A 57671-nucleotide genomic window follows, 5' to 3' on the forward strand; every position below is an offset into this window, starting at 1 on the left:
CGGCGCGCTGTTCAAGGCCGGCGGAGATCCGTGGAAAGAGGGGTACGCGGTCTACAACCCGCTGCAGACCGCTCGATTCGGCACCTGGCCCGTCCTCAGCGACCTCGTCACGAGCTGGGGGCCCATGGTGGTCGCCGCCAGCTGGGGATCGATCATCCTGCAGGTCGCGTTCCCGCTCATGCTGCTCACCCGCCCCACGCGGTTGATCGGCCTGCTCGGCATCCTGTCGTTCCACATCGGTATCGCGGTGCTGATGGGCCTGCCGTGGTTCTCGCTCACCATGATCGCCATCGACGCGATCTTCATCCGCGACCGCACCTGGGCGCGGCTGAGCGCGGGTGTCGCCCGCCGGTGGGACGCTGCGAAGTCCGCTCCGCCGCCGCGCACGTCTGCCGCGGCGTGAACGAGGTGTGATCGCGCCCGGCCGTCCTGACCCCGCATGACTGCGGTTCGTCTGTGGGCTGACGACAAGCCGTCACCCGAACGAGGTCGCGGCGGGTTGGCGGAATCATACAGGCGACTTCGAGGTCGGTTGTGGCAGATCTACCATGGAGGCATCCCCGATCTTCTCCTGAGAGGAACGCGCCATGGTCGACGCCGCCGTCCGTCCGGACACCACCCCTGCCGAGTCGAACGACTCAGCCGCGCGCCTGCGGCTCGACGTCGATGCCGTCACCGACCTGCTGCTCGGCACCTGGGGCGACACCCGGCGCGAGGCCCGCGAGATGATCAAGGACTCGGCGTTCTGGCGCAAGGACGAGCTCGGCAAGGACGAGCATCGTGAGCGGGTGCTGAGCCAGCTGCACCTCCTCGTCGACAACAAGGCCGTGCATCGCGCGTTCCCCGAGCGCCTCGGAGGCGAGGAGAACAACGGAGCCAACATCGCCGGCTTCGAGGAGCTCGTGGTCGCAGACCCCAGCCTGCAGATCAAGTCGGGTGTGCAGTGGGGGCTGTTCGGCTCCGCCGTGCTGCAGCTGGGCACCGCCGAGCACCACGACAAGTGGCTCCCGGGGATCATGAGTCTCGAGATCCCCGGCGCGTTCGCGATGACCGAGATCGGGCACGGATCCGACGTCGCCGCCGTGGGCACCACCGCGACCTACGACCCCGACACCGAGGAGTTCGTCATCCACACGCCGTTCCGCGCGGCGACGAAGGAGTATCTCGGCAACGCGGCGCTGCACGGCGTCGCCGCCACCGTCTTCGCGCAGCTCATCACGAACGGCGTGAACCACGGAGTGCACTGCTTCTACGTGCCGCTGCGCGGCGAGGACGGCGTCGACCTGCCGGGCATCGGCCGCGAGGACGACGGACTCAAGGGCGGGCTCAACGGCATCGACAACGGGCGTCTGTCGTTCGATCAGGTCCGCATCCCGCGCACCAACCTGCTGAACCGCTACGGCGACGTCGCCGCAGACGGCACCTACTCCAGCGCGATCGACAGCCCCGGTCGTCGCTTCTTCACGATGCTCGGAACCCTGGTGCAGGGGCGTGTCTCACTCGACGGCGCCGCCTCGTGGGCGTCGGCCCTCGGCCTGAAGATCGCGATCACCTACGCGACGCAGCGCCGACAGTTCGACGGCGTCGACGGCCAGGAGGTCGTGCTGCTCGACTACGGCAAGCACCAGCGCCGTCTGCTTCCGCGTCTCGCCACGACGTACGCGCACATCTTCGCGCACGACGAGTTCCTGCAGAAGTTCGACGGCGTCTTCTCGGGTCGCACCGACACCCCGGCCGACCGGGAAGACCTCGAGACCCTCGCGGCCGCGCTCAAGCCGCTGTCGACCTGGCACGCCCTCGACACGTTGCAGGAGGCCCGGGAGGCCTGCGGCGGCGCCGGCTTCATGTTCGAGAACCGCCTCGTCGGACTCCGCGCCGACCTCGACATCTACGTCACCTTCGAGGGCGACAACAACGTGCTCCTGCAGCTCGTCGGCAAGCGCCTGCTCACCGACTTCGCGAAGCAGTTCACGGGGAAGGATGCTGCGGCCCTCGCCAAGTTCGCCGTCGGACAGACCGCCGGCAAGCTGTTCCACGGCGCCGGTCTGCGGCAGTTCGGGCAGTCGGTCGCCGACTTCGGCCAGGTGGCGCGGTCGGTGGAGAACGGGCTGCGCGAAGAGCAGCAGCACCTCCTGCTCGCGGAGCGGGTGCAGCAGATGATCGCCGACATCGCGACGCGTCTGCGCCCCGGCGCGAAGGACAAGGCGCTCGGTTCGCGGCTGTTCAACGAGAACCAGGCCGAGCTCATCGAGGCGGCCCGCGCGCACGGCGAGCTGCTGCAGTGGGAGGCCTTCACCGACGCCGTGCACCGCGTCGAGGACGCCGACACCAAGAAGGTGCTGACCTGGTTGCGCGACCTGTTCGGTCTGCAGCTCATCGAAAAGCACCTCGCCTGGCACCTCATCAACGGCCGGCTGTCGATGCAGCGCGCGGCAGCGGTGTCGAGCTACATCGATCGTCTGTGCGCTCGCCTGCGCCCCCATGCGCTCGACCTCGTCGACGCGTTCGGGTACGAACCGGAGCATGTGCGTGCGCCCATCGCGTCAGGTGCGGAGAAAGTGCGTCAGGACGAGGCGCGCGCGTACTACGCCGCGCTCGCCGCATCCGGTGACGCGCCCGTCCAGGAGAAGGCGCTGAAGCAGAAGAAGCGCTGACGCGCGTCGAGAACGCCCGGGGTGACGAGCGGGGCGCACATCTCCCGCCTAGCCGACGGGGATAGTGTCGACGTCTACCCGCACGAGTTCTGAGGAGTCGACATGACCCGCGTCCACGCCTACGCCGCCCCGAGCGAAGCCGCTCCGCTCGAGAAGACCGTCATCGACCGGCGTGAGCTCGGTCCGCACGACGTGCTGATCGACATCGCCTTCGCCGGCATCTGCCACTCCGACATCCACACCGTTCGCGGTGACTGGGGGCCGCAGAAGTACCCGCTCGCGCCTGGGCACGAGATCGCCGGGACCGTGACCGCTGTCGGCTCGGACGTCACGCGTCACTCCGTGGGCGACCGGGTCGGCGTGGGATGCATGGTCAACTCGTGCGGCGAGTGCCGCAACTGCCAGCGAGGCGACGAGCAGTTCTGCACGAACGGCACGATCCTGACCTACGGAAGCACCGACCGCGACGGCACGATCACCCAGGGCGGATACTCCGAGCAGGTCGTCGTGACCGAATCGTTCGTCGTGCGCATCCCCGACGGCATCGAGCTGGATGCCGCGGCACCGCTGCTCTGCGCCGGCATCACCACCTACTCGCCGCTGCGGCACTGGAACGTCGGCCCCGGCAGTCGCGTCGCCGTCGTCGGACTCGGCGGACTCGGCCACATGGCGGTGCAGATCGCGCACGCCCTCGGCGCGGAGGTCACGGTGCTGTCGCAGACGCTGAACAAGAAGGACGACGGACTGCGCCTCGGCGCCGACCACTACTACGCGACGAGCGACCGGGAGACGTTCCGCAGCCTGCGCTCGTCGTTCGACGTGATCCTCAACACCGTCAGCGCGGTCGTGGACCTGCGCTCGTACCTCAGCCTGCTCGACGTCGGCGGGTCGATGGTGTGCGTCGGCGCTCCGTCCGAGCCGCTGCCGGTGCAGGTGATGTCGCTGATCGGCGGACGCCGCTCGCTCGCCGGGTCGAACATCGGCGGCATCCAGGAGACGCAGGAGATGCTCGACTTCTGCGCCGAGCACGGCATCGCGTCGGAGGTCGAGGTCATCTCCGCAGCACAGATCAACGACGCGTACGAGCGCGTGCTCGCGTCGGACGTTCGCTACCGCTTCGTCATCGACGGATCGACCTTCGCGGACTGAGCGGCCGTCCGGCTCGTTGAACGGTCGGAGCGGATGGGGGCGTTCTCCCGAAGGTTGTTCATCGAGTGGAGTGGGTGGGGACGTCCTCCCGTAGGTCGTTGAGCGAGCGGAGCGAGACGAAACGGGTCAAGGATCGCGGGTCGCGGGTGGGTCGTTGAGCGAGCGGAGCGAGTCGAAACGCGGTGAGATTCCTCGCAGCTGAGCGCCCTGTTCTTCGCTGTTCCGGTGTTCCAGAATTCCCCTCTGATCTGGCCTGTTTCCGAGGATCTCTGAGGTAGGAATGTCGGTGGCCCCGAGTTGAATGGGGGCATGACCCACCCCGCCGCCACCCTCGCCCAGGTCGCGTCCGACCTGGATGCGGTGCTGTCCGGCGACGCTCTCGCGGGTGTGTCCGACGTGGAGCGGCTGACGGTGTTGCAGGCGGCGGGCGCGGTGTTGCGGCGGGTCGAAGCGGTGGTCGTCGAGACTCTCGCGTCGACCGATACGACTGAGCTCGCCCACAGTGCAGGGTGTCGCACCCCCCGCGAGCTCCTGCAACGTGCCCTTCTCCTCGACGGTCCCAGTGCGGGGCGGGTGGTGAAGGCTGTGGGCGCGGTGGCGCGGGAGTCGAGTCCGGTGTCGGGGGAGTGGCTCCCCGCCCGGTGGCCGGCGCTGCTCGACGCTCTCCTGGACGGAGTGATCGGAGTTGCCGGGATCGTGTCGGCGACAGCTCCGGTGGAGGGGATCCGCGACCGTATCGGAACAGAGGAGCGCCTCACCGCGGATGCGTTTCTCGCCGATGCCGCCCGCGGTCTGCGCGACGGGACGGAAACGCGCGACGAGGAGAGTCGAGACGACGACGGTATCGACGCCGGCGCTATCGAGGCGGGCAGCATCGGCCCGGGGGTGATGCCCGAGGATCTGGGGCGCCTCGCGCAGCAGATCGCCCTCGTCCTCGACCCGGATGGACCGGAGCCGGATGATCAGCGGGCGTTGCAGCGTCGCGGTCTGGAGATCGGGCGGCTCCACCAGGGGTTGCACCGCATCACAGGACACCTGCTCCCCGACGCGGCGGCACAGCTGCGGCTGATCGTGGACGCGATGCTCAACCCGAAGGTCGCCGGCGGCCCGCCCCACCCGTCTGGCGTGACATTCGAGGCATCGCAGATGATCGACGCGACCGCCGCACAGGGCGATGACATCGACCCCGATCCGTGGAATGAGGATCCGCGGGCGGTGATCGATCCGCGCACCCATACTCAGAAGCGTCATGATGCGTTCGCAGCAGCGCTGGGGATCGCTGCGCGGCACGAGGAGATGCCCTCACTGGGCGGTGCGGCGCCGACCCTGGTCGTGACGGTGGACGCGAAGGATCTCGTAGTGAATGCCGGGCGCGCGCACCTTCCCGGATCGGATGCGACCATTCCGACGTCTGCGGCCGCGCACAGAGCGTGTGCGGGGGTCATTCAACGCGTGGTCGTCGATGAGGGACGGATCGTGGGGATCACGGTGACAGACCGGGTGTTCACGGTGCACCAGCGGCGCGCGATCGTCGCGCGCGATCGAGAGTGTCTGATCCCCGGGTGTCACGTACCGGCATCGTGGTGCGAGATCCACCACGTGACCGAGCACGCGCGGGGCGGGGCGACGGCGACCGACAACGGTGTGCCGCTGTGCTGGTGGCAACCACCGCTCCCTCGACACCTCCGGGTGGGAGATACGAATGCAGGGCGGTGTGCCTCAGGTTCGCGGTCCGGGGTGGTGGGATCCCACTCGCCGATGGCGCACACCCACCCACAGTGCAACGGCTCTTCACAGGCCACCCGCGTTCGCACGTCGCCGCGGACGACTGCGACCGAGCAACGACACGATTCCCGGCGACGCAGCTCGCCCGGCGACGCAGCTCGCCCGGATTCAGCTCGCTCGGAATCACCTCGCCGAAATCCGGCTCGCAGCGAGACCCCGCGGATGAAGGAGATCGCGTGAGCGTGCGGCCGAGGCTGCGCGCTCTCGGTCGAGCTCTCGGTCGAGTGTCCGCACCGGGCGATACCGTCATCACATGTCCTCCCTTCTCATCGGTCCCGACGAACGTGCGCGGTGCGCCTGGGTCGGCGACGACGCCGAGTACCGCCGCTACCACGACGAGGAATGGGGCACCCCGCTGCACGGCAACCGCGCGCTCTTCGAGAAAATGGCGCTCGAGGGATTCCAAGCGGGGCTGTCGTGGATCACGATCCTCCGCAAACGTCCGCGCTTCCGTGAGGTCTTCGCCGGATTCGATCCCGATACCGTCGCCGAATTCGACGAGACCGACGTGGAGCGGCTCATGGGCGACGCGGGCATCATCCGCAATCGCGCCAAGATCGAGGCGACCATCGGCAACGCACGCATCGTCCGCACGATGGCCGACGGCGAACTCGACGAGCTCATGTGGTCGTTCGCTCCGCCGGCCGCCGGCATCCGTCCCGCGTCGTTCGCCGACGTCCCCGCCGTCACCCCCGAATCGACCGCCCTGAGCAAAGAGCTCCGCCGTCGCGGATTCCGCTTCGTGGGAGCCACGACGATGTATGCGCTGATGCAATCCGCGGGCATGGTCGACGACCACATCGAAGGATGCTGGAGAGCCGCTCGCTTGCAGTGAGCCGTCCATGCGCTCCTACTGGGCAGTTCTCCCCATCGTGTGCGGTATCCCAGCCGGTTAGGATGATCGGGTGTATCGTGCGCCGCCGGGTGTGCGAGAGAGTCTTGAACAGCGAGACCCTGGGGGGGAACCGGGCATGAAGGCGTTGTCGTGGATGCGGGCGCGACCGAAGACACTGGCGTCCGCCGCCGGTGTGACGGTAGGTGTCATCGCTCTCACGACGATGGCGATCAACTATCAGGGGTTCCCGACCACCAAGGTCGACCTCAATGACGGCGGCGTCTGGATCACGAAGGCCTCCAGCCTCCTCGTCGGCCACTTCAACCACGAGTCCACCGTCCTCGACGGAGGGCTCCGCACCACCGGCGAGAACTTCGACATCCTGCAGGACGAGTCCACGATCCTCGTGATCGACGAGAGCGCCGCCACCGTGACGGCCGTCGACCCCGCCCGCGTCTCGCTCGGCGACTCCGCCCGCATCCCGTCGTCATCGAAGGTCGCGCTCGGCCACCAGACCACCGCCATCCTCGACAAGAAGACCGGCAACCTCTTCGTCGTCCCCGTCAAAGGCATCCCGACGTTCAAGTTCGACGGTGCGAAACCCGACGCGAAGCTCGGAGCCAACGCCGACGTCGCCGTCGCTCAGGACGGCACGGTCTTCGGTCTCTCCGCCGACCGCGCCGAGGTCGTCACCATCCCCGTCGACAACGAGGGCGAACCGCTCGAATCGTCGACGGAGTCCCTCGGCGAGATGGATGAAGGCGGAGCCCCGCACATCACGGCCGTCGGGCGCACGCCGGTCGTGCTCGACACCGCGGCGGGCGTCGTCACGACACCCGGCGGCTTCCGCACCGAAGTCCCCGGGGCAGCGGATGCGGTGCTGCAACCGGCATCCGCCGAGACCACCGCTGTCGCGCTCGCGACGAAATCCGCCCTGGTCAGCGTTCCGCTCGACGGCAGCGAACCCGTCGTCACCGACGTCGGCGGCAGCGGCACGCCTGCCGCGCCCGTATCGCTGCGCGGCTGCACCTACGGCGCGTGGGCCGGCTCGGCGAGATTCCTCCGCGACTGCCCCGGCGACAGCAACGACGTCGACGAGCGCATCGAGGGCGCCGAGCAGTCGAAGACGTTGACCTTCCGCGTCAACCGCGACGTCATCATCCTCAACGACGCCGTCGGCGGCGCCGCCTGGATGGCGAACGAGTCGCTGCAGCGGGTCGACAACTGGAACGACCTCACGCCGCCCGAGGGCGAGACGCAGGAGGAGGACAACACCACCCAGGAGACCGTCGAGACGACCCTCCCCGACCGCAAGGAGGAGAACACTCCTCCCGTCGCGGAAGACGACGACTTCGGCGTCCGCCCCGGCGCCACCACCCTGCTGCCGGTGCTCGACAACGACAACGACCCTGACGGCGACGTGCTCGTCGCGACCCTCGTCGATTCGCAGCCATCGCTCGGCACCGTGCAGCAGGTGCAGAACGGCGGGTCGCTGCAGATCGCCGTCGAAGAGGACGCGACCGGCTCCGCGACGTTCGTCTACGAGGCCGACGACGGCCGCACCGGTAAGGACACCGCGACCGTCACGCTCACCGTGCACCCGTGGGATCAGAACGCCGCCCCTGCGCCCAAGCGCAAGACGTCGCTGGTGGTCGAGTCCGGCGGAACGGTGTCGTACAACATCCTCCCCGACTTCATCGACCCCGACGGCGACGACATCTACCTCAAGGGAGTCGAGCCCGCACCGGGCGACGAGGTCGACTTCACCACCGACGGGCAGATCACCTACAAGGCCACCGCCAGCCTGCAGGGGCGCAAAGAGGTGCAGGTCACTGTCGCCGACGGGTTCGGCGAGACCTACGTCGGCACGATCTCGCTCGACGTGCGACCCGAGGGGTCGACCGACCCGAAGACCAACGCCGACCACGTCGTGACGCGCGTCGGCGAGCAGGTCACCGTCGCACCGCTCGCGAACGACACGAGCTCGGGCCGCGAACCACTTCGACTCGGCCGTGTCGACGAGTCGCCCGGCGCGACGATCCTGCCCGACTACCCCAACAAGACGTTCACGTTCTCCGCCCAGGCGCCGGGCACCTACTACGTGCAGTACCTGGCGACCGCCGGCCCGAAGAACGCGCAAGGGCTGGTCCGCGTCGACGTGCAGGACGAGAGCGACAACGACCTGCCGCCGATCGCCGTGCGCGACGTGGCCCTCCTGCCGAGCGGGGGCGACGTGCTCGTCGGCGTGCTCGCCAACGACATGGACCCCGCGGGCGGCATCCTCGTCGTGCAGTCCGTCGTGGTCGAGCCGAGTTCGGGCATCTCGGTCTCCGTCATCAACCACGAGACGCTGCGCATCACAGACCAGGGGTCGCTCTCCGACCAGGTGCGCGTCAAGTACCGCATCTCGAACGGCTCCAAGTCGGCCGAGGGCGAGGTCGTCGTCATCCCGATCCCCGCCGCCGACGAGATCCTGCAGCCGATCGCCAACCCCGACACCGCCTACGTGCGTGCGGGAGACGTCGTCACGATCCCCGTGCTCGACAACGACACCCACCCGAACGACGATGCACTGCACGTCTCGCCCGAGCTCGTCGAAGCGCCAGCGCCCGAAGACGGCGAGGCCTTCGTGTCGCAGGACTCCGTCCGATTCAAGGCGGGCCCCGAGGCGAAGACCGTCTACCTCACGTACGAGGCCGTCGACTCGCGGCAGCAGAAGGCCGCTGCGCTCGTGACCGTCCAGATCCTGCCGATCGACGAAGAGACGAACGCCGCCCCGCGTCCGCAGGACATCGTGGCGCGCGCCCTCGCCGGCACCGAGGTGAACATCGCCGTGCCGCTCGACGGCATCGACGCCGACGGCGACTCCGTCGAACTGCTGGACATCACCTCCAGCCCCGCCAAGGGGCGCATCGTCGAGACGGGCGCGAACTACTTCACCTACGAGGCCTTCGAGGGGTCGAAGGGCGTCGACACCTTCAAGTACCGCGTGCGAGACCGGCTCGGCAAGGAGGGCGTCGCCACCATACGGGTCGGCATCGCCCCCGCCGAAGACGTCAACCAGGCGCCGTATGCCGTGAAGGATGCTGTCGTCGTGCGCCCCGGCCGCGAGATCGCGGTGCCGGTTCTCGCGAACGACTCCGACCCCGAGGGCGACGAGATCACCCTCGTGAAGGACGGACTCGAGGTGCCGGAGATCGACGGCCTGTCGGCCAGGGTCTCGGGCGACCGCGTGCTCGTGCAGGCGCCGAACCGTTCGCTCGAGACATCGCTGCAGTACACGATCCGCGACTCGCGGGGCGCGACCGCATCCGCCGTGCTGCAGATCACCGTCGACGAGGATGTGCCGCTGCAGGCCCCCATCGCCCGCGACGACCGCGTGCGCCCTGAGGACCTCAAGGACGGCGGCCTCACCGCCGAGATCGACATCCTCAAGAACGACGAGGATCCGGACGGCACCACGGAATCGCTCGACGTCACCCTCGGCGCCGGGGCGACCCAGCTCGACAACGGCCTCGTGCAGGTCACCGTGCAGGAGGAGCAGCAGCTCATCCGGTACACGCTCACCGACCGCGACGGGCTCGAGGGTTCCGCGTTCATCTTCGTCCCCGCGGTATCCGGCCTGCGCCCTGCCGTCGACCTCACGAAGCCCGTCGAGGTCGTCAGCGGCGAGACGAAGGCGCTGCCTCTCTCCGAGTACGTGACGGTGGCGGGCGGCGGAACCGCCCGGATCACCGAGCACGCGAAGGTGAGCGCGGTGCACGCCGACGGCTCCGACCTCGTCCAGGACGAGACCGCACTGGTCTACACCTCGGCCGCCGGATACTTCGGGCCTGACGCGATCACCTTCGAGGTCACCGACGGCGACGGTCCGGACGATCCAGCGGGGCGCAAGGCGACGCTGACCATCCCGATCGACGTGCTGCCCCCCGACAACCAGCAGCCGGTGTTCGTGAACAGCCAGATGGAGGTCGCGCCCGGCGAAGACCCGACGTCGCTCGACCTCGCCGCGCTCGCCACCGACCCCGATCCCGAAGACCAGGGCAACCTCGACTTCTCGTTCGTCGGCGGTGACGGCAACGGCGTCTCGGCCAGGGTCGACGGCTCCCAGCTGCTCGTCGAGGCCTCGTCGACAGCGAAGAAGGGCACGGCGCTCACCCTGCGGATCCGCGTCACCGACGGGCAGACGGAACCGGTCGACGGCACCGTCACGGTGCTCGTGTCCGCATCCACTCGGGCCATGCCGGCCGCCAACACCGACACCATCTCCGAGGCGGATCAGGGCAAGCCGATCACCGTCGACGTGCTCGCGAACGACTTCAACCCCTTCCCCGAGACACCGCTCAAGATCGTCTCGGCCGTGCCCGAGGCGGGAATGGGAACCGTGTCGCAGCAGGGTGATCAGCTCGTCGTCACCCCCGCGGCCACTTTCGTCGGCACGTTCGTCGTGCGCTACCGGATCCAGGATGCGACCGAGGACCCCGACCGCGAGGTCAACGGCCAGGTCGTCGTGACCGTGCAGGGCGTCCCCGAGGCCCCCGGCACCCCGGTGGTCACGAGCGTGCAGGACCGGACGGTCGTCGTGTCGTACGGTGCACCGTCGAACAACGGCGCCGAGATCACCGCGTACACGGTGAAGTCGGTGAGCGGGGGCGCCTACACGAAGGAGTGCCGCTCGACGACCTGCACCCTCGACGGCCTGACCAACAACGTGGAGTACACGTTCCAGGTCACCGCGACCAACCGGGTCGGCGAGGGCAAGCCCTCCGGAGCCTCGGCCGTCGCGCGCCCCGACGCGCGCCCCGACACCCCCAACCCGCCCACGCTGAAGTTCGGTGACAAGTCGCTCTCCGTCAGCTGGAAGACGCCGTCGACCCCCGGGTCGCCGGTCGAGAGCTACACGCTCGAGATCTCGCCCGCGCCGCCGTCCGGCGTCGCGCAGAAGGAGGTCACGGGCAACTCGCTCACCTGGGAGGGTCTCGAGAACGGCGGCAACTACCAGGTGCGCGTGCAAGCGCACAACAAGGCTCCCGATCCGTCGAGCTGGAGCAACTGGTCGGCGTCCGAGGTGCCGGCCGGGCCCCCCGTGAAGCCCGCTGCGCCGAGCACGACGCAGCTCGCCTCGGTCGGCAGCGAGGCGCAGATGCAGGTCAACTGGTCGGCGCCGAACCCCAACGGAGACCCGATCGCCAGCTACCAGCTCGAAGTGCGCAACGGCGGCACGGTCGTCAACACGCTCACCCCGAGCGCTGGCGCGACCTCGCAGGCCGTCAAGGTCCCGACGTCGGAGACGCCGTACACCTATCGCATCCGCGCGCAGAACAAGGCCGGATGGGGCGAATGGTCCGAGCTGTCGGCTCCCCGACGCGGCGTCAACGCGCCGGGCGCTCCGACGAGCCTGAGCGGCCAGCCCTCCGACCGGGCGATCGTCAACATCTCGTACAACGAGGGTGCCCGCAACGGCGCGAAGTCGAGCGAGCTCACGTACCAGTACACGTTCAACGGCGGCGGCAGCTGGCAGGCGCTCTCGGGCAACTCCATCGGCGGCCTCTCGAACGGCACCACGTACAACCTGCAGATCCGCGCCGTCGCGACCGTCGACGGCACCACCTACGCGGGTGCGGCGTCGAACGTGGCGTCCGTGGTGCCGTTCGGCCAGCCGCAGGCACCGCAGGCCGGCGCGGAGAACCTCGGGCAGTCGATCAGGCTGTCGTGGAATGCCAACGGCTCCGCCAACGGTCGCCCGATCAACGTCGTGCAGATCAGCGTCGACGGCGGAGGCTGGCAGGGCGTCGGCATGACCGGGTCGCAGACCGTCGGCAACGGCTACGAGCAGTCGCACAGCATCAAAGTGCGGGCGCAGGATTCAGAGGGCAACTGGTCGCCGGAGGCCTCGGCATCCGCCCGCACGAACGACCGCCCCGCCGAGGTGCTCAAGACCGGCAAGGGAGCGTCGGGCAACTGGCCGGGTGAGTGCAACACCTCTACCTGCGCCTACGTCACCCTCGAGGTGCAGAACTTCCGGAGCCCCGGCACCTACACCCTGCGCTGCGACGACGGCGGCCAGTTCGGCAACTCTCGTCGCGAGGTCCCGGTGACCGGCTCGGTGCAGCTGGGCTGCTTCTACGGAAACCCCGGCCGCTCCATCCGCGTCTACATCGTCGAGCTCAACCGCTACGCCGATGCGCTCGTCTGGTACTAGTCAGCACCGCCCGCTCATCGTCACGTACGACCCTTCACAGAACCAGGAACCGACACACTCATGACCATGACCCCCGAACAGGCCGCCTGGTTCCAGGGCACCTTCCAGCGCCTCGTCGACAACGTGGACCGCGCAGTGCAAGGCAAGCGCGAGATCGTCAGCCTCGTGCTCGCCTCGATGCTCGCCGAGGGCCACGTGCTGCTCGAAGACGCGCCGGGCACGGGCAAGACGAGCCTCGCGAAGGCACTGGCCGCGACTGTGCAGGGCACCAGTGCCCGCATCCAGTTCACGCCGGACCTGCTGCCCTCCGACGTCACCGGCGTCACGATCTACGACCAGCAGCAGCACCGGTTCGAGTTCCACAAGGGCCCGATCTTCGCGTCGATCGTGCTCGCCGACGAGATCAACCGCGCCTCGCCCAAGACGCAGTCCGCACTGCTCGAGGTCATGGAGGAATCGCGCGTCACGGTCGACGGCGTCACGCACGAGACCGGGCGTCCGTTCCTCGTGATCGCGACCCAGAACCCGATCGAGCAGGCCGGCACTTACAAGCTGCCGGAGGCGCAGCTCGACCGGTTCCTCATCAAGACGTCGATCGGATATCCCGACATCGCGGTGACCGAGAGCATCCTCGCGGGTGCCTCCGACCGCAACCCGTCGGCGGGTCTCTCGGCCATCATCACGACGAGCGCGGTCGCCGACATGGCCGACCTCGGAGCGTCCGTGCACGTCGAACCCGCCGTGCTGCGGTACGTCGCCGAGCTCGCGGAGGCGACGCGCGAGGATTGCGCCATCCGTCTCGGCGTCTCGGTGCGCGGGGCAATCGCGATGATCCGCATCGCGAAGGTCTGGGCCGCTTCGCAGGGTCGGCACTTCGTGCTTCCCGACGACATCAAGACGCTCGCGCGCCCCGTCTGGCAGCACCGGCTGCTGCTGGATGCCGAGGCCGAGTTCGCCGGCACCTCCAGCGACACCGTCATCGCGCGCGTCCTCGACGCCGTCGCGGCGCCGCAGGCCCGAGCGGCGGCCTGATGACGACGGAGGCTGTTCCGGCTGCGACCGCGCCGATCGACCGCGACGCCGGCTGGCGTGACGTCGCGGCGGTCATCGGCGCGCGCATCCTGCACCGCCTCCGACTCATCGCCGGCGCGATCCGCCCGCTCGCCTGGGTGCTGTCCGCACTGGCGGTCGGCTTCTGGATCATCGGTCAGGTCGCGGGGTGGACGGAGTTCATCGTGGCTGCCGTCGTGCTCGCCATCACGGTCGCCGTGTGCGCTCTGTTCCTGATCGGCCGGACCGCCTACGACGTCTCCCTCGATCTCGCTCGCACCCGCGTCGTCGTCGGCGAGCGGGCCGTCGGCGCCCTCACCCTCGCGAATCGAGGCAGCAGAGCGATCCTGCCCTCCCGCATCGTGCTGCCCGTCGGGTCGGGACGCGGCGAGTTCGGCATCCAACGTCTCGCGCCGGGCGAAGAGGCGGAGGAGCTCTTCGCGATCCCGACCCAGAGGCGCGGGGTCGTGAAGGTCGGTCCCGTGAGCGTGGTGCGCGGCGATCCATTGGGTCTGTTCGAACGGGCGCATCGCCGCGACGAACCGGTCGACCTCTACGTGCACCCGCGCACCGTGCTGTTCGACGGCCAGTCGCTCGGCTACCTCCGTGATCTCGAGGGTCTGCCCGCCGCCGACCTCTCGCGCGACGACGTGTCGTTCCATGCTCTGCTGGAATACCAGCCCGGCGACGACCTGCGCCACGTGCACTGGCGTTCCACCGCACGCACCGGCACCATGATGGTGCGTCAGTACGAGGAGACCCGTCGCTCGCACTTCGTGATCGGCCTCTCGCGTTCGGCGGGAGACTACGCCTCCGACGACGACTTCGAGCTCGCGATCTCCGCCGCCGGCTCCATCGGGCTCCGCGCCATCCGAGACTCGCAGCGCGTCGACGTGCGGGTGCAGGGCCGCGAGCTCGCGGCCGGTACGGGCAAGCAGCTGCTCGACTCGCTCTCGGGAGTTGAGTACTCGAAGCCTCGAGAGGGCGGCATCGACCACTTGGCCGGGGTCGTCTCGCGCACCATGCCCCTCGCGAGCGTCGTCGTGCTGGTGTGCGGTTCGAAAGTCAGCACCGACGACCTGCGTGTCGCGTGCGCTCGTCTGCCCTTCGGCGCGAAGGTGCTCGCCGTCGTCACCGACCGCGGTGTCGGTGCACCCACGCTCCGTCGCATCGGCGAGGCGGACGTCGTGACCGTCGGCGCGCTCGAACAGGTTCCCCTCGCTCTGCAGAAGGTGCTCGCATGACCGCCGTCGCGACCGCGCTCTCGAAGGACTTCGCCGGGATGCCGGTGCGTCGCTGGATCCTCGACCTCGGCGCCACTGCTCTGCTGGTCGGGGTGTCGATCGTCGGATTCTGGCCCACCTTCGCCGGTGCGTCGTACCTGCCGGCGGCGATCGGCGCTTTGCTCCTCGGTCTCGTCGTCGCCGCCGTGGCGGCGTGGCGGCGCTGGGGCATCCTCATCGTCACCGGCCTCACGGTCGCGGTGTACTTCGTGCTGGGCGGCGCTCTCGCCCTGCCGCACACCACCATCCTCGGCGTCATCCCGTCGCTGGAGACCCTCGAGAAACTCGCGGTCGGCACCGTCACGGCGTGGAAGCAGCTGCTCACGACCGTGGCGCCCGTCTCAGGCACCGACGGGCACTTCCTCGTGCCTTTCCTGCTCACGCTCGTCGCCACCGTTCTCACGGCGTCGCTGGCGTTGCGGACGTCTCAGGTGGCGTGGGCGCTGCTGCCGGCAGGGGTGATGCTCGTGCTGGTGATCGCGCTCGGCACGCCCGAACCCGCGTTCCCGGTGCTGCAGGGTCTCGTCTTCGCGGTGCTCGCGACCGCCTGGCTCGCGCTGCGCCAGCTGTGGGCGCCGAACAACGCCGCCGTGTCGGTGAGCGAGGTCGACCCCTCGCGCGCCGCGCACATGCGGATGCGCCGGTTGCTCGCCGGGGTGGCCGTGCTCGCCGTGGCCGGCGGCGCGGGTGTCGCGACGAGCGCGATCGCCGCTCCCGAGCAGCCGCGGCACGTGTTCCGCGATGTGATCATCCCCCCGTTCAACATCCGCGACTACCCGAGCCCGCTGCAGGCGTTCCGCAAGAACGTGCGTGACGAGGCGGGTGACACCCTGTTCACCGTCACCGGTCTGCCGAAGGGTGCGCGCGTGCGCACCGCGGTCATGGACCAGTACGACGGCATGGTCTACAACGTCACAGACGGCGGCCCCGATTCGTCGAGCGCCTTCACTCCGATCCGTGCGAACATGTCGCCGGACGCCGAGGGCATCCCGGTGACCCTGCAGGTCGAGATCGGGGAGTACCGCGGGGTGTGGGTGCCCGACGCCGGACAGGTCTCGCAGATCGACTTCACCGGGTCGCGCGCCGAAGACCTGCGCCGCTCCACCTACTACAACACCTCGACCGGCACGGCGGTGTCGACCTCGAAGCTGACCGAGGGCGACGCCTACACGGTCGATGCCGTCATCCCCGCCGAGTACGACGACACGCAGCTCGCCGACATCGGCTTCGGTTCGGTACCGCTGCCGAAGCAGAGCAACGTGCCCGAGGAGCTGACCTCGCTCGCCGCGGAGACCGTCTCGGGAGCAGAGTCTCCGATCGAGCAGGTGCGGGCGCTCGAGACGTTCCTCGCCGAGGGGGGATTCTTCAGCCACGGTCTCGAGGGCGAGGTGCTGTCGCGCGCCGGTCACACCGCCGAGCGCATCACCACCCTCATCGGCGGCGACCAGATGATCGGCGACGACGAGCAGTACTCGGTCGCGATGGCGCTGCTCGCGCGAGAGGTCGGCATCCCCGCGCGCGTCGTCATGGGCTTCTACCCCGACGAGGAGCAGGTCGGCGACGCCGTCTTCACGGCGACCGGCGACAACATCCACGCCTGGGTCGAGGTGAACTTCGAGGGCCTCGGCTGGCTCACCTTCAATCCGACGCCGCCCGAGGACAAGGTCCCGAACGACCAGAACACCAAGCCCAAGGTCGACCCGAAGCCTCAGGTGCTGCAGCCGCCGCCCCCGCCGCAGGAGCCCGTCGACCTGCCGCCCACCCTGCCGGACGACCGCAAGGGCGACGACGAGACCCTCAACATCCTCGGCATCCTCGGCACGATCCTCGTGATCGGCGGCATCTCGCTGTCGATCCTGGCGCTCCTGGCCTCCCCGTTCATCGTGATCGGCGCGTGGAAGGCCGCGCGTCGTCGCAGCCGCCGCCATGCCGAGCGCGCGTCCGACCGCATCAGCGGCGGGTGGGACGAGCTCGCCGATCGTGCGGTCGACTACGGGGCGCGGATCCCGCCCGGCGGCACCCGGTCGGAGGAGGCGGCGACCGTCGCCGCGACCCTGACGCTCCCGCAGGTGACCACGCTCGCGCGACGCGCGGATGCCGAGGTGTTCGGCCCGGCCGAGCCCACAGCCGAAGACGTCGACGCCTTCTGGACCGAGGTCGACACGATCGTGGGCGGCCTCGGCAAGGAGGCCGGATTCTGGAAGCGCATGAAGGCGCGGCTGAGCCTGCGGTCGCTCATGGACGGCACCGCGGTGTCGACCGGTCTGCAGAACCTCAGAGAGGCGGCGGCCGCGCGCGTCCGCCGCGAACCTGGCACGATCGAGAACAGCCCTCGTCCGACGACCTCCACCTCAACCGAGAGCGAGACATCATGACGCAGCCCTCGTCCGGCGGCATCGCCCCGATCTCCCGGCGCGCGATCGCCTACCTGATCGACGCGCTGATCGCCGGCGGCATCGCCGTGGTCCTGTTCGGCGCCCTGCTGCTGGCGTCGTCGCTCTCGGGGTCACTCGAAGCGTCGATCGGGATCCTGCTCATCGGCGGGCCGCTCGTGAGTCTGCTGGTGCTCGGGTGGTTCGTGTTCTACACGTTCATGCAGGCGGGCCGGGGCTCCATCGGCATGCGCGCCCAGGGTCTGCGGCTCGTGTCGGAAGACGGCTCGAGCCTCGGCTTCGGACGGACGCTGCTGCGCAACGTCATCTTCGGCCTCGCCGCGGGCATCGTGGTGGGGTACTTCACGCCTCTGTTCGACGGGTCGGGGCGTTTCCAGGGCTGGCACGACAAGGTCGCGAAGTCGCTGATGCTCGACGCACGCGCCGACGGGTCAGGGGCGCAGACGCGGCCGACTGCAGTGTCGGCACCGGCGGCCGGGCAGGCGGCAGGTCAGGCGCCGACGGCAGGTCAGGCGCCGACGGCAGGTCAGGCGCCGGCGGCAGATCAGGCGTTCCCGGCGCCGGGGTATGCGGCGCCGTCCGCGGCCGGAGCGCCGGCCATCCCCGGCATCCCGGCCCCGCCGTCCGCACCGCAGAGCTTCGCGGCACCTCAGGCTCCGCAGTACGCGCCCCCGCAACCCTACGCGCCCGCCCCCGCGGTGCCACCGGTGCCCCCGATGCCGGTGGCACCGGGATCGGATGCCGCCACGGCTCCCTCGACTGCAGGCCCGCTAACCGATTCCGACGAGACCCCCTCCGACGTCTCCGCCGCGCCGCCTGCTCCCGCTGCGCCGCCTGCTCCCGCTGCGCCGGCTCCGGCCGCTCCCGCTGCTCCGCCTGCTCCCGCGACGCGCGACGAGGGCGTGATCGCGTTCGTCCCCGGGATCACTCTGGATGCTCCGCCGCAGCGCGCGGCTGCGCCGGAGGCCTCCGCTGCACCGGCACCGGCACCGGCACCGGCGGCGGAGGCGCCAGTTGCGATCCCCCCGGCCCCCGCCTTCCCCGCCGCGCCGGCCTTCCCCGCAGCCCCCGCTTTCCCCGCCGCGCCGACGGTCGATGCCGATCAGCCCGAAGGTGTCGCGGATGACCTGGAGGAGACGCGCATCAGCATCCCCGGTCACCGCCTCGTCTTCACGTGGGACGACGGGACCCGCGTCACCGTCTCGCGGCGTACCGTCTTCGGACGCAACCCCGAGCAGGAGGAGGGCGCGGTCGTCGTGCCCGTGCGCGACGAGACGCTGTCGCTGTCGAAGACCCACTTCGAGGCCGCGGCGTCGACCTCGGGCGGCTGGGTGCTCGACCGCTTCTCGACGAACGGCTTGACCCTGGTCCGCGACGGGCAGCGCATGGCATGCCCGGCCGGCCAGAGAGTGCCGGTGCGGCTCGGCGACGCACTCGAGATCGGTGACCGCATCGTGACGATCGGCGGGTACGCATGAGCATCCCGCTGGCGGTCTCGACGGGTGCGGCCACGCACACCGGTCTGCGCCGAACGCTGAACGAAGACGCGTTCCTCGCGGACTCGCCGGTGTTCCTCGTCGCCGACGGAATGGGCGGGCACGAGGCAGGAGAACGAGCGAGCGCGGCCGTGATCGCCGAGTTCGCACGCCACACCGGACGCCCGGCTCTCGACCTCGACGATGTGCGCGACGCCGTGGCCGTCGCGCGGTCGGCGGTCGAGGGGCTCTCGACCACGAGCAATGGGCGCGCCGGGACGACGCTCAGCGGCGTCATCATCGCGAACGTCGACGGCATGGGCTACTGGCTGGTCCTCAACATCGGCGACTCGCGGGTGTACCGCCTCGAAGACGGCGACCTCGAGCAGGTGAGCGTCGACCACTCCGTCGTCCAGGAGCTCGTCGAGTCCGGCGAGCTGCGACCGGAAGACGCGCAGACCGATCGTCGACGCAACATCATCACCCGTGCGATCGGCGCGGGGAGCGACGGCGAGGTCGACTACTGGCTGTTCCCGGCCGAGCTCGGCGATCGTCTGCTGGTCTGCTCGGACGGGCTCTCGTCCGAGCTCAGCGACGGCGCGATCCGCGAGATCCTCATGGTCGAGGATGACCCGCAGCGTGCCGCCGACATCCTCGTGTCCAGCGCCGTGCACGCGGGCGGACGCGACAACGTCACCGTCGTCGTGATCGACGCGATCGCCGTGGCCTCCCGCCCTGGGACGCTCGTCGAGACCGATGAACCGGATATCGCGGACACGCGTCCGCGCGAAGCCGCAGGAGGAGTGCGCTGATGCGTGTGAACTACCGCCCAGGAACCTGGAACGCACTGGTCCGGGAGCGCGTCGTGCTCGTGCTCCCCGAATCGGTGGACGCCGCTCTCGTCGCCGAAGCCTGGGAGCGCTTCGACGCCGTCCGCGAGCTGGGCGACCTCGTCGACCTGCTCTCATCGCGCTCCGGCGGGTCGCTGTCGTCGCTCCCCGAGTTCGCGGCGGTCCTGCTCGACGGCGACGACGCGCGCATCGCCGTGCGCGGCCGCCCCGAGGTGACGGTCGAGACCCCCGGCGGCAGCACGCGCGTCACCGGCGCCGAGGTGTCGACCTGGAGCGAGCGGCTGGTCCGCGGCGCCTCGGCCATCACTGTGAGCACCGGTGAGGAAGGGGCGGATGCCGTCGACCTGCCCGTCCTCGGTGGCGTCGTGCGCGCGGCATCCCTCGAGATCGACCCGCCGGGTTCCGCGGCGGAGTCGCACGTCCGCCCCGAGTCGGCGCTCGGCGCGCCGGTCGCGGCATCCGCGACATCCGGCGCAGCTGGCGAGCCTGCCCCTCCGGTGGCGGAGACCGCCACCGGATCCGGTTCGGACGCCGTCCCCGCCGGTGCCTCTGACGCGGCCGGCGCAGGCGTCGGCGGCCTCGCAGGGCTGGCCGGGGCCGCTCCGCTGCTCACCCCGACGATCGCCCCGGTCCCGACGCCGGTGCCGGTCGGTGGCGACGACGGCGCGTCCGACGGGAGCGTTGACGGCGCGTCCGACGGGAGCGTTGACGGCGCGTCCGACGGGAGCGTTGACGGCGCCGAGCAGGACGGTCAGCAGCAGCAGGAGCAGCAGGAGCAGCAGGAGCAGCAGGACGTGGCCGAGCCGGACGTGGCCGACACGATCCTTCCCGAGCCCGAGCCCGAGCCCGAGCCCGAGCCCGAGCCCGAGTCCGAGCCTGATCTGACCGACACGCTCCTGCCGGAGGACGTGAACTCCGGCCAGGAGATCGACGAGTTCGATCTGCTCTTCGGCCAGACGATCCACCGCCCGGCCGCCGATGACGCCACTCCGCTCGAGCCCGCACCGCTCGAGCCCGCTCCGCCCGCGCCGGCTCCGCCCGCGCCCGCTGCGGCTCCGCCCGCACCCGCTCCGTTCCCGTCGGCATCGGTCGGTCACGAGCCCGTCGACCCGTCGGTCACCGGCGATCACGACGGGGCGACGATCTCGGCGGCCGAGGCCCGGGCCATGCGCCGGGACTCAGCCCCCGTCTCGCCCGAGGCGCCGACCGTGGCCCTGCCCGTGGTCGACAGCACCGGGCGCATCCGCGTCTCGACCGGACAGGTCGTCACTCTCGACCGCACCGTGATCATCGGCCGCCGCCCGCGTTCGACGCGCGCCAGCGGGGCGAACCTCCCGCACCTCGTGGCCGTCGAGAGCCCGCAGCAGGACATCTCGCGCAGTCACCTCGAGGTGCGCCCTGAGGGTGACACGGTCGTGGTGATCGATCTGCACACGACGAACGGATCGACTCTGCTCCGCTCCGGGTCCGACCCGGTGCGTCTGCACCCGGGCGAGCAGACGATCGTGCTCTCGGGCGATGTGGTCGACCTCGGCGACGGAGTGACTGTCGCCTTCGAGGACCTGCCGTGAGTCGGCGTCCCTCACCGCCGCCCGAACTCCCGGGCTTCACCTACGTCGAGCCGCTCGGCACCGGCGGCTTCGCTGACGTCTTCCTGTACGAGCAGCAGATGCCCCGCCGCCGCGTCGCGGTCAAGGTCCTGCTCGCCGACCGTCTCGCGAGCAGCGCGGCGCAGGAGTTCGCCGACGAGGCGAACGTCATGGCCATGCTGTCGACGCATCCGGCGATCGTCACGATCTACCAGGCAGGGGTGGCCGGGGACGGCCGTCCGTACCTCGTGATGGAGTACTGCCCGCGGCCGAACCTGCAGGTGCGCGCGCGCAAGGAGCCGTTCTCGGTCGCCGAGGCCCTGCGCGTCGGCGTGCAGGTCGCCGGTGCGGTCGAGACCGCCCACCGTGCAGGAGTGCTGCACCGCGACATCAAGCCGGCGAACATCCTCGTCACCGAGTACAACCGGCCGGCGCTCACCGACTTCGGCATCGCGTCGACGGCCGGGGCCACCGGCGAGGCGTCCGGCATGTCGATCCCGTGGTCGCCCCCCGAGTCGTTCGCCGACCCGCCGCAGAGCGGTCCGCGGACCGACGTGTGGGCGCTCGGCGCGACGCTGTACACCCTGCTCGCCGGCCGCTCGCCGTTCGAGCGGCAAGGCGAGCGGAACTCCGGCGCCGACCTGATCGAGCGCATCGAACGGGCGGCGCTGCTGCCCCTGGGGCGGCCGGATTCCCCCGACAGCCTGCAGCGCGTGCTCGAGCGCTCGATGGCGAAGAATCCCGATGACCGCTTCCCCAGCGCCGTGGCGTTCGCGCGGGCGTTGCAGAAGGTGCAGATCGAGCTGTCGCACTCGGTGACCCCGATCGACATCGTCGACGACCACCCGCCGGCCGAGGATCTCGATGACGACAACGACGGTCTCACCCGGGTCCGCGAGATCGTCAGCATCGATCCCGACGTCGCCGCGTTCACGCGACCGTCGGCCGCCACACAGCCCAAGGGGCCGTCGTTCGCGTCGCCCGAAGTGCCCCGCTTCGACAGCCCTGATCCGGTCGACGAGGCGACGCAGTTGCGCGCCCCGACCGCGGCTCCGGTGCCCGACGACGACGACCGCACCGTCGCGCGGGGACCAGTGGTCGTGTCGCCGCAGGCCGGCGGAACGGTCGCGCCGACGGCGTCCGGTCCGTCCTCCGCCGACACTGCGCACGCGCACCCGTCGACGACCTCCGAGACGGAGTCCGCGGAACCGCCGTCGCAGCCGGCGCGGAGTCGCAAGGGCCTCTGGATCGGCCTCGTCGCAGCGGGCGTCGTCGTGGTCGCCGGCGCGATCGTCGGGCTCAACCTGCTGGTCGCGAGCATGCCGGCCCCGGATCCGGTCGCCACCGAGGACGAGGTCGATCCGCAAGATGTCGTGTCCGACGTCGTCCCCAAGGTCTCCGACCTCGCGGGCACGAGATCGGGGGACAGCGTCACCTTCACGTGGACCAACACGGATCCGCTGGAAGGCGACAGCTTCATCTGGATGCCGATCGACCTCAGCGGCGCGGGCACGCCGTCGACCACGGCGGAGACGACCGCGACGGTCACCGGCGCTGCCGCGGGGCAGGTGTGCATCGACGTCTCCCTGCGCAGGGACGATGGTCGGGCGTCGGAACCGGTGCGGGGGTGCGTGGGATGACGGACGTGACGGATGTCGGTGTGATCACCGTCGAATTCGCGGGAGAGTACTTCCCCATCGAGTCGGGACGCAGGTTCACCGTCGGACGCGAGGGCGACCTCGCGATCGACGACAACCTGTTCCTGCACCGGCACTTCCTCGAGATCTCCGAGGTGAGCGGACTGTGGTGGCTGTCGAACATCGGCTCACGCCTCACGGCGTCCGTCACGGACAGTGCGGGGGGTGTGCAGGCCTGGTTGTCGCCCGGTGCGCGGCTGCCGCTCGTGTTCGAGGCGACGACCGTGGTCTTCAGCGCGGGCCCGACGACCTACGAGTTCGTCGTGCACGCGACGCAGCCGACCTTCCGCGCCACGCAGCGCGAGGTCACGAGCGGTGATTCGACGATCGGCGACGTTCCGCTCACCGAGAGCCAGAGGCTTCTCATCCTGGCCCTCGCCGAGCCGCAGCTGCTGCGCGACGGCACGGGCATGAGCGAGATTCCGACGTCGGCCAGGGCGGCGGCGCGGCTCGGCTGGACGGTCACGCGCTTCAACCGCAAGCTCGACAACGTGTGCGACAAGCTCGACCGCATCGGCGTCCCCGGCATGCGCGGCGGGCAGCGTTCGTTCGCGACGAACCGCCGGGCGCGGCTGGTCGAGTACACGATCGCGACGCGCCTCGTGACCAAGGAGGACCTCGTCGATCTCGACCGCCCGCAGACGTCGGGCGAGGATGAGGATGCCTGACGCCGCTCGACCGTGGCGAGGGCGATCGTGAACGAGCTGAGCGCCCTCGGTCTCTCGCCGCGCCAGGAGGAAGAGTGGCGCGACTTCTTCGCGAGCGGACGGGTTTTCGCCGTGCCGCTGGACCGCCGGCGGGTGCGGGCGCGCCTCCGCGCCGCGATGGTCGTCATGGTGATCGCGGTCTTCGTGCTGCTCCTCGCTGCCGTGACGTTCGTCGCGGTGCTCGTGCTGCACATCGGCGGACCGGTCACGGTACTTCTGCTCGCCCTGCTCATGCTGGCCGCCGCGATCATGGCCCTGCGCTTCGGCTTGCTGCGCCGCCGCCTGCGCATCGGCCGCGGCTCCGGTGACGACTACCTCGTCGTCAGCGCCGAGGGGATGCGCATCGCCGGTCACGTCGACGTGCCGTGGACCGCCGTGATCGGCGGCGTCGGTTTCGACGACCGTGGCGCCGGTGTGCCGCTGCTGCGCGGGCCGGCCGCCGCGATCGAGCGATCGGCGGGTCGCGTCCAGGCCGAGTTCGTCTTCGGGGTGCGCGGAGTGCGCGCCCTCCGCGACGGGGCCCCGCACGACCTGCGGGCGTTGTTCGAGGTGATCGAGCACCACGGCGGCATCCGTCTGCCCCTCGACACCATGGTCGACCCGGAGAGCGTCCTCGCATCGCTCGCCGCGATCTGCATCGCCGGTCGCCGCGCAGGCGTCGATGTCGAGGTCACCGCCGACCGCTCCACGATCTACACGAGAACAGTCGCCCTGCTCGGCCCGGAGAAGACTCCGCCGGCCGACGGGCGGGGATGAGAGGAACGAACACCATGGCCGACCTCCGCGCCAGCCGCTGCGACCAGCTCACCGCCCCCGTGACCGCCCTGACCGTTGCGGTCGTGGGGTGCAACGACCGCCTCCCGCACACCTTCACCGACGTCATCACCGCGGCGGAGGACGTCAGGGACATCGCCGAGCTGGGCTCGGGGGGAGTCGACGACAACGATTACGTGGCGTGGGCGGCCGGCGCCCCGGCGACGCTCACCGCGATGATCGAGGCGGCGCAGGCGAAGAGCACCGCCGGGATCTGGGAGGCGTTCTCCCACCCGCAGTTCGGCCTGCACCGACTCGCCTCGGCGTGCGCCGGGCTGCCGGGCTGGGCGATGCCGGAAGGATCCGAGTTCGCCTGAGCCGCGCAGCCTGAGCCGCGCAGCCTGAGCCGCGCAGCCTGAGCCGCGCGGCCAGTCAGCCTGTCAGCACCCGGCGGGCGATCCGAGGTCGGGCACGTCGATCTCCTCGCCCCACCCCGAGAACTCCAGCTGCAGCGCCCCGGCCGCATCGGCTCGGGTGAGCGTCGTCGGCAGGGCGGATCCCTCGGTGCTCACCGCCAGCGCGCCGAGGGTTCCATCGGCCCCGAGCACGAGGTCGACGGCGTCGCCCGACGGGGCCGACAGCTTCGAGGCGTCTGCGGTGTACTCGGCGATCGTCTGGAGCGGATGCAGCAGCGCACCCCATCGCGTGAGCGCGTCGTCGTCGTCGGCCACGCACCGGAATTCACCGGGTTCGAGGTCCTCCGTCGCGGTCGCCGTCGACGGCTTCACGTAAGCCTGGCCGTCGGACACGACGATCGTGGTCGTGTCCCCGTCGATCGTGAACGCCGCCACGGTCTGCTCGCTCGAGCCGTCGACCTCGACCTCGAGGGTGCGCCCGGCGCCGTTCGTGTAGGTGCCGGTCATCGTCGCGGTGCCCGCCTCGCGCACCGCGGCCAGGATGGTGGCGCGAGCCGACGCGGCATCCAGCAGCACCAGTCCGTTGCCCGATGTCTCCTCGTCCCACGCGCCGAGGTCGATGTGGGTGGGCGACGGGACCGGGTCCGCGGGCTTCGCCGACCCCGAGCAGCCGGTCAGCATCAGAGCGGCGCCGAGCAGGGCGGCGATCAACCGCCGGTCGCTCGGCCGGCGGTGACTGCGCCGCCGGTCACTGCGCCGCCGGTCACTCAGCCGCGGCATCAGCGACGCATCCCGAGACCGCGCCCTGGGCATCGAGGGTCGCCCTGTCGAGCTTGACCTCGGCGGTCTCATTGCCGGAGGCGGGGCGCACGACGATGCATGAGCCGTCGTCGACGATGGCCGCAGCGCGGGGCAGCCAGGCCTCGGTGCCCGTGACGAGCTGAGAGACGTCGAGAGTCGGACCGGAGGGGCCGTCGACGACGATCACCTGATACGGCACGTCGGGTCCCGACCAGTCGGCGCGGACGACGTTGTCGGTGACCTCGAGCTTCAGGTCGGTCGCTGCGGAGCCGCCGGACAGGCCGCCGAGGATGACGAACACGACGAAGGCGATGAGGGCGAGCAGGGTCGTGCCGACCGAGATGAGGAAGGCGGGATGCCGCCACAGCGGGCGCTGCTTCTCCGGCGCCTCCTCCAGCTCGGGGAGCACGTCGCCGGAGGTCTCCAGGGTGCGGATCGCGCCCGGCGCGATCTGCATGCTGGGGCGGGGGGTGTCCCAGCCGAGCTGTCCGTCGAGGGGCGCCGGGGTCGTGGCACGGGCCGCGGTCCACGGCACAGGCGCCTCGGTGATCATGGCGTTCGCCGGGCGCTCGGCGGCCGGGGCAGCGGTCTGCTGGCGGCGGGTGCGCGGGATGTCGCTCATGGATATTCCGAGATTCTCCGTCGTGGTCGGGCGCGTCTATCCTAGTCATGGCCTGTCGCCGACCCTGGAGTCCCATGACCTCGACGCACCGACGCCGGCGCGGAGCTCTCGCTCTCGCCGTCCTCTCCGGTGCCCTGCTGCTGGGGTCGCCGCTCGTCGCGTCCAGCGCGCTGGCCGCGTCGGCCCCCGAATCCGGCGGCGCGGTCGAGGTGTCGTACTCCGATGAGAGCGAGATCCGCCCCGGTGAGGGATGGATCATCGACTGCGGCGGCGTCGGCACTCTCGAGGGCATCACCGTCACCTGCGCCGAGGACCGGGTCCAGCTCGTCTCCGCCGGATACGACACCGACCTGGGCACCCAGACGCTCACGGTGCCGCAGGTGTCCGGCGCCACGCGGCTCTCGATCGACTACCGGGTGCGGCTCGAACCGCCGCCCGTGCCGGAGGTCGGCGTCGATCGTCTCGACCTCCCGATCGCGGTGGGGGAGCAGGCGCTCGTGCCGCTGTCGGCCCTCGCCATCACCTGCGCCGTCTGCACGGACGACGGCGGAGCCCGCATCCGCGTCGACGACCCGCCGCCCGGGCTGTCGGCCGGCGTCAGCCCCACGCACCTCGCGCTGCGCGCCACGACGCCCGGCGACGTGGTCGTGCCGCTCACGGTGACCGATGACGCGGGGCAGTCGGTGTCGATCGAACTCACGGTCTCGATCATCGCCGCACCAGCCCCCACGGTCGGCGGCCTGCACGTCGTCGGAGACGCGACGGCGATCCCCGTCGTCGAGCAGACCTGGGGCGACGATGCCGTGATCGTGTGCAGCACGCCGCAGTCGATCGGCCTCCGCTGCACCGCCGACGGCGACGTCGAGCGCAGCGGCACCGGCCCCGCACAGCTGCTCTTCCGCGTGGTCGCCGACGACGGCCGCTTCGCCTGGGGCAGCATCACCGACGACCCCGACGCGGATGACGTCGCGCTCGCCGCTCCCTCGTGGGAGAGTGAAGCGCCGCTGTCGCTCGTGTCGGCTCCGGTCGACGAGCAGCAGGCCGACGACGCCGCGCCGCTCGCCGGTCTGGCCCAGCTTCTGGAAGGGATACCCGCATCATGAGCCTTCGGCTGACCGTCGCCGACCGCCCAGGGGCGCCGCAGCCCGAGTCGTGGATCGTGAAGATCGACGAGGCGACCACGATCTCCGAGATCGGCGAGTCGCTCGACGTCCCCGTCGACGAGCTCGCGCCCGGCACCGATCCCGCCTCGGCGTTCACCGCCACCGGCCTTCGCAGCGGTGTGGTGGTCCCCTCCCGCCGTCAGGTGATGCTCGACCCCGGCACGTTGCGGTTGGAGTTCGTCGCCGGACCGTTCGCGGGGGAGTCGGTGCCGATGTCCCCCGGGGTCGCCACGACGATCGGTCGCGGATCCACCGCGGCCGTCCGCGTGGCCGATCCGCATCTCGGCGAAGAGCACGCCTCGATCACGGTCTCCGGCGGACTCGCCGCCGACGGCTCGCTGCTCCCGGTGACCGCGCGCATCGAGCTGCTCGCACCCGACGCCGACCTCGTCGTGAACGGGTCGACCGGAGAGCGCTCCACGGACATCGTCCCCGCTGACCTCGTGCAGCTGGGCAGCAGTGTCGTCCGCATCGGCGCCGCCCCGGCATCCGACGCCGACATCACGATCGACGAGGTGGGCACCCGGGCGTTCAACCGTCCGTCACGGATCCGTCCGTCGCAGGTGCCCCCGGTCATCCCGCTGCCCGGCGACAAGCCGGAGGAGCAGGACGCGTCTCCGCTGCCGTGGCTGTCGGCGATCGTGCCGGTCGTCCTCGGCATCACGCTGGCGTTCGTGTTCCAGCGCCCGATCATGCTCCTGATGGCCGCCGCATCGCCCGTGATGGTGATCGGCTCGTTCTTCGCGAACAAGAAGCTCGCCCGTCGCAAGGGGGAGCGCAGCGAAGCCGACTGGATCGACGAGATCGACGACGCCCGCAAGCGCATCGCGGTGCACGTGCGCCAGCAGCGACTCACGAGCTGGTACCACCACCTCGACCCGGTGTACATCCGTGATGTCGTGACCCGTCCGCTCTCCCGACTCTGGGAGCGCCGCCGCAGCGAGGAGGATGCGCTGCGGGCCCGAGTGGGCGTCGCCGATGTGCCGCTCGACGTGCGCTTCGAGGGCGGACCGCAGAAGGAGCGCCGCAGCGACAGACGCGTTGGCGTCTCCCCGTCACCGGTCGCGGTCGACCTCGCCTCCGGTCCCGTGGGCGTCGCCGGACCCGCCGACGTCACCGGCGGGGTGACGCGGGCCATGCTCACCGGCCTCGTGGCGCTGCGCTCGCCGCGCGACCTGCAGGTCGTCGTGCTGTGCGATCGCGATCAGGAACACGCGTGGTCGTGGGTGCAGTGGCTCCCGCACGCGCAGCCGGGCGTCGGCCCCGTGGCGCTCATCGGCAACACCGACCTCACGCGCCGCGAGCGGATCCGCGAGATCGGCACGCTGCTCGACATCCGCATGCGGATCGGTCGGGATCGCCGCCTCGAGTCCGAGTCGCAGATCGTGCTCGTCGTCGACGGCGCCCGCCGCTACCGCATGCTCCCCGGCATGGTGACGATCCTCGAGCAGGGCGCCGCCTACGGCATCCATGTCATCGCGATCGACTCCGACCGCTCGCGTCTGCCGGAGGAGGCGACCACGGTCGTCGTCGCCGACCCAGGCGACCCGCTGCTCGGCCGTGTCGAGTCCGGCGACGCCTACCACTCGCCCGTGCTGTTCGACCAGGTCAGCGTGGCCTACGCCGAAGAGATCTCGCGGGCGCTCTGCTCGATCGAGCACGTGCGCGGTGTGGGCGACGACGCGACCGTGCCCAGCAGCGTCCGCTACACCGAGCTGCTCGGCATCGACCTCGCCGATCCGCAGCCGATCATCGACCAGTGGCAGGTCGTGCCGCGGCAGTCGTACGTCGTCATCGGCGCCGGCGCCGAGGGGGAGTACGCGATCGACATCGCGACCGACGGCCCGCACGCGCTCGTCGCCGGCACCACGGGTTCCGGAAAGTCGGAGTTCCTGCAGGCGCTGGTCATCTCGCTCGCGCTCGCGAACCGCCCGGACGCCCTCAACTTCGTGCTCATCGACTACAAGGGCGGTTCGGCCTTCGCCGACTGCGCGCGCCTGCCGCACACCGTCGGCATGGTCACGAACCTCGATGCGCGCGAGACCGAGCGGGCCCTTGCCTCGCTGGACGCCGAGCTCAAGCGCCGCGAGCGCGTGCTCCGCGATGACATCGGAGCGAAGGACGTCGATGCGGCATGGGAGAAGGATGCCGAGGCCGCAGCCCGTCTGGGACTCGCCCGGCTCATGATCGTCGTCGACGAGTTCGCCGAGCTCAAGACGGAGCTGCCGGACTTCATCAACGGCCTCGTGCGCATCGCCCGCGTCGGCCGCTCGCTGGGGGTCAACCTCGTGCTGGCCACGCAGCGACCGTCTGGTGTCATCACCCCCGAGATGCAGTCCAACATCAACCTGCGCATCGCCCTGCGCGTGACCGACCGCGCCGACTCGACCGACATCATCGGCGTGCCGGATGCGGCGCTCATCTCGGCATCCACGCCCGGCCGCGGGTACGTGCGTGCGGGATTGGATGCCGCGCCGGCGCCGTTCCAGACGGCGCGGGTCGCCGGCCTCCGCATCGGCCACCAGCGCACCACCCGCGTGCTGCCGCCCGCCGCCCGGTACGACTGGCAGACGGTGGGGCTGCCTCCGCGCTTCCCCGCCGCCGAGACGGCCACGCATCGCCCCGACCAGGACGACACCGACCTGCGCGGGCTCGTGCAGCTCGCCAACCAGGCCGCCACCGCCCTCGGCATCGAGCGCAGCCCGTCGCCGTGGCTGCTGCCGCTGCCCGACCTGCTGCCGCTCGACCGTTTCGACGAGTCGTCGGCCCCGGAGGGCGGCCTCGTGCTCGGCCTCGTCGACGTGCCGTCGAAGCAGAACCAGCGTCCGCTCGTGTGGAACGCGCTCACCGGCTCGCACCTGCTGTTCTTCGGCGGCAGTCGCTCAGGGCGCACGACCGCCGTGCGCACCCTGCTCGCGCAGGCCGTGCAGCGCTTCACACCGGCCGACCTGCACATCTACGCGGTCGACTACGGCACCGGGGCGCTGCTGCCGTTCGCCGAGGCTCCGCACACCGGCGCCGTCGTCACCCCGCAGGATGCGGCGCGCCTGCCCCGGCTGCTCGATCGCCTCGGCATGGACCTGTCGCGTCGCCAGGCCACCCTGGCCAGGGCCGGCGTCGGCAGCATCGCCGAACAGCGGCGTCAGGTCGACGCCCGTGACGCCCTGCCGTACAACATCGTCGTGATCGACGGGTGGGAGCGCCTCGGCGCCTCGATGAGCGCCGACGACATGGTGCTCGTCCGCGACCAGGTCATGCGCCTGCTGCGCGAGGGGCCCGCCGTCGGCCTGCGGCTCATCCTCACGGCCGACCGGTCGATCTCGTCCGACAAGGTGTCGACGTTCATCGACACCCAGTACGCGCTGCGCATGCGCGACATCAACGACTACCGCGGTGCCGGCATCATGATCCGCGACCTCGCGCCGAACATGCCACCGGGGCGTGCCCTCTTCGGCTCCGAAGGCACGGAGGCGCAGATCGCCGTGCTGTCGGCGGATGCCGGGGGAGAGGCGCAGACCGCCGCCGCGCGAGGCATCGTCGAATACGTGCGCGGCCACTTCGGCCAGTTCCCGCAGCTGGCCGAGCTGCCGCAGCCGATGCGCGTCGACCCACTGCCCTCGCGCATCGGGCTCAGCGTCGTCCCGACGTTGCCGCTGCTCTCGGGGTCCACTGCCGAGACGCCCGTCGTCGCCGTCGGCGGCGACCAGCTGTCGCGCATCACGGTCGACTGGCCGGGGATCGGCGGCTTCGTCGTCGCGGGTGACCGCCGCAGCGGCAAGACCCACACCCTCGCCGCCATCGCCCATCAGCTGGGTTGGCACAAGACGCCGATGGTCATCGTCGCCAGGGAGGGGTCGATCCTCGCCGAGGTCGCGAAGAGCCACGGTGTGACCGTGCTATCGCCCCGCACGCCGGAGGAGGAGATCACGGCGGCACTCGCGCCGACCGACCAGCCGCTCACGGTCGTGGTCGACGACAGCGAGTCGATCAGGGACACCGCGCTCGACCGCGCACTCGGCGGGGCCCGCGGCCACGCCCGCTTCATCGTCGGCGTGGGTGCGGAGTCGGCGGGGTCCTCGCTCACCGTGGCGCTGACCGAGGCGAAGAAGGGTCGAGCCGGCATCCTGCTGTCTCCGCCGTCGACCATCGTCGGCACCCAGGTGTTCGGCGTGCAGCTCGCGCGCACGCACGTCGGCCGCGCGACGCCGGGAAACGGCGTGCTGTTCAGCGACGGCTCGTACATGCCGGTGCAGGTGCCCGACCTGACGGCGTGATCCGGTCGCGCCCACGTCGCAGATCCGCGTCCGCGTCGCACGTTCCCGGCTGAGGACTGCGACGCGGACGCACTTCTGCGACGCGGGTCAGGGTCAGCCCTCCGCCACCCAGGTGTTCTCGTGCGGCTCTCGCCGCCACTGCTGACGGGGTTCGTGCCACTCGCGCACGACGTCGCCGAGCCACACCGTCGAATCAGGGGCCCAGCCCGCGATCACCGTCGCGTACTCATCGTCCACGTCGATGCACCGCGTGGCGGCGGAGAGGTAGCCGAGCGTCGTGAGGTGCACGGCATCCCAGCGCTCGGCGATCCGCTCCCAGTCGGGGATCAGCCAGCGGCCGTCTCGACCGGTGATGCGGAACCAGTCGTGCCGCCTGGATGCGGTCGCCTCCAGCGGGAACTCCCGGCACAGCGCGGCCCAATCGTCGGCGGAGCGGATCTCCAGGATCCGGCCCGTTCCACGCACCGGGATGACGGTGGCGACCTCCCACCCGAGAGAATCCTCGACGAGTTCGAGGGCGTCGGCGATGCGTCCGCGCGACGTCGGGAACTGGTACGGCACCGACCACCAGTGTCCGGAGAAGTGCGCGTGCACGTCGTGGGGTCGCTCGCGCTCGGCTCTCTTCTCGTCGTCGTGGTGCTCGCGCGTCCAGGCCGAGAGCAGGTCGCTGGAGGGGTGTGTGATCGCGGTGCCGTCGGATGCCGGGCGCCAGTCGACCGTCCACTGCGCCGACGCCCACGGGGCGGTGAGGTCGGGGAGGAGCGCGACCAGTCTCTCGGCCACCGGACGGAGCGCGTCTCGGACCGACGGCAGCGCGGCGACGGCATCCGTTCCGTCCGGCTCTTGCCAGTACCGCGCGGCGTCGACGGTGGTGCGCAGCGCTTCGCGCGCGGATTCGGCGGTGAGGATGCCGGAGTCGACCCGTCGCACCAGTCCGGCCACATCGGCCTCCGTGAAGGTCGGGTCTTCCGCAGGCTCGGGGTCGGAGCCGTCCGCGGTGAAGCGGATCAGTGTGCCGGGGCTGGGGTCGAGGCGGTGGCCGAGCCAGAACACGGCCTGGCTCAGCTCATCGTCGGTCGAGGCGGCCGCGTCGAGGCACAGTCGGCGCCCGCGGGGTCCGTGCAGCAGTTCGTCAGCGAGATCCGTCACGACGCCAGCTTGCCTCACGCGCATCGCCGTCGCAGATCCGCATCGCCGTCGCAGCTTCTCGGCAGGGATCTGCGACGTCGGTGTCGAACGGCGACGCGGGTGCCGTGAGTCGGGTCACCCGGAGGGCTCGAGCGCCCTCCGGCGGGATAGACTGACGCGGGCGCAGTGACCGTGATCACCGCGCAGCAGGACCAAGACGGGGGATCAGTCGGATGAGCACTCAGTGCCGTTTCTGCGGTGAGGCCGTGCGCCCGGACAGCATGTTCTGTCCGTCGTGCGGGCAGCTCATCGGGATGCCGGGCAACGCCGTGCCTCCGTTCCCCGGCGGCGCGACCCCCACCACGGCCGGATCGCCCGCTGAGCACCGTCCGACCGAGCCATTGCCGCCCGTGCCGCTCCCGGCGCCGCTCGCCGCCGAGCAGCCCCGACCGGCGGCATCCGCCCCCGCCGCGGCATCCGCCCCCGCTGCGCCGAAGCCCGCCGCTGCGCCGAAGCCCGCCGCGGCGCCGAAGCCCGCAGCGGCGCCGAAGCCCGCCGCGGCGAACGATGGCCCCGCCGCTGCCGCATCGCAGCCCGAGCCGGCGCAGCCGGCGGCCGAGGTCCGGTCGTCCGCTGCCGCACCCGCGGTGCCGACGACCGTGACCCTCCCCGACGGCCAGAGCCTCGGCCTCGATCGCGTGCTGGTGTTCGGCCGCTCGCCTGAGCGGGGAGCCGGCGCGTACCAGGGTGCGCCCGTGCGACTCGACGACCCGGCGCGGGCGATGTCGCGCGTGCACCTCGTGCTCGGCCCGGCAGCGGGCGCCGTCATCGCCACCGACCCGGGCTCCGCGAACGGCACGCTGCTCGACCGCGACGGGGTCCAGTACGCCCTGGTCGCCGGCACGCCGACCGCCCTCACTCCGGGCGACCGGCTGTTGCTCGGCGACGCCGTTCTACACATCTCCTGACACCATCCGCCAGATGGGGAGTTCTCCCCATCGGCTCCGCACCCCCGCGCGTGTTAGAAAGTACCCGGACCTATTCCGCGGCGTCGCCGCACAAACAGGGGGTATGACATGGCTGAGATCAAAGTAACTTCCGAGTCGCTCGCAGGCGTCGCCAACCAGCTCGCGTCGGGTGCGACCTCGATCGAGTCGCAGCTCGGCAACCTGAAGTCGCTCGTCCAGGGCCTCATCGCCGGCGACTGGGGCGGCTCCGCCTCGCAGACCTTCAACGAGCTCTACGAGCAGTGGGATGCCGCTGGTCTCCAGCTCAAGGAGTCGCTCAACGGCATCAGCGACCAGCTCTCGAAGGCCGCGCTGGCCTACGAGGAGTCCGAGAACAACATCGGCAACAGCTTCCGTTCGTAAGTCCGTTCAGCCCGGTGCGCCGGGCACGCTGATGTGAGGGGGGATGCCTCGTGGTGCAGTTCCACGTATCCACGCCGGCGCTGGGGTTCTCTGCAGCGTCGATGACCGGTGCGGTCGCGCAGTTCGATGCGCAGCTCGCACAGGTCACGGCTGCGGTGAACGCGGTCGTCGGGTCGACCTGGACGGGGAGCGCCGCCGACGCGTTCCTCGAGGAATGGACGTCCTTCCTCACCAGCGCGGGCGTCACACGCGAGGCGCTCATGAGCATCGCCGCTCGGCTGCAGAGCGGCCAGAGCACCTACGAGGGCAACGAGGCCCAGCTCACGGTCGCCTCGAGGTCGTCGAACGTCAACATCCGCGTGCCGGGGGTCGGGGGCAACAACGGCGGGGCCCAGGCGTCGGCCGAGCCGGCGGCCGCAGAGATCACCGAGGTGCAGGCCATGCCTGCCGACGTCACGATCGACGCACGCGCATTCAAGGGGGACACCGCATGAGCGGGCTGCACACGTACGAGACGGCTGACATCCGCGGGCTCGAGTCCGCGCTGAAGCAGCTGCACGGCTACTGCGGCGAGCTGCAGGCTCACGCCTCCGGCGCGACCGGAGCAGTGAGCGCGCAGTGGAGCGGCATCGCGAACAACGAGTTCGTCAACACGGTGCAGACCTGGCAGGTCGGGGCAACGATCCTCACCTCCTTCGCCGAGTACCTCGCCACCTGGGCCGGCGACGCCGCCACCCAGTACGAGACCGCGCAATCCTCCGCCGGCAGCATGTGGGGCGGCGGCGGCGGTGGCGGCGGCACCGGTGGCGGCGGCGGACCCGTGGCGGTGTGACCTCATGGTGAGAATCGACCCCGCGAAGTTCTCGACCGCGGCAGACGCATACGACACGATCGCTCAGCAGGCCCAGAACTACGCCATCTCGGCGCGCGGCGACCTCGGCGGTTACGGCGGCATCGCCGGCACCGACCCCGGTGGCGAGTCCTTCGCCGAGTCCTACGACGCGATGGCGGGCGCCGCGCTGCAGACGCTGTACGACATCGCGGTCGCCGCGCGCGGTCTCGACCGCACCCTCATGGCCACCGGCGGCACGCACGCCCAGGCCAACGCGAACGCCGAGCGGATCGTCTACGACGCCGCGTCCGAATTCGTGCTGCGCCCGGAGATCGCCGAGATGAGCGTCGCTCCGCCGCCCTCCGCGTTCGGCGGTCGCCCCGACACGATGGTGCAGGGGCTGGACAGCGCGGCCGTGTGGGTCTGGGACCAGATCCTCAACTTCATCGGCACGCTGTTCCCCGACGGCGACCCCGAGAAGCTCGAAGAGGCCGGCCGTGCGTGGAGGGGCATCCTCTCCGACATCCGCAGTCTCCGCAACGACATCCGGATGGGCGACAACGCCCTCGCCGGCATCGACAGCGGCGAGGTCTCGGCGATCACGCAGAAGATCGACGACTTCGCCGACGGTCTGACGACCTTCCTCAGCGACGACGAGGGCATCGGGCAGATCGACGACATCTGCAGGGAGTACGCGCAGCAGATCCGGGACACCCTCGAAGAGACCCGGCAGATGCTCATCCAGCTGGTGATCGAGGTGGTCGCCGGTGCCGGCCTCAGCTTCGCGCTCTCCTTCGTCACGTTCGGCGCGGCCGGTGTCGCCGGTGCGGCAGCCATCACGGCGCGCGTCGTAGCGATCGGAGGGCGCATCGGTGCCCTCGTCGCGCGGTGCGTCGCGACGGCCACGCGCCTGGCAGCGCGCCTGCGCGCGATCGTCCCCGGTCTCGCCCGCGCGGCGACGAAGTTCCCCAAGCTCACCCGCGCCGGCATCGAGGTCGTCTCGGGCACGGGTGCCTCGGTGATCGCCGAGACCGTGCAGGGCAGCGAGGCCAACTACGGCGCCGCATTCCTCTCCGGCTTCGCCGGGAGCTCGCTCACCGCGGCCATCGTGGCCCCGTTCGGCAAGGCGGGCGAGCGCTTCGTCGTGCAGGCCCTCGCCAACGGCTCCGGAGGCGCGGGTGGCACGGTCGTCGACCTTGCTGTGCGCGGCGAGGAGATCAGCGCGTCGGCGGTCGCGATGGGTGCCGGACTCGGCGTCGCCGGTTCGGCGCGACTCCCCAGTCGCCGTGGTGGCGCGAGCGCGGGTGGCGGCAACAGCGGTTCCGGCGTCGGCCTCACCGGAACCTCTCGTGTTCCCGGGCGCCGCGGCGGTGCCGAAGCCGGTGGCAGCGGCAACGGCGGCGGCGTGCACGTCAACGACTACGACGGGCCTTCCGGCGTCGGCGATGCGGCCAACGCCTCCGGCGGCGACGGCGGGGGCGCACCCCGCTCCGACTACGACGGCCCCGCGGGGCAGGGCGGCGATGTGGGCGGCGGCGGCTCCGACGGCGGCGCAGCGCCCACGAACCACGGCGAGGCTCCGACCGCGACCGACATCCACGTGACCCCGGAGACGGGCGGTGCCGGCGACGGCGGCTCGACGGGCGGGGACGGCTCGTCGTCTTCGTCCTCGACGGGTGGCGACAACTCGCCCGCCGTCGACAGCACGCCGACGTCGACCGACTCCTCGACGTCGACCGACGCCTCGACGTCGACCGACGCCTCGACGTCGACCGACGCCTCGACGTCGTCCGACGCCTCGACGTCCTCCGCTACGGACGGCGGGTCCACCGCCCCTGACAGCACCCCGGCGCCGCAGGGCGCGGGTGGCGACTCGTCCGGCTTGGGCGGCAACGCGGGCGACTCGGCTCCCGTCGGGACGGGTGCGGGCAACGCGGGCGACTCGGCTCCGGTCGGGACGGGTGCGGGTACCGCGGGCGACTCGGCTCCGGTCGGGACGGGCAGCCCCGCAGACGGAGGTACGTCGACCGACGGCGGGAGCTCGTCGTCGAACGGCGACGCGACCACCCCGAGCGACGTCGATCTGGACCTCGACTCCACCCCGCCGACGGACGTCGACCTCGACGTCGATCCGACCGCCGACGGCTCGGGCACGACCGCTGACGGCAACGGCGCAGACGGCACGGGTGCGGATGCAGACGTCTCCGGCGCGGATGCAGACGGCGCGGATGCCGACGGCTCCGGCGCCACGGCCGACGACGCAGCGCCCCACGCGCCCGCCGACCCGGCATCCTCTGCCGGCGATCAGCCGCAGCAGTGGGGTGACGGCGGTCCGACGCAGGACGCGCACGGCCGCCCCTACGACGAGCGCCCGGACGGGCGTCGCACCATCGAGGGTGACCCCGACAACACGTACCGCGACCGTGCGGGTCGACTGCACGACGAGGACACCCACCACTTCGTCACCGACACGAACCGCCCGGATGTGGACGACCTGCCGGTCGACCGTGCCGTGCACGGCGAGACGTCGACCTTCGAACCCCAGGGCGACGCGCAGACCGAGCACAGCACGCAGGTCGCAGAGCGCGACGACCTGCAGCTCGAGGCCGACGGCGCACGCGATCGCATCGATCAGCTGGTCGAGTCGACCGGCATCGATCCGGACGTCCTGACGGGCCGCTCCCAGGAGATCGACGCCTCGATCGACGGACTCCGTCGTGACGGAGTGATCACCGAACGACAGGCGGAGTCCCTCCGTGAAGCCGTCGCGGAGCGTCGAGAGATCCTCGCGGATCTGCGACAGGTGTCCGAGGAGATGGGCGACGGAGCGGCGAACGCCGTGTCGACCGCCAGGGGCGAGATCGAGCTGATCGGTTCCGGCGGGGCGTCGTCTGGTCGATTCGACCACGTGACGATCTCCGGCAACCCGCCGACCCTTCACGTCTACGAGGCGAAGGGCGGCAACTCCTCGCTCGGCTACCGCACCGTCGACGGCGTCCGCGCCGAGCAGGGCACGACCGCGTACCTCAACGACATCGCCGGCCGCGACCCCCGACTGCAGACGCAGCTGGAGCGGTACGCCGCGAGCCCCGGGGCGGACCCCCGCGTGGTCGAGGCGATCCGCAACGGCACGCTCGACGTGCGGTACGAGCTCGTGCAGGCGCGCCCTGACGGGAGCATCCACGTCTCGGAGTTCCAGATCGATCGCAGCCAGGTGCGTGTTCCCGGCTCCGACGCCGCGCTGACCCCGCCGCACGGCGGCGGCAGCGGTGTGGCTCCGCACGCCACGGGCGGCGGTTCGTCGACGCTCGCTCCCGATGTGCAGGCTCGTCCCGGCGCCGGTTCGTCGCACGTGTCACCGACCGCGGACGGCCCCGTCGGGCCGGGAACCCAGGCGGCTCCGACGGCCGACGCCGGCCCCACGCCGGACGCCGACCTCACGGCTGAGGCGACTCCGACGGCCGACGCCGACGCCGCCGCCACGGCCGACGCCGGCCCCTCGGCATCCAGCGCCGACTCGACGACGGATGCCGGTACCGCCGACTCCGCCGGCACCGCGGGCGCTGACACCGCGGCCGCGGATCTCGCGGACACCGCGACCGCCGACGGCGGCGACCCGATCGATCCCGCCGACGGTGCCGGAGACGGCGGCGGCCCCGACCGGAGCTCCGACCAGATCGTCCGCGACTTCGCCGACGCGCACGGACTGTCGAACCAGGACCTCCACGATCTGCGCCACACGCCGGCGTCGCAGCTCTCCACCGATCAGCGCGCTCAGCTCCTCGAGCTGCGCGGTCTGATCGATGCCCCGACACCGGGCACCCGCATGGTCAAGGTCGTGCCGTTCGACGACGTCAGCAAGTACCTGCACGGCCAGTACGGCCCGCAGGTCGGCGGATTCGTCGCCCGCGCGAGCGACCTCAACCCGTGGGGCGGTCTCGACCAGGTCGTCGCCGACGCGCGGCTGGACTACGTGCCGAACAACGGCGGTACGAACCCGTACACGGCGCCCGGCGCCGACTCCTACGGCTTCATCGAGTTCCAGACCGACGACGTCGACCTCCTCGGGGTGCCGCTGTCGCCGGAGTTCGGTGGCACCGCCGAGTACGACCAGCCGTTCGCCGGGTCCGGCTTCCTGCTGAACCGCGACGACGTGTGGCGGCCCGAGTACGAGGCATCCGACCGGATGAACGTGTCGGAGGGGGCGCGCCTCTGGGCGGTCACGCCTGACGGCCCGCGCCTCATGGGCATCTACATCCCGGGTCACGGATTCCTTCCGCCCCGCCCCGGGGTGTGAGCGACCCCGTGCAGGCACCAGGACTCTATGTGCGGTACCAGGGGGTCGACTACCCCCTGGTCAGTCAGGGCAGCGGCTGGGTGATGCGGACGGAGCGCGCGACGAAGGGCTTCGAGAAGGCCGCGGCGACCAAGGGGGCGACGACCAGGTACGAACGGCGGATCGCCCCCGAAGAGCGGCTGGAGTGCTTCCGGCTCTCGCACTCGGGGACCTATCGGGGTCTCCCGGTGCGGATCTCGCCGAGCAACGACGGGCGGGTCATGGCGATCGCGAAGGACTCGCGGGCGCGCGAGAACGGGTTTGATAGCTTTGAGCGCGACGAGTGGGTGAAGCTCGTTCCCGAGAACGACAGGGAGCTGCGCATCACCGCGACGCGCACGCCGGTGCCAGCGCCCTGGCTGCGTTCCGACCACGGAGGAAGACGATGACCGAACTCATCAAGGCCGTGACGCCCGCACGAGGACGTGCGTGGCTCAGCCAGGGCCTCGGATGGGTCGCGGGGTACGTCGTCCGCCGTGACGACGTGCGCGCCGCCACCACGCCGTCCGCACTGTTCGCGGAGCTGGGGCTGGGGTTCCCCGACTCGCCGTTCGCCGCTGACGCGCCGCACCTCGACACGCTGCGCATCCCTGCGTCCCCGTACCTCGCGCTCGCGGCGCCCGGCACGAAGGATGTCGTGCCTCCCTTCCGCGATCACCCCCCGACCAGTGGCACCGGGTTCGTCGAGAGCGCCTCCGCGATGGTCCCCTACTGGTGGCTCGCGCCCAGCGCGATCCCGGCGGGCACGAGCCTGTGGCGCACCCACGCCGATGGGCGGGAGGAGATCCTCGCCGGGTATGCGAACGTCGCCGAGGGGTGGGTCTCGGTGCGTCCCGACTTCGCCCTCCCGTCCGTGCCGGTGCGGTCTCCCGAACTCGTCGGCGTCTGGGCCGAGGTCGACGGGGAGCGGATGCTGGCCGACGTCCTTCCCGACGGCAGCGCGGTGCTCTGCGCGCCCGAGGAGCGCGAGGGCATGCGGCAGTCCGCCCGCGGCGTCTGGTGGCGCGCGGCGGCTCTCAGCGACGTCGACCGTCTCTACGCGGTGCGCGTCGTCGGACGCTGGCGCAGCCGCCGGGTGCAGCTCGTCGGCGTCGAGCAGGGTGAGTCCGGAGGCCGCGCGCACATCGTCTTCCTCGGGCACGACGCGATCGACGCGGAGTCGTTGGGGCTCACGAAGTCCGACGCGGGCATCTACGAAGGAGTCGTCCCGCTGACGGACGTGACGAGCCTCGGCGAAGAGCAGACCGACTTCTCAGTGCCGACAGCGGCGAGCAGCGCCGAGTGACATCCCCCTCCGCACCGATCGATAGGGTTTCTACATGAGCTGGAACGCGATGACCCCCGCTGAGGCGTGCGACCTCATGGACTTCTGGGCGGGTCTGCCCTGGCCGCTCACACGCGACGAGGCCCAGCAGCGCGCGGTCGAACACCTGGGCTGGACCACCGAGGTCGAGGACGGCAAGTCGTATCTGATCAACACCGTCTCGGGCTTCACCGTGCCCGACGTCTCGACGATCGGCGCGCGCCGGCACCTGAACTACGTGAGCCTCCATCTCTCCGACGAGACCACGACACCGTCGGCCGAAGAGACCGCGGCGATGGGGGATGCCTTCACCCTGGTCGTGCGCGAGGGCACCGCGCGGTGGGGAGAGCCGACGCAGCGTGAGAGCGCGGGGACGACGTCGGCGATCTGGGACGTCGCAGGCGGCGCACGGGTCTCGATCAGCCTGTCGCCCTCCGGCATCCGCGGAATGTTCGAGACGCCGCAGGGCGTCGAGGTCGAGCGCAAGCTGGGGTACTGAGCGATGTCCACCTGGGAGGAGTTCGGCGACAGCCTGACGGCGACGTTCCGGCACGTCGCCGATCGCGTGTTCCTCATCATCGCCTCGGAGAGCGACCCCGCCCGCTACGTGCAGTTCGCCGGTCGGCCCGGTCGGCTGGACGCGGAGGCGCCCTCGATCGACGTCGCGAAGGGCGCCGACGAATCCGTCCTCGCGGGCGCCGGGTGGACGCCGCCGGGCCCTGCTCAGCCGAACTGGACGTCGTCGCTGCCGCTGCCTGCTCTGACCGATGAGTACGGGGCGCTCGCCGACCGCTGCGTGCGCGCCCTCCGCGACGCGTACGGCATCGCCGGTCCCGACGACCTGGCGTACCGCGCCTGGCGGGAGTCGGAGCAGATGCCCGAGGGGGAGACCTGGTCGGAGGAGTGCATCGCGGCCCTCGACCGCGGCGAGGATCCGCTCGACCTCCCCACGCTGGGCCTCGCGGCCAACTGAGTTCCTACCCGAGCTTCGGGCCCGACCCGACCCGGCGCGGGTGGGCTTCTCAGCGAGCGGCGGCGTCGGCCAGATGGCGCGCGTTGTGGCTGAGCACCTTGACGATGATGCCGTGACGGCGCAGCTCCGACACCGTGCGGGCGCCTTCGTCCGCATCGCGTCCGAGCGCGCGGATGTTCGCCACCACGAGCACATCGCCCTTGCGGAGCGTGCCGATGAGGCGGGAGAGACGATCGTTCCAGCTCTCGAGGATGTCGGGGGCCGGGTGGCGGAAGCCGTCGATCGGCACGCCGAAGCGGGTGAGGTCGTCGCGCTGCTCGACCACCGGCGGCATATCGTCGCGTGAGACGACGAGTCCGACGAGGCGGGAGCCGTCGGGGCGGGCGAGCCAGAAGTCGCGATTCTGCTGCAGCTCGGTGAAGCACTTCGGGCACTCGGCTGCGGCGTGGGGCAGGTGCAGCGGACTCGTCACGGGCTCGTCGACGGATGCCGCCGCCCTCAGGGGATCGATCGTCTCGCTCATCGCGCACCTCCGATATCCATTGTGCCCTGAACTCCGCTGCTGCGGCGACCGTTCAGAGCAGGCCGAGTGCCGCGACGGCGTCGCGTTCCTCGAGGAGCTCGGCCACCGACACGTCGATGCGCTTCCTGGCCCATTCGCTGACGTCGAGTCCGTCGACGATCCGCCATTCCCCGTCGACGGACTGCACGGGGAACGAGCAGACGAGCCCCTCCGGCACCCCGTACTCGCCCTGCGAGACGACGCCGGCCGATGTCCACTCCTCGGTGCCGTGCACCCAGTCGCGGACATGGTCGAGGGTCGCATTGGCCGCGGAGGCGACGGACGACGAACCGCGCACCTCGATGATCTCGGCACCCCGCTTGGCGACGCGGGGGATGAACGTGGAGTCGAGCCAGGTCGGCACGTCGCCGACGATGGTCTCGAGCGCCTCAGCCGCCGGCTCGCCTGCCACGGTCGCGTGCGACACATCGGGGAACTGCGTCGCCGAGTGGTTGCCCCAGATGGGCACGCGACGCACGGTGTCGACAGGAACCGCGAGCGTCTGGGCGAGCTGTGCGCGGGCGCGATTCTCGTCGAGGCGGGTCAGCGCCGTGAAGCGCGACGGCGGCACTCCGTCGGCGGATGCCGCGGCGATGAGCGCGTTGGTGTTCGCCGGGTTGCCCACCACCGTGACCCGAACGTCGGGCGAGGCGTTCGCGGCGATCGCCGCGCCCTGCGGCCCGAAGATGCCGCCGTTGGCCGCGAGCAGATCGCCGCGCTCCATGCCCGGCCCCCGCGGTCGGGCGCCGACGAGCAGAGCGAGATCGCATCCGTCGAATCCGATCGCCGCGTCGTCTGTGACCTCCACGTGCTCGAGCAGGCCGAAGGCGCCGTCCTGCAGCTCGAGGGCCGCGCCCTCTGCCGCGCCGAGCCCCTGGGGGATCTCGAGCAGCCGCAGCCGCACCTTCTCGTCGGGTCCGAGCAGGTCTCCGGCGGCGATGCGGAACAGCAGCGCGTAGCCGATCTGCCCGCCCGCGCCCGTGATCGTGATTGTGGTGCTCATGACCCGAGCCTACGACGACCGGTCGCGGTGCGGGTGGTTGCGCGGGTGCGGCATCCGGCCGGAGTACCCTCGGGGAATGACCTTCAACCCTGACGCCGATGTCTCCGGCAACACCGCTCGTCGCAAGGGCCGCGGAGCCGTCGTGGCCGGCGCGGGCGGTGTGGGCCTGCTCGGCATCATCGCGCTCATCGCCGGTCCGCTGCTCGGCATCGACCTCTCCGGACTCCTCGGCGGAACCGGCGGCACCGGTTCCGAGCCCTCGGAGGGCAGCGTCATCGAGAACTGCGAGACGGGTCAGGACGCGAACGAGAACGTCGACTGCCGCGTCGCGAGCTCGCAGCTCGCCCTCGACGGGTACTGGGAGGACCACGTCGAGAACTACCAGCCGCCGCAGCTGATCATCGTCGACGGAGCGACGGCCAGCTCGTGCGGCACGGCGTCGAACGCCGTGGGGCCGTTCTACTGCCCGCCCGACGAGACGGTGTACATCGATCCGACGTTCTTCCAGCTCATGCAGCAGCAGTTCGGCGCATCGGCCGGCAACCTCGCGCAGCTCTACATCGTCGGCCACGAGTGGGGACACCACATCCAGTACATCACCGGCGACATGGAGCGGTATCCGAACAACGGCACCGGGCCCGACAGCAACGGCGTGCGCATCGAGCTGCAGGCGGACTGCTATGCCGGAGCGTGGATCGGTCAGATGGAGGGGGAGAAGGACAAGAACGGCGTGCCCTACCTCCAGCCGAGCACCGAGGCGGAGCGGCAGGATGCTCTGAACGCGGCGTTCACGGTCGGCGACGACAACATCCAGGAGCAGTCGAGCGGCACGGTGAACCCGGAGAGCTTCACGCACGGCTCGAGCGAGCAGCGTCAGTACTGGTTCGCGTCCGGATACGAGAACGGTCTCGACTCCTGCTCGCAGCCGCTCACCGTCGCGGGCGACCAGCTCTGATCATCGCGCAGCGCGCGTCTCAGACGCCGTCGGTGGTCGACTTGCCGAGCGTCGCAGCGAGGTCGTGCTTCTTCGCGTCGAAGTAGTGCGTTGGGTCGACCTGCACGGGCTCGGCGTCGATCCACTGCGTGTTCCCGTCGACGCGCAGCACGCCGATGTACATGGCGCGATCAGCATCCGATGACCAGATGGTGAGCAGCCGCTCGTCTCCCGCATCCTTCTGCATGGCGGAGAGCGCGGCGATGACCCCCGCGCTGTCCGAGCTGCCCCGCAGAAGAGCGTCGATCGCTCGATCGACGGGGAAGCGGGCGCTGAAGCCGTGGATCACCGGGTTCTGCAGCACGCCACCGCCCTTGACGCGCCAGCGCCGCGCGCCGACGAAGATCATCACGATGCACACGACGATGATGATCGGCGGCAGCGCGAACGCCCCGGCGATCGCGAGGCCGCCGCGGATGCGCCCGCCGAGCAGCTCGACCGTCGCCGTCGGGTTCAGGTAGACGAGCAGGGCGAGCACCGCCATCACGCCGGCCACGATCGCCCACCCCATCGTCTTGCGGGGCGACCGCTCCGATTCGAACAGGTCGGGTCGCGTCGCGAACCAGGAGTAGAGGTTGCGTGCTTTCGACCGCAGCGGCGTGAAACCCATTCCCTCACGCTAGCGTGTAGACGAGGTGTTGCTTCGACCAGGGGGACTGCGATGACGACGAGCCTGGATGCGCTGTATCCGCCGATCGAGCCGTACGAGACGGGCGAACTGCTGGTCGGCGACGGTCACCGCATGTACTGGGAGGTGAGCGGCAACCCCCAGGGCAAGCCGGTCGTGTTCCTGCACGGCGGCCCCGGCAGCGGCACGTCTGCGTGGCAGCGCCGATTCTTCGACCCCGAGCGCTACCGCATCGTGCTGTTCGATCAGCGCGGATGCGGTCGCAGCACTCCGCACGCGAGCGAGCCCGACGCCGACCTGCGTTTCGTCACGTCGGCGCACCTCATCTCCGACCTGGAGCTGCTGCGACGCAATCTCGGCGTGACGGCGTGGCAGGTGTTCGGGGGATCGTGGGGGAGCGCCCTCGCCCTCGCCTATGCGCAGGCGCACCCGGAGTCGGTGACCGAGCTCGTGCTGCGGGGCATCTTCACCCTCCGCCGCATCGAACTCGAGTGGTACTACGAGGGCGGCGCCGCCGCGCTGTTCCCCGATCTCTACGAGGACCTGATCGCACAGATCCCCGTTCTCGAGCGCTCCCACCTCATCGAGGCGTATCACCGCCGGCTGTTCGACCCCGATCCGGCCGTGCACGTTCCGGCGGCGGTGGCGTGGACGCGGTGGGAGGCGGCCACCGTCACCCTGCTGCCCGACTCCGAACAGGTCGACGGCATGAGCGACCCGCGATTCGCGACGGCCTTCGCGCGCATCGAGAATCACTTCTTCATGCACGGCGGCTGGTGGGCAGACGGGCAGCTCATCGCCGGCGTCGAGGCCATCAGGCACATCCCGGCGGTCATCGTGCAGGGGCGCCACGACGCCGCTACACCGATGATGACGGCGTGGGATCTGCATCGGGCGTGGCCGGAAGCCGACTTCGTCGTCGTCGACGACGGGGGTCACGCGGCGTCGGAGCCCGGCATCCAGCGAGCGCTGCGTGCTGCGACCGACCGCTTCGCCGAGTGACACCGACCGCTGGTCGATCCACTGGCCGATCCGTGGTCAGGTGCGCAGTGCCGCGGCGAGCGTCTTCAGCAGCTCGACGATGCCGCCGTGCGCGCGGAAACGTGTCAGTCCTTCGCTGACCTGCGCTCCGGTGCGTGCCGAGACGAACCAGGGCGGCTTCGGCAGGATCGTGAACCGGCCACCGCTGTTCACGATCGGCAGGGACCGGGGGAAGGGCCGGAACGGACCGCGGATGACGGAGCGCTCGACGCCGTCGAGCAGCAGCGCGTTGTGCACGACGCCGATGCCGCTGCCCACGTCGTCGATGGTGTTGCCCGGGAACGCGCCCCAGGTGAGCGTCGGGATGATGAACCCGAACGCGGTCCAGCTGTTGATGGCGATCGAGCCGTACCGCAGGGCGGCGATCGCGCGCTCGAACCCCGTGCCGAGGGATTTCTCGGTGGCCGGGTCGATGAGCAGGTTCGCGCCGAGCGTGCCCTGCAGCCGATCGTTCGCGTACGAGACGGCGGCGTCGAGGAACGCCTGCCCCGATCCCGGTAGCGAGACGACACCGAGCACGGGGGCGAAGTACTCCGTGCTCTGCAGCGCCGCGGCATCCTCTTCTTGGTCGATCTCGACGAGCAGCCGATCGCCGAGTACGAGGGCGTCGGGGTAGTCGTGGGTCGCGGTGTCGAGGCGCGACGACGAGCCCGGGTACCAGATCGGGCGCTCCGGGGCGTTCGCGTAGGCGCGCCGGAGCGCTGCACGGAACGCGTCGGCCTGCGCCCAGTCCGATGAGACGACGACGACCTGGCCGGCGATGCAGTTGTGCCCGCTGTTCTGCAGGCGCATGGTCGCGATGTGCTCGGCCTGGAAGGTGAGGTCGGCGTCGGTCCACTCGCCCGGAACGACGATGATGGGCGACACCCCGCCGAGCTCCGCGGTGATGGGCTTCGTCAGCCGTGGCCGATTCTCGCGGCGTCGACTCGCGGCGCTCGGCCCGGTTCCCCAGACGATGGCGTCGAAGGTGGCCGCCGACCCGGTGATGTGCACGTGGACGAGATCGCGATGGCCGGTGAGGTGAGCGCCGACGGCCGGACCGCCGCGCACGATGCGCAGGAACCCCGGGCCGATGAGCGGCGCCAGGGCCCGCAGGAACACCGGCACCAGGGCGTCCTGCGTGGGGTTCACCTTCAGCAGCGCGGTGCGGTTGTGCGCAAGTAGCTCGTAGAGCACGTCGAGGACGGGGATGGATGTGACGTTGCCGGCGCCGAGCACCAGCCCGACGCCCCCGGATGCCGCGGGGGTGCGCTGTGCGAGGCCGGCGCCGGCGCGGGCGCCGTTCGGCGTGACGCCCGGTTCGAGCCACACCTCGCCCGTGAAGCCCGACAGCAGGAACCGGTCGATGCCCGTGAGCGGGAAGGCATGCACTCGCGTGCGGCCACCGGGGGCACGGCTGATCCGGACGCCGTCGAGCGGGTTGCGCCCGTCGACGAGACGCGTGAGGGTGTCGATGTACGCATCGAGCGCGCCCAGCACGCTGTACGGCCCGCTCAGCCACTCCTCCCCGCGGAGCGGATGGCGGCTGTCGAGCCGCTTCGAGGCGGCCGCCGTGACTGCCCAGTCCTCCGCCGCCGCGGCCACGCTCGTCCGCACCTGACGGAGGAGCGTGACCCGCTGAGCGAGGGTGAGCCCCGCCCAGGTGGCGGATCCGGCGTGCACGTCGGCGATGGCCGCATCGAGGCGGGCCCGCTCAACCTCGTCGAGGTCTGGCGTCTCCGCCGAGCCGGAACCGGAGCCGGCTCCGGGCGAGGCGGACGTGGTCGCAGAAGTCATCGGCGTCTCCTTCGGACGGGTCTCCAGCCTAGGCCGCCGAGCCGCCGCATGACCGGTCAGGGAGGGGTCAGATCAGCGACAGCTCGCGGAGCTTCGCCTCGACGTCGGAGTTCGACGGCTCGACGTGATGCGAGGAGTCCGGGTAGAGCACGACCGGGATGTTCGTCCGACCGGAGATCTCCTTGGCGACGTCAGCGGCAGACGGGTCGGCGACCAGGTCGACGTAGGTGTACTCGACGCCCAGCTCGTCGAGCTGCTTCTTCGTGCGGATGCAGTCGCGGCACCAGTCGGCGCCGAACATCGTGATCGTGGATTCTGCGGGAGTGGTCATGCATCAAGGGTACGTCCGCGCGAAGAAGCAGGCGTCGGGATGACGCGCTGCACGTCGGGGTGGAGGGTTGCCAGGTTAGGTAACCCTTACCTAGACTGATCGGCATGACGACAGCCTGCGAGCACCTCGACGATCCGGACTGGGACTGCATCGAAGGAGCAGTGCTCATCGCCGGAGATGCCGCCGATGTCGGCCTCATCGCGACGATCGCCGGGCGTCTGCCGTGGGATGCCGAGGGTGTGATCCTCGTCGAGGCCGCCGCCCGTATCCAGTTCCGGCACATCGACGTCCCGGAGGGCGTGTCCGTGCGGTGGCTGCTGCGCGGAGACGGCATCCGCCAGCACACGAAGGGGGAGCGCCTCGCGAACGCCGTCCACGCCTGGTGCGTGGAGTGGGCGTGTTCCGAGCCGCCCGCGCAATGGACGGTGTGGCTGGGACCCCACACGCCGCCGCACGTCGCCCGCATGGCGCGGAGCCTTCTCGGCGTCGCGAACTAGCGGACGAGCGAACGAGCGGACGAGCGGACGAGCGGCATGCCGGACATCGGTCGCGGTCCGGCTCGCCGTCGGCCGCTCCCGTCGGCGCCGGATGACGGCGCCGCCACCGGCGTCGTCAGAGGCCGGCGAGTGCGGGAGCCGGCGCCGATGCTCCAGCGGTGATCGCATCGAGCGCGCGGCGCAGGGACGAGCTCGAGGTGTGCGCGGTGTACGGGAAGTACACGACCTCCACCCCGACCTGCGCGAATTCCCGCTCCAGACGCAGGCCCTTGTCGGTGCCGCGCCAGTCGTCGCCCTTGAAGAAGTGCGTGAAGTGCACGTCGCGCCACGAGTCCATCTTCGACGGGCTCGTCTCGACGTACACGTCGTCGACGAACGAGATGTGCTTGACGATCTCCGCGCGCTCCGCCGTCGGGATGACGGGCTCGATGCCCTTCACCTGACGGAGCATCTCGTCGCTGACGACCCCGGCGATCAGGATGTCGCACTGCTGCTTGGCGTGACGAAGAAGGTTCAGATGCCCGACGTGAAACAGGTCGAAGGCACCAACGGCATAGCCGATGCGCGTCTGCATGATCTCCCCAGATCAAGTAATTCCCCAGAAGGCGGATCCCCATCCGCCCAGCGACTCCCACAGCCGCATTCGAGCAGTGTAGCAGGAACCGGTTTCGCCACGCATAGGAACCCGTGGAACGATGGAGTCCGCAGCGAGAGCCATCGCCGCCGAAGGGGGACCCGTGCAGACAGCGGTCACGGTCATCGTGCCGACGTTCAACGAGCGCGACAACGTCGCCGAGCTCGTCGCACGCACCGCCGCCGCGCTCGCCGCCTACGACGCGGAGATCCTCTTCGTCGACGACAGCACCGACGACACCGCGGCGGAGATCGCCAGGGTCGCGGCCGATGCGCCGCTCCCGGTCAGCGTCGTCCACCGCGACGACAACACCGGCGGTCTCGGCGGCGCGGTGGTGGTCGGACTGGGGGCCGCGGCATACGATCTGTGCGTCGTCATGGACGGCGACCTGCAGCATCCGCCCGAGCTGCTCCCGGTGCTCGTCGCCCGGCACGCTGAGGGAGGCGCCGACGTGGTCGCCGCCTCGAGGTACGTCGGCGGCGGTGACACGAGCGGCCTCGGCACGGCGGTGCGCTTCGGGGTCTCGCGGGCGGCGACCTGGCTCACCCGCGCGATGTTCCCGATCCGCCTCGCCCGCAGCACGGATCCGATGACGGGGTTCTTCCTCGTCGATCGCCGCGGCCTCGACCTCGCGACGCTGAAGCCGCAGGGTTTCAAGATCCTGCTCGAGATCCTCGCTCGCACCGACCTGCGCATCGCCGAGGTGCCGATGGAGTTCGGTGAGCGGCGTCATGGCACGTCGAAGGCCAGCCTGCGTCAGGGCACGACGTTCATCGCGCACCTCGCGCGCCTGCGGTTCGGGAAGATGTCGCTGTTCGCGCTCATCGGCGTCATCGGAGCCGTCGCGAACCTCGCCATCATGTGGGCGCTGACGACCGCGGGCGTGCCCTACGTCTGGGCGGCGATCATCGGCGCCGAGGTCACGATCATCGGCAACTTCCTGCTGCAGGAGCGCTTCGTGTTCGCAGACATGCGCACCGACGCCCGCGGGCTGGGGCTGCGCTTCGCCGCCTCCTTCGGCTTCAACAACGTCGAGGCGGCGCTGCGCATCCCCGTGATGGCGCTCATGGTCGAGACGTGGCACATCTCGAGCGTGCTCGCGACAGGCCTCTCGCTCGTCGTCGCCTTCTTCGCCCGATTCCTCTTCCACTCGCTCGTCGTCTACGCTCCGACGCGCGTGCGCGGCGGCGACACGGCATCCGAGCCGAAGCCCGACACCGCAGCTCTGCGCGTGATCAGGGCGATCGACGCAGAAGCCATGAAGCCGGGAGAACTCTAGGCGCAAGGGCTTCCGGTCGATCCCTCGATACCACTACTCTCGGGAGAATTCCCACGCCGGTAGGGTAAGGTGCCCACCGGGGAGGGACCAGAGCTGCGTCGGTTCCGATGATGAGCGACCCGAGAGATCGGGCCGCTGCACGGTGACCGACGGGGTTCGCTGACCGAAGCAGTACCCATACGAGAAGGCGCGTACTCTCCCCGATGACGTCACTTGGCCAGGACAACCCGCGACGACCCTCCCACCGGTCGTCGGTCCTGGTCGTGCATGCCAGGAGTACTGCCTTTTCCGACCTGCAGTAGCCGCCAACCCGCGCTTCGACGCGGATTTCCGACAACGGCTGGAAAAGTATGAACACCCCTCACATCCCCATTCCCCACACCCGATCATCCCTACCCTCCCGCGGCTCGCGCATCGCGATGGCAGCCCTGCTCGCCACCGTGCTCGCGATCGCCGGACTACTCCACCCCGCACCGGCGGCCGCCGCGACATCCGTCCAGGTCCGCCCCGGATCGCTCTCCACCGTCGCCGTCAAGGGCTCCTCGGTCCGCGACGCCGAGATATCGACCGCCACCAGTCTCAAGGCGCTGCCGAGGTCCGGCAGCGGGGTCTACACATCCGCGCAACTGCGTGCCGGCTCCACCGGCGCCTATGTCGTGCAGGCCCGCACCGACCCCGACGGCAGCGTCCTCGTCGTGATCAAGCGCAACAACGGCTCCGGCCGGTCGCTCACGCAGACGACGCTCTCGCAGCACGTGAAGCTCCCTCAGAAGATCAAGGCCGGGCAGAAGCTGTCCCTCTGGCTCAAGGTCGAGGGGACCACGAACGTGACCATCAAGGCCAAGGCCAGCATCAACGGCTCCGGCGCCCGCAGTCTCTCCGTCAAGGATTCGTCGTCGTCTCGGATCCGCGCGGCGGGCAAGGGAGCGGTGACGTTCTACACGTCGAAGTCGTCGCCCGCCGTCCAGGCGACGGTCGTCTCCTCGTCGGTCAAGACGGCGCAAGCGGCTCCCGCCCCGGCGCCAGCCCCTTCCGCCACGACGAAGCCCACCACCAAGCCGACCACGAAACCGGCACCCGCACCCGCGCCTGCGCCGGCGCCGGCGCCGGCTCCCGCGCCGGCTCCGCCGGCCACGGGCGCCGGATTCCCGACGGCCAAGACCACGGGAGTGCCGGCGGGCGTCAAGCTCACCGTTCACGAGGGCGACCTCGTCGTCACGCAGCCCAACACCGTCATCGACGGACTCGAGGTGCGCGGCATCATCGACATCAAGGCGCCGGGCGTCGTGATCAAGAACTCCCGGATCGTCGGCGGGACGAGCGCCCGCAGCATCGGGCTCGTCTCGAACGTGAACTCGGGGCAGCCGTTCACGATCCAGGATTCGGAGATCTACGCGGCATCGCCGAACCCGGCATGGAACGGCATCGTCGGATCTCGCTTCACCGCTGTGCGTGTGAATGTGCACGACGTCGTCGACCCGATCCGCATCCTGGGGAACGACGTGGTGGTCCGCGACTCGTGGCTGCACGACAACTCCCACTGGGAGAAGGATCCGCTGCGCGGCGGCACACCCTCGCATGACGACTCCGTGCAGATCGAGGGCGGCGCGTCCATCCTCCTCGAGGGCAACCGCATGGAGGGCGCGACCAACGCCGCAGTGCAGGTCACGCAGAACTCGTCCGTGTCGAAGCTCGGCTCGATCACCATCCGCGACAACTACCTCCAGGGGGGCGGCTGCACGATCAACGTCGGGTCGACCGCCTCGAACAACCGGCCGGTCGTCGACGGAAACGTGTTCGGTCCGGACCGGATCTACGCCGGGTGCGCGATCGTCGCGCCGCAGTCGAGCGCGCCGATCCTCAGCGCGAACATCTGGGAGGTCGGCGGCAAGGCGCTCAAGACCTTCACCGTCGGCTGAGAAAGCGATCGCCCCGGGGCCGGAGATGCCGCACCACGTGCGGCTCGTCCGGACCCGGGGCGATTCCCGTCTCAGAGCTGTTCGATGCCGGGGCCGCGCAGGCGGTTGCGGGTGTCGAACACCGGCGCCCCGCTCTCCTCGAGAGCGCGGTAGTCGACCTCGTCATGGTCGGTGATCAGCACGATGATGTCGTAGGAGTGGAAATCCACCGCTGCGGGGTCGACGCGCTCGACCGTCCGCGGCCACTGGTGGTCCTCGACGTGCGCGTCGACGGCGTGCACGACCGCCGACTGATCCTGCAGCAGTTCCACGAGCGGCAGCGCAGGGGACTCCCGGATGTCGCCCGTGTTCTTCTTGTAGGCGAGACCCAGCAGGAGGACCCGAGCGCCGTTGAGGGCGCTGCCCTCCGCATTGAGGCGACGGCCAACGCGCTGCAGCACGTACTCGGGCATGTGGTCGTTGACATCGTTGGCGAGCTCGACGAACCGGAAGCTCTTGCCGAGCTTGCGACGCACCTGCCACGAGAGGTAGCTCGGGTCGACGGGCAGGCAATGACCGCCGACGCCGGGTCCGGGCGTGAACTTCATGAAGCCGAACGGCTTGGTGGCCGCGGCATCGATCGACTCCCACACGTTGACTCCGAGCGAGTGCGCGAAGACCGCCAGCTCGTTGACGAGCGCGATGTTCACGTGCCGGAAGGTGTTCTCGAGGAGCTTCGCCATCTCCGCTTCCTTCGGCGAGCTCACCGGCACGATGGTGTCGACGATGGCGGAGTAGAACTCGGAGACCTTCTCCAGCGACTCCGGATCGATGCCCGAGACGATCTTCGGCGTCTCCTTCAACCCCCACGTCGGGTTGCCCGGGTCGATGCGCTCCGGGCTGTACCCGGCGAAGAAGTCGGTGCCTGCTGTTAGGCCGGACCCCTTCTCGAGCAGCGGGATGAGCAGCTCCTGCGTCGTCCCGGGGTACGTCGTCGACTCGAGCACGACCAGCGCGCCCCGCGTGAGGCGGGGAGCCAGCGACTCCGCGGCGCTCTCGATGAACGAGAGGTCCGGCAGCGTCTCGCGCAGCGGCGTCGGGACCGAGATCACTGCGACGTCGAAGTCGGCGGCATCCGCGTAGTCCGACGAGACGCGATAGTTGCCCGAGTCCAGTGCGGCTTTGAGCTCCTCATCGGAGATGTCGTCGACGTGCGAGATGCCCGCCCCGAGCGCGTTGACGCGCCGAGGGTCGAGGTCGAGGCCGACGACCTCGTATCCGACCGCTACCGAGCGCATCGCCACGGGCAACCCCACATACCCCTGTCCGATGACCACGACCTTCTTCGCTGTGCGGTTGCTCTCCTCAACCATGTGCTCTCCCCTTCATCGTGTGAACCAGATTCCCTTGATCGGTGTGCCGGACGTCAGTGCGTCGGCGAGACTTCTCGCGTGCAGACCGCGCTCGCGATAGGCGGCGAGTACGCGGGTCGCGAGGTCGCGACGATCGACGGACGGCGGCGAATCGCTGCGCCCCCCGTCGGCGTACCCCGCGTACGAGTCGTGCGAGAGCAGGATCGCGCCCTTCTCCGCACCACGCAGCGCGCGCGCGATCCTCTGCTCCATCGTGGCCTCTCGCGAGTCCCACGCGGTCGGCCCCCACAGCACGGGCTCGAGACCGCTGGCCTTGACGGCCCGGAAGCTCGACAGCGACTGCAGTCCGTAGGGCGGTCGATACCACCGGACGGGAACTCCCGCGAGGTCTTCGAGCTCTGCTCTGGCGGCGCTGGTCCGCTCGCGCACCACCGTGTAGCCGAGGCGCGAGATCGGTCGATGATCGGGGCCGTGCAGGGCGATCTCGTGCCCGGCCGCCCGGATCTCGTGGAGCAGCGAGGTACTGGTGCGCGCCCGTGTCATCAGGACGAAGAACGTCGCCGTGCACGAGTGATCCCTCAGCACCTCGAGGATCCGAGCGGTCTCGGTCGGATCGGGGCCGTCGTCGTAGGTCAGGACGAACTCCGGTCGGTCCGTGCGCACTCGGACGATCGAGCCCAGCGGCCCTCCGTGGCTGCGCAGAAACCGCTTCGCGGCGGCCTTCACCCCGGTCACGGTGCGCCGACGGGGCGGGAATAGGCGGAGTACGCCTGGCCGACGCTCGCCGAGATCATGCCCGCGCCGCGGTAGGCCAACCGCAGGCCGCGCGCGTCGTGACGCACCGAGCGGGTCACGCGACCCCGAAGATGCCGCGCATACCCGGCGACGATCCGAGCGGCGCCCCCGGCGATGCCCTTGGCGCGGATGACCGCCCGGCGGGTGGCGCGCTGTTCGAGCCGCAGCTGCACCAGCACCGACACGTTGCCGTGGCTGAACGACCGCTTCAGAGCCCAGGGTCGCGTCTGACGCTCGGGTTCGACAGTGTCCTCCGCGACGGACTCGTTGCACCACACGAGGCGAGCCCCGGTCTTCTTCAGCCCCATGCTGAAGAGGGTGTCCGAGCCTCCGCCGAGCCCGATCCGTTCGTCGAAGCGGACCCCGCTGCGTCGCACCTGGTTCAGATCCAGGAGCAGGTTGCCGGTCGCGGCGACCGAGATCTCGGTACCGGTCGGACGCTCCGGGCGACGGAAGAGTCCGCTCTCGAGCACCCACGGATCCGCGTCCGGTTCGAAGAGCGAGACCACCCGGCCCATGACCGCGGCCGGATGCCCCGACTGCGCCCACGTCTCCAGCAGCGACGAGATCCACCCCTCGAGGGGCACCTCGTCGTCGTCGATGAAGGAGAGGAGGTCGATCGCGGTGGATTCGTCGAGCGCGCGGTTGCGCACGGCGGGGATCCCCGGGGTCGCCTCGGCGACGTAGGTCGTGGCGACACCCGCGTACTCGCCCTCCACGAAAGGCCGTGCGGACTCCGCCGGGTCGTTGTCGATGACGAGGATGGATGCCGTGCGCACCCCGCCGTCCGCCACGAGGGGTGCGAGCTGGGCCCCCACCAGTCGGAGCGTCTGGACGAGGCGCTCCGGTCGTTTGAACGTCGGGATGGCGACGACGAGCGACACTCCCTCGGCGTCCCCGGACGTCGCCTGATCCCCATGGTCTGCAGCGTGCATGTGGTTCCCCTTCGGAGCCGACGTGCGAATTCAGATTCTTTCGGCGAACCGTGCGCGCGACGACCGTCGTGCTCCGGCACGCAGGAGCTGCTGATCGCAGGACGCGATGGTGGTCGCGCCTGCAGATGCGCCGGTCGAATCCGGCATCCCCAGTCCCCTCGATGTTCCCCAGCCATCTCCGTCCCCACGGCCATGACTGACGCTCAGCTTACACAACCGTGTCGTCTACGCCATCCGCATCGGTCTTCCGGCTCCGGATCACCTTCGCCGGGCTGCCGGCGGCGATGGAGAAGGCGGGGATGTCGCGGGTCACCACGCTGCCGCTCCCGATCACGACGCCGCGGCCGATCGTGACGCCTGACGTGATGGTGACACCGCTGCCGATCCAGCAGTCATCGCCGATCACGACGGCGCCGCGCTCCACGCCCTGCGACTTGATCGTCACCGACGCATCGGAGAACACGTGGTTCTCGGAGTAGATCCGCACGCCGGGGCCGAGCATCACATCGTCGCCGATGACGATGCTGCCGGAGCAGCCGATGAAGCAGCCGGTGGCGAAGCTCGACCGGTCGCCGACGCGCAGCCCCTCGCCGACCTCGCCGCCGTAGTAGGACGAGGGTCGGATGGCCGTGCCCTGGCCGATCGAGACCTCGGCTCCGAAGACGACCCCGTTCTTGGAGAGCCCCTGCAGTTCGACCCCGTCTTCGACGACGAGGCGCCCCGCATGGCGGATGAAGGAGGGGTTCGAGATCCGCACTCGACGTCCGATGAACAGCGGACCGCCGGATGCCCCGAGGAAGGGTTTGCGCAGCATCCCTCGTGCGACCATCTCGGCGGCGCGGCGGTACGCGCTCCACTTCGCGCCACGCAGCAGCCGTGCGGGGAGGCCCGAGAAATCAGGCATGAGCGGCCTCGACCGGGCGCAGGGATCGGTGCCAGCGGTACGCCGACGCGAGCAGGATCAGCGCGTTGACGGCGAAGAGCGCCGTGTAGACCGCGACGAAGAGCCATGGCACCCACAGCGTCGCGAACACGACGATGAGCAGTCCGTAATCGGCGGGGAGCACGATCAGCGCGTACAGGGGCGAGGTGCGGAAGGCGGCTTTCGACGTCGTGCCTCCGGCGCCCGCTCGGCGGATCAGGTCGGTGAGGATGACGCCGAAGAAGAAGACCGAGGCGACGACCTGGAATCCGAGCGGGACCAGCAGCCACGTCGCCTCGACGTCGAAGAACCGCCACCAGCAGATCAGCACCGCGAGGTGGATCGTGGCGGTCTTCGTCGCGTCCACCATATGGTCGAGCCACTCGCCGCGCGGCGAGCCGCCGCCTCGCAACCGTGCCAGCTGCCCATCGGCGGAATCGAGCGCGTAGCCGACCACGAGCAGCAGCACGACGAGCAGCGACGACAGCAGCGTCGGCGGCACCAGCGCGACGATCGCGATGCCGGCGAACGTGAACACCGCGCTCACGGCGGTGACCTGGTCGGGTGTGCGCCCCCACGAGAAGGCGACGGCCGCGAACACTCGCCCGATGGGCCGGTTGACGAAACGTGAGTACGCCGGGGCGCCGGAGTTCGATTTCTGCGCTGCTCTGAGCGACGCGAGCGTCTCACGGACGCGGGGCATCGGCTGGGACATGGGTCCTCCGGTCGGGTGCGGACGGGGATCGATGGTCGCAGCGTGTCCGCGGGGGGCGTCGATCGGTTCGACCTCCCCGGGGCCGATCCCCGCCGGTGACGCGCGGTTGCACCGACTTTAGCCGACGCGTCGACGGTTCGTCTCGCAGGCGGTAAAGTTTGCCCGACGCCGAGGTGACGAAGACATCGAGGCGAGGGGAGGGGCCCATGACTCGCACACGCAAGATCCTGCTCATCGGGGCAGCTGTCGTCGTCATCGCGGTCGTCGCGCTCGTCATCTGGATGGTCGCCTCGCAGACGTCGCGGCCCGACGGCTCGGCGACGCCTGCACCCTCGACGTCCGTCCCGCCGACGCCGACCGTCTTCCCGACGCCGACCCCCGGCGCGACCGACGGCGCTCCGTCCGATGAACCGCCCGTCGAGGTGCCCATCGATGAGCCGGCCACCGTCGTCGAAGGGGTGACGGCGCAGGTCGTCTCCATGGAGGCGTTCGAGTCGTCGAGCGAGCAGCCCGGCGACCTCGCCGGCCCGGCCCTCCGTGTGCTCCTGCGCGTGACCAACTCCACGGCCGAGCCGATCGATCTGGGGGGCGCCTCGGTGAACCTCGCATCCGGTGAGGATGCGAACCCTGCCCCTCCGCTCGGCGAC

Annotated in this window: 47 protein-coding genes (2 of these 47 only partly in view); 33 read left to right on the top strand and 14 right to left on the bottom strand. The window is 70.5% G+C overall.

Annotated elements, in window-relative coordinates; all coding sequences use genetic code 11:
* The 16 genes from FSY98_RS10660 to FSY98_RS10735 form a co-directional block, all read left to right on the top strand.
* A protein-coding gene (locus FSY98_RS10660; RefSeq protein WP_396652340.1) for an HTTM domain-containing protein crosses the window boundary here: on the top strand, nucleotides 1–403 show its final stretch. The gene continues 920 nt to the left of window position 1, outside the view; only the last 403 of its 1323 coding nucleotides appear in the window; its start codon lies beyond the left edge, outside the window; it ends in the stop codon at nucleotides 401–403.
* Nucleotides 404–587: 184 nt separating this feature from the next.
* Nucleotides 588–2654 carry an acyl-CoA dehydrogenase gene (locus FSY98_RS10665; protein WP_144876451.1) on the top strand — a complete coding sequence of 689 codons (2067 nt, stop codon included), beginning with the start codon at nucleotides 588–590 and terminating at the stop codon, nucleotides 2652–2654.
* Nucleotides 2655–2756: 102 nt separating this feature from the next.
* The gene (locus FSY98_RS10670; RefSeq protein WP_144876453.1) at nucleotides 2757–3803 is read left to right on the top strand and encodes an NAD(P)-dependent alcohol dehydrogenase; all 1047 of its coding nucleotides are present in this window, start codon (nucleotides 2757–2759) and stop codon (nucleotides 3801–3803) included.
* A gap of 309 nt (nucleotides 3804–4112) precedes the next feature.
* Nucleotides 4113–5768 (top strand): HNH endonuclease signature motif containing protein, encoded by a 1656-nt coding sequence (locus tag FSY98_RS10675; RefSeq protein WP_144876456.1) that lies wholly within the window; start codon nucleotides 4113–4115, stop codon nucleotides 5766–5768.
* Between the two features lie 73 nt (nucleotides 5769–5841).
* Nucleotides 5842–6423, top strand: coding sequence for a DNA-3-methyladenine glycosylase I (locus tag FSY98_RS10680; RefSeq protein ID WP_144876458.1), 582 nt, complete (start codon nucleotides 5842–5844; stop codon nucleotides 6421–6423).
* Nucleotides 6424–6559: 136 nt separating this feature from the next.
* A complete protein-coding gene (locus tag FSY98_RS10685) occupies nucleotides 6560–12625 on the top strand; it encodes an Ig-like domain-containing protein (RefSeq protein WP_144876460.1) in 6066 nt (2021 codons plus the stop codon).
* Nucleotides 12626–12685: 60 nt separating this feature from the next.
* A complete protein-coding gene (locus tag FSY98_RS10690; protein WP_144876462.1) occupies nucleotides 12686–13657 on the top strand; it encodes a MoxR family ATPase in 972 nt (323 codons plus the stop codon).
* Nucleotides 13657–14919 carry a DUF58 domain-containing protein gene (locus FSY98_RS10695; protein ID WP_144876464.1) on the top strand — a complete coding sequence of 421 codons (1263 nt, stop codon included), beginning with the start codon at nucleotides 13657–13659 and terminating at the stop codon, nucleotides 14917–14919. Before FSY98_RS10690 ends, FSY98_RS10695 begins: the two co-directional genes overlap by 1 nt.
* Complete coding sequence (locus FSY98_RS10700) at nucleotides 14916–17333, top strand: transglutaminase domain-containing protein (protein ID WP_144876466.1); 2418 nt, start codon at nucleotides 14916–14918, stop codon at nucleotides 17331–17333. The genes FSY98_RS10695 and FSY98_RS10700 overlap by 4 nt, the downstream gene beginning before the upstream one ends.
* Nucleotides 17330–18829, top strand: a complete 1500-nt coding sequence (locus FSY98_RS10705; protein WP_144876468.1) for an RDD family protein — start codon at nucleotides 17330–17332, stop codon at nucleotides 18827–18829. The genes FSY98_RS10700 and FSY98_RS10705 overlap by 4 nt, the downstream gene beginning before the upstream one ends.
* Nucleotides 18826–19638 carry a PP2C family serine/threonine-protein phosphatase gene (locus FSY98_RS10710; protein WP_144876470.1) on the top strand — a complete coding sequence of 271 codons (813 nt, stop codon included), beginning with the start codon at nucleotides 18826–18828 and terminating at the stop codon, nucleotides 19636–19638. Before FSY98_RS10705 ends, FSY98_RS10710 begins: the two co-directional genes overlap by 4 nt.
* Nucleotides 19638–21248, top strand: a complete 1611-nt coding sequence (locus tag FSY98_RS16840) for an FHA domain-containing protein (protein ID WP_222119150.1) — start codon at nucleotides 19638–19640, stop codon at nucleotides 21246–21248. Before FSY98_RS10710 ends, FSY98_RS16840 begins: the two co-directional genes overlap by 1 nt.
* Nucleotides 21245–22906 (top strand): serine/threonine-protein kinase, encoded by a 1662-nt coding sequence (locus FSY98_RS10720; protein WP_144876472.1) that lies wholly within the window; start codon nucleotides 21245–21247, stop codon nucleotides 22904–22906. The genes FSY98_RS16840 and FSY98_RS10720 overlap by 4 nt, the downstream gene beginning before the upstream one ends.
* 5 nt (nucleotides 22907–22911) lie before the next feature.
* Complete coding sequence (locus tag FSY98_RS10725) at nucleotides 22912–23631, top strand: hypothetical protein (protein ID WP_260857357.1); 720 nt, start codon at nucleotides 22912–22914, stop codon at nucleotides 23629–23631.
* Nucleotides 23632–23658: 27 nt separating this feature from the next.
* Nucleotides 23659–24426 carry a hypothetical protein gene (locus FSY98_RS10730; RefSeq protein ID WP_144876476.1) on the top strand — a complete coding sequence of 256 codons (768 nt, stop codon included), beginning with the start codon at nucleotides 23659–23661 and terminating at the stop codon, nucleotides 24424–24426.
* A 14-nt stretch (nucleotides 24427–24440) separates the two neighbouring features.
* Nucleotides 24441–24800: a hypothetical protein gene (locus FSY98_RS10735; protein ID WP_144876478.1), complete on the top strand. Its 360-nt coding sequence runs from the start codon at nucleotides 24441–24443 to the stop codon at nucleotides 24798–24800.
* Nucleotides 24801–24863: 63 nt separating this feature from the next.
* On the opposite strand, the gene FSY98_RS10740 is transcribed toward FSY98_RS10735, so the two are convergent.
* On the bottom strand, nucleotides 24864–25619 hold the full coding sequence (locus FSY98_RS10740) for a hypothetical protein (protein ID WP_144876480.1): 756 nt from the start codon (nucleotides 25617–25619) through the stop codon (nucleotides 24864–24866).
* Nucleotides 25603–26262 (bottom strand): hypothetical protein, encoded by a 660-nt coding sequence (locus FSY98_RS10745; protein WP_144876482.1) that lies wholly within the window; start codon nucleotides 26260–26262, stop codon nucleotides 25603–25605. Before FSY98_RS10745 ends, FSY98_RS10740 begins: the two co-directional genes overlap by 17 nt.
* A gap of 74 nt (nucleotides 26263–26336) precedes the next feature.
* On the opposite strand from FSY98_RS10745, the gene FSY98_RS10750 reads away from it, so the two are divergent.
* The gene (locus FSY98_RS10750) at nucleotides 26337–27365 is read left to right on the top strand and encodes a hypothetical protein (protein ID WP_144876484.1); all 1029 of its coding nucleotides are present in this window, start codon (nucleotides 26337–26339) and stop codon (nucleotides 27363–27365) included.
* A complete protein-coding gene (locus FSY98_RS10755) occupies nucleotides 27362–31699 on the top strand; it encodes an FtsK/SpoIIIE domain-containing protein (RefSeq protein ID WP_144876486.1) in 4338 nt (1445 codons plus the stop codon). The genes FSY98_RS10750 and FSY98_RS10755 overlap by 4 nt, the downstream gene beginning before the upstream one ends.
* Before the next feature lie 93 nt (nucleotides 31700–31792).
* Here FSY98_RS10755 and FSY98_RS10760 read toward each other — a convergent pair whose 3' ends face one another.
* The gene (locus FSY98_RS10760; protein ID WP_260857358.1) at nucleotides 31793–32848 is read right to left on the bottom strand and encodes a hypothetical protein; all 1056 of its coding nucleotides are present in this window, start codon (nucleotides 32846–32848) and stop codon (nucleotides 31793–31795) included.
* Between the two features lie 212 nt (nucleotides 32849–33060).
* Here FSY98_RS10760 and FSY98_RS16720 point away from each other — a divergent pair, with 212 nt between their 5' ends.
* The 9 genes from FSY98_RS16720 to FSY98_RS10810 all read left to right on the top strand — a co-directional run bounded on the left by FSY98_RS16720 (nucleotide 33061) and on the right by FSY98_RS10810 (nucleotide 41641).
* Nucleotides 33061–33795 (top strand): FHA domain-containing protein, encoded by a 735-nt coding sequence (locus FSY98_RS16720; RefSeq protein WP_186307621.1) that lies wholly within the window; start codon nucleotides 33061–33063, stop codon nucleotides 33793–33795.
* Nucleotides 33796–33903: 108 nt separating this feature from the next.
* Nucleotides 33904–34197: a WXG100 family type VII secretion target gene (locus tag FSY98_RS10775; RefSeq protein WP_144876495.1), complete on the top strand. Its 294-nt coding sequence runs from the start codon at nucleotides 33904–33906 to the stop codon at nucleotides 34195–34197.
* Between the two features lie 50 nt (nucleotides 34198–34247).
* The gene (locus FSY98_RS10780) at nucleotides 34248–34691 is read left to right on the top strand and encodes a WXG100 family type VII secretion target (RefSeq protein WP_144876497.1); all 444 of its coding nucleotides are present in this window, start codon (nucleotides 34248–34250) and stop codon (nucleotides 34689–34691) included.
* Nucleotides 34688–35029, top strand: coding sequence for a hypothetical protein (locus FSY98_RS10785; RefSeq protein WP_144876499.1), 342 nt, complete (start codon nucleotides 34688–34690; stop codon nucleotides 35027–35029). The genes FSY98_RS10780 and FSY98_RS10785 overlap by 4 nt, the downstream gene beginning before the upstream one ends.
* Nucleotides 35030–35033: 4 nt before the next feature.
* Nucleotides 35034–39326 (top strand): hypothetical protein, encoded by a 4293-nt coding sequence (locus tag FSY98_RS17000; protein WP_144876501.1) that lies wholly within the window; start codon nucleotides 35034–35036, stop codon nucleotides 39324–39326.
* 8 nt (nucleotides 39327–39334) lie between these two features.
* Complete coding sequence (locus tag FSY98_RS10795) at nucleotides 39335–39754, top strand: hypothetical protein (protein ID WP_144876503.1); 420 nt, start codon at nucleotides 39335–39337, stop codon at nucleotides 39752–39754.
* On the top strand, nucleotides 39751–40650 hold the full coding sequence (locus FSY98_RS10800; RefSeq protein WP_144876505.1) for a hypothetical protein: 900 nt from the start codon (nucleotides 39751–39753) through the stop codon (nucleotides 40648–40650). The genes FSY98_RS10795 and FSY98_RS10800 overlap by 4 nt, the downstream gene beginning before the upstream one ends.
* Before the next feature lie 34 nt (nucleotides 40651–40684).
* On the top strand, nucleotides 40685–41167 hold the full coding sequence (locus FSY98_RS10805; protein ID WP_144876507.1) for a DUF6301 family protein: 483 nt from the start codon (nucleotides 40685–40687) through the stop codon (nucleotides 41165–41167).
* Nucleotides 41168–41170: 3 nt separating this feature from the next.
* On the top strand, nucleotides 41171–41641 hold the full coding sequence (locus FSY98_RS10810) for a TY-Chap domain-containing protein (protein ID WP_144876509.1): 471 nt from the start codon (nucleotides 41171–41173) through the stop codon (nucleotides 41639–41641).
* Between the two features lie 49 nt (nucleotides 41642–41690).
* On the opposite strand, the gene FSY98_RS10815 is transcribed toward FSY98_RS10810, so the two are convergent.
* Together FSY98_RS10815 and FSY98_RS10820 are read right to left on the bottom strand one after the other, a co-directional pair.
* Entirely contained in the window at nucleotides 41691–42164 is a 474-nt protein-coding gene (locus FSY98_RS10815) for a recombinase family protein (RefSeq protein ID WP_144876511.1), read from the bottom strand.
* 52 nt (nucleotides 42165–42216) lie between these two features.
* Nucleotides 42217–43206: a malate dehydrogenase gene (locus tag FSY98_RS10820; protein WP_144876512.1), complete on the bottom strand. Its 990-nt coding sequence runs from the start codon at nucleotides 43204–43206 to the stop codon at nucleotides 42217–42219.
* 76 nt (nucleotides 43207–43282) lie between these two features.
* On the opposite strand from FSY98_RS10820, the gene FSY98_RS10825 reads away from it, so the two are divergent.
* The gene (locus FSY98_RS10825) at nucleotides 43283–44161 is read left to right on the top strand and encodes a neutral zinc metallopeptidase (protein ID WP_144876513.1); all 879 of its coding nucleotides are present in this window, start codon (nucleotides 43283–43285) and stop codon (nucleotides 44159–44161) included.
* Nucleotides 44162–44180: 19 nt separating this feature from the next.
* Here the strand turns inward: FSY98_RS10825 and FSY98_RS10830 are convergent, their stop codons facing one another.
* Nucleotides 44181–44810, bottom strand: a complete 630-nt coding sequence (locus tag FSY98_RS10830) for a hypothetical protein (RefSeq protein WP_144876514.1) — start codon at nucleotides 44808–44810, stop codon at nucleotides 44181–44183.
* Nucleotides 44811–44861: 51 nt separating this feature from the next.
* Here FSY98_RS10830 and pip point away from each other — a divergent pair, with 51 nt between their 5' ends.
* Nucleotides 44862–45830: a prolyl aminopeptidase gene (gene pip, locus FSY98_RS10835; protein WP_186307623.1), complete on the top strand. Its 969-nt coding sequence runs from the start codon at nucleotides 44862–44864 to the stop codon at nucleotides 45828–45830.
* 36 nt (nucleotides 45831–45866) lie between these two features.
* Here pip and FSY98_RS10840 read toward each other — a convergent pair whose 3' ends face one another.
* Together FSY98_RS10840 and FSY98_RS10845 are read right to left on the bottom strand one after the other, a co-directional pair.
* On the bottom strand, nucleotides 45867–47645 hold the full coding sequence (locus FSY98_RS10840; RefSeq protein WP_144876515.1) for an aldehyde dehydrogenase family protein: 1779 nt from the start codon (nucleotides 47643–47645) through the stop codon (nucleotides 45867–45869).
* Between the two features lie 67 nt (nucleotides 47646–47712).
* Nucleotides 47713–47976: a glutaredoxin domain-containing protein gene (locus FSY98_RS10845; RefSeq protein ID WP_144876516.1), complete on the bottom strand. Its 264-nt coding sequence runs from the start codon at nucleotides 47974–47976 to the stop codon at nucleotides 47713–47715.
* Between the two features lie 104 nt (nucleotides 47977–48080).
* Here FSY98_RS10845 and FSY98_RS10850 point away from each other — a divergent pair, with 104 nt between their 5' ends.
* Nucleotides 48081–48473: an SIP domain-containing protein gene (locus tag FSY98_RS10850; protein ID WP_144876517.1), complete on the top strand. Its 393-nt coding sequence runs from the start codon at nucleotides 48081–48083 to the stop codon at nucleotides 48471–48473.
* Between the two features lie 115 nt (nucleotides 48474–48588).
* Here the strand turns inward: FSY98_RS10850 and FSY98_RS10855 are convergent, their stop codons facing one another.
* Complete coding sequence (locus FSY98_RS10855) at nucleotides 48589–49047, bottom strand: adenylyltransferase/cytidyltransferase family protein (protein ID WP_144876518.1); 459 nt, start codon at nucleotides 49045–49047, stop codon at nucleotides 48589–48591.
* A gap of 121 nt (nucleotides 49048–49168) precedes the next feature.
* On the opposite strand from FSY98_RS10855, the gene FSY98_RS10860 reads away from it, so the two are divergent.
* Together FSY98_RS10860 and FSY98_RS16725 are read left to right on the top strand one after the other, a co-directional pair.
* Nucleotides 49169–50386, top strand: coding sequence for a glycosyltransferase (locus FSY98_RS10860; RefSeq protein WP_144876519.1), 1218 nt, complete (start codon nucleotides 49169–49171; stop codon nucleotides 50384–50386).
* 419 nt (nucleotides 50387–50805) lie between these two features.
* A complete protein-coding gene (locus FSY98_RS16725) occupies nucleotides 50806–52305 on the top strand; it encodes a right-handed parallel beta-helix repeat-containing protein (RefSeq protein WP_186307624.1) in 1500 nt (499 codons plus the stop codon).
* A gap of 71 nt (nucleotides 52306–52376) precedes the next feature.
* On the opposite strand, the gene FSY98_RS10875 is transcribed toward FSY98_RS16725, so the two are convergent.
* From FSY98_RS10875 to FSY98_RS10895, 5 genes are all read right to left on the bottom strand, one after another.
* The gene (locus tag FSY98_RS10875; RefSeq protein WP_144876522.1) at nucleotides 52377–53657 is read right to left on the bottom strand and encodes a nucleotide sugar dehydrogenase; all 1281 of its coding nucleotides are present in this window, start codon (nucleotides 53655–53657) and stop codon (nucleotides 52377–52379) included.
* A 12-nt stretch (nucleotides 53658–53669) separates the two neighbouring features.
* Nucleotides 53670–54392 (bottom strand): polysaccharide deacetylase family protein, encoded by a 723-nt coding sequence (locus FSY98_RS10880; protein WP_144876523.1) that lies wholly within the window; start codon nucleotides 54390–54392, stop codon nucleotides 53670–53672.
* Nucleotides 54389–55387 (bottom strand): glycosyltransferase family 2 protein, encoded by a 999-nt coding sequence (locus FSY98_RS10885; protein WP_144876524.1) that lies wholly within the window; start codon nucleotides 55385–55387, stop codon nucleotides 54389–54391. Before FSY98_RS10885 ends, FSY98_RS10880 begins: the two co-directional genes overlap by 4 nt.
* A 208-nt stretch (nucleotides 55388–55595) precedes the next feature.
* Complete coding sequence (locus FSY98_RS10890; RefSeq protein ID WP_144876525.1) at nucleotides 55596–56291, bottom strand: DapH/DapD/GlmU-related protein; 696 nt, start codon at nucleotides 56289–56291, stop codon at nucleotides 55596–55598.
* Nucleotides 56284–57024: a CDP-alcohol phosphatidyltransferase family protein gene (locus FSY98_RS10895; RefSeq protein ID WP_260857359.1), complete on the bottom strand. Its 741-nt coding sequence runs from the start codon at nucleotides 57022–57024 to the stop codon at nucleotides 56284–56286. Before FSY98_RS10895 ends, FSY98_RS10890 begins: the two co-directional genes overlap by 8 nt.
* A gap of 206 nt (nucleotides 57025–57230) precedes the next feature.
* Here FSY98_RS10895 and FSY98_RS10900 point away from each other — a divergent pair, with 206 nt between their 5' ends.
* A protein-coding gene (locus FSY98_RS10900; protein WP_144876526.1) for a hypothetical protein crosses the window boundary here: on the top strand, nucleotides 57231–57671 show its 5' portion. The gene runs 165 nt beyond the window's last position; the window shows 441 of its 606 coding nt (coding positions 1–441); it begins with the start codon at nucleotides 57231–57233; the stop codon falls past the right edge of the window.

It is taken from the genome of Microbacterium sp. 1.5R (genome assembly GCF_007667425.1).
In the GTDB taxonomy this organism is placed as follows: domain Bacteria; phylum Actinomycetota; class Actinomycetes; order Actinomycetales; family Microbacteriaceae; genus Microbacterium.

Coding starts and splice junctions, on each gene's coding strand:
- FSY98_RS10665 (WP_144876451.1), top strand. CDS start 588: ATGGTCGACGCCGCCGTCCGTCCGGACACCACCCCTGCCGAGTCGAAC.
- FSY98_RS10670 (WP_144876453.1), top strand. CDS start 2,757: ATGACCCGCGTCCACGCCTACGCCGCCCCGAGCGAAGCCGCTCCGCTC.
- FSY98_RS10675 (WP_144876456.1), top strand. CDS start 4,113: ATGACCCACCCCGCCGCCACCCTCGCCCAGGTCGCGTCCGACCTGGAT.
- FSY98_RS10680 (WP_144876458.1), top strand. CDS start 5,842: ATGTCCTCCCTTCTCATCGGTCCCGACGAACGTGCGCGGTGCGCCTGG.
- FSY98_RS10685 (WP_144876460.1), top strand. CDS start 6,560: ATGAAGGCGTTGTCGTGGATGCGGGCGCGACCGAAGACACTGGCGTCC.
- FSY98_RS10690 (WP_144876462.1), top strand. CDS start 12,686: ATGACCATGACCCCCGAACAGGCCGCCTGGTTCCAGGGCACCTTCCAG.
- FSY98_RS10695 (WP_144876464.1), top strand. CDS start 13,657: ATGACGACGGAGGCTGTTCCGGCTGCGACCGCGCCGATCGACCGCGAC.
- FSY98_RS10700 (WP_144876466.1), top strand. CDS start 14,916: ATGACCGCCGTCGCGACCGCGCTCTCGAAGGACTTCGCCGGGATGCCG.
- FSY98_RS10705 (WP_144876468.1), top strand. CDS start 17,330: ATGACGCAGCCCTCGTCCGGCGGCATCGCCCCGATCTCCCGGCGCGCG.
- FSY98_RS10710 (WP_144876470.1), top strand. CDS start 18,826: ATGAGCATCCCGCTGGCGGTCTCGACGGGTGCGGCCACGCACACCGGT.
- FSY98_RS16840 (WP_222119150.1), top strand. CDS start 19,638: ATGCGTGTGAACTACCGCCCAGGAACCTGGAACGCACTGGTCCGGGAG.
- FSY98_RS10735 (WP_144876478.1), top strand. CDS start 24,441: ATGGCCGACCTCCGCGCCAGCCGCTGCGACCAGCTCACCGCCCCCGTG.
- FSY98_RS10740 (WP_144876480.1), bottom strand. CDS start 25,619: ATGCCGCGGCTGAGTGACCGGCGGCGCAGTGACCGGCGGCGCAGTCAC.
- FSY98_RS10745 (WP_144876482.1), bottom strand. CDS start 26,262: ATGAGCGACATCCCGCGCACCCGCCGCCAGCAGACCGCTGCCCCGGCC.
- FSY98_RS10750 (WP_144876484.1), top strand. CDS start 26,337: ATGACCTCGACGCACCGACGCCGGCGCGGAGCTCTCGCTCTCGCCGTC.
- FSY98_RS10755 (WP_144876486.1), top strand. CDS start 27,362: ATGAGCCTTCGGCTGACCGTCGCCGACCGCCCAGGGGCGCCGCAGCCC.
- FSY98_RS16720 (WP_186307621.1), top strand. CDS start 33,061: ATGAGCACTCAGTGCCGTTTCTGCGGTGAGGCCGTGCGCCCGGACAGC.
- FSY98_RS10775 (WP_144876495.1), top strand. CDS start 33,904: ATGGCTGAGATCAAAGTAACTTCCGAGTCGCTCGCAGGCGTCGCCAAC.
- FSY98_RS10785 (WP_144876499.1), top strand. CDS start 34,688: ATGAGCGGGCTGCACACGTACGAGACGGCTGACATCCGCGGGCTCGAG.
- FSY98_RS17000 (WP_144876501.1), top strand. CDS start 35,034: ATGGTGAGAATCGACCCCGCGAAGTTCTCGACCGCGGCAGACGCATAC.
- FSY98_RS10800 (WP_144876505.1), top strand. CDS start 39,751: ATGACCGAACTCATCAAGGCCGTGACGCCCGCACGAGGACGTGCGTGG.
- FSY98_RS10805 (WP_144876507.1), top strand. CDS start 40,685: ATGAGCTGGAACGCGATGACCCCCGCTGAGGCGTGCGACCTCATGGAC.
- FSY98_RS10810 (WP_144876509.1), top strand. CDS start 41,171: ATGTCCACCTGGGAGGAGTTCGGCGACAGCCTGACGGCGACGTTCCGG.
- FSY98_RS10815 (WP_144876511.1), bottom strand. CDS start 42,164: ATGAGCGAGACGATCGATCCCCTGAGGGCGGCGGCATCCGTCGACGAG.
- FSY98_RS10820 (WP_144876512.1), bottom strand. CDS start 43,206: ATGAGCACCACAATCACGATCACGGGCGCGGGCGGGCAGATCGGCTAC.
- FSY98_RS10825 (WP_144876513.1), top strand. CDS start 43,283: ATGACCTTCAACCCTGACGCCGATGTCTCCGGCAACACCGCTCGTCGC.
- FSY98_RS10830 (WP_144876514.1), bottom strand. CDS start 44,810: ATGGGTTTCACGCCGCTGCGGTCGAAAGCACGCAACCTCTACTCCTGG.
- pip (WP_186307623.1), top strand. CDS start 44,862: ATGACGACGAGCCTGGATGCGCTGTATCCGCCGATCGAGCCGTACGAG.
- FSY98_RS10840 (WP_144876515.1), bottom strand. CDS start 47,645: ATGACTTCTGCGACCACGTCCGCCTCGCCCGGAGCCGGCTCCGGTTCC.
- FSY98_RS10845 (WP_144876516.1), bottom strand. CDS start 47,976: ATGACCACTCCCGCAGAATCCACGATCACGATGTTCGGCGCCGACTGG.
- FSY98_RS10850 (WP_144876517.1), top strand. CDS start 48,081: ATGACGACAGCCTGCGAGCACCTCGACGATCCGGACTGGGACTGCATC.
- FSY98_RS10855 (WP_144876518.1), bottom strand. CDS start 49,047: ATGCAGACGCGCATCGGCTATGCCGTTGGTGCCTTCGACCTGTTTCAC.
- FSY98_RS10860 (WP_144876519.1), top strand. CDS start 49,169: ATGGAGTCCGCAGCGAGAGCCATCGCCGCCGAAGGGGGACCCGTGCAG.
- FSY98_RS16725 (WP_186307624.1), top strand. CDS start 50,806: ATGGCAGCCCTGCTCGCCACCGTGCTCGCGATCGCCGGACTACTCCAC.
- FSY98_RS10875 (WP_144876522.1), bottom strand. CDS start 53,657: ATGGTTGAGGAGAGCAACCGCACAGCGAAGAAGGTCGTGGTCATCGGA.
- FSY98_RS10885 (WP_144876524.1), bottom strand. CDS start 55,387: ATGCACGCTGCAGACCATGGGGATCAGGCGACGTCCGGGGACGCCGAG.
- FSY98_RS10890 (WP_144876525.1), bottom strand. CDS start 56,291: ATGCCTGATTTCTCGGGCCTCCCCGCACGGCTGCTGCGTGGCGCGAAG.
- FSY98_RS10895 (WP_260857359.1), bottom strand. CDS start 57,024: ATGTCCCAGCCGATGCCCCGCGTCCGTGAGACGCTCGCGTCGCTCAGA.